The sequence below is a fragment of the Paraburkholderia sp. SIMBA_053 genome (assembly GCF_046534895.1).
GTDB lineage: Bacteria > Pseudomonadota > Gammaproteobacteria > Burkholderiales > Burkholderiaceae > Paraburkholderia > Paraburkholderia caledonica.
Genome location: NZ_JAWRXU010000013.1, coordinates 55,644 through 112,065 on the forward strand (window position 1 = coordinate 55,644; position 56,422 = coordinate 112,065).

54 protein-coding genes and 1 riboswitch (1 of these 55 running past the window's edge) are annotated in these 56,422 nt (G+C 63.3%); of the genes, 15 read left to right on the forward strand and 39 right to left on the reverse strand.

Annotated elements, in window-relative coordinates; genetic code table 11:
- Positions 1 to 15 precede the first annotated feature (15 nt).
- The 21 genes from hisA to SB753_RS28130 all read right to left on the reverse strand — a co-directional run bounded on the left by hisA (position 16) and on the right by SB753_RS28130 (position 17,706).
- Positions 16 to 768, reverse strand: coding sequence for a 1-(5-phosphoribosyl)-5-[(5-phosphoribosylamino)methylideneamino]imidazole-4-carboxamide isomerase (gene hisA, locus SB753_RS28030; RefSeq protein WP_020070648.1), 753 nt, complete (start codon positions 766 to 768; stop codon positions 16 to 18).
- 214 nt (positions 769 to 982) lie between these two features.
- On the reverse strand, positions 983 to 1,624 hold the full coding sequence (gene hisH / locus SB753_RS28035) for an imidazole glycerol phosphate synthase subunit HisH (RefSeq protein ID WP_027805048.1): 642 nt from the start codon (positions 1,622 to 1,624) through the stop codon (positions 983 to 985).
- The gene (locus SB753_RS28040) at positions 1,621 to 2,241 is read right to left on the reverse strand and encodes a MarC family protein (RefSeq protein WP_408131252.1); all 621 of its coding nucleotides are present in this window, start codon (positions 2,239 to 2,241) and stop codon (positions 1,621 to 1,623) included. The genes hisH and SB753_RS28040 overlap by 4 nt, the downstream gene beginning before the upstream one ends.
- A 51-nt stretch (positions 2,242 to 2,292) precedes the next feature.
- On the reverse strand, positions 2,293 to 2,880 hold the full coding sequence (gene hisB / locus SB753_RS28045; protein ID WP_015003873.1) for an imidazoleglycerol-phosphate dehydratase HisB: 588 nt from the start codon (positions 2,878 to 2,880) through the stop codon (positions 2,293 to 2,295).
- Between the two features lie 70 nt (positions 2,881 to 2,950).
- Positions 2,951 to 4,021, reverse strand: coding sequence for a histidinol-phosphate transaminase (gene hisC / locus SB753_RS28050; protein ID WP_087752262.1), 1,071 nt, complete (start codon positions 4,019 to 4,021; stop codon positions 2,951 to 2,953).
- A gap of 317 nt (positions 4,022 to 4,338) precedes the next feature.
- Entirely contained in the window at positions 4,339 to 5,661 is a 1,323-nt protein-coding gene (gene hisD / locus SB753_RS28055) for a histidinol dehydrogenase (protein ID WP_020070643.1), read from the reverse strand.
- Between the two features lie 61 nt (positions 5,662 to 5,722).
- On the reverse strand, positions 5,723 to 6,421 hold the full coding sequence (gene hisG, locus SB753_RS28060) for an ATP phosphoribosyltransferase (RefSeq protein WP_020070642.1): 699 nt from the start codon (positions 6,419 to 6,421) through the stop codon (positions 5,723 to 5,725).
- Positions 6,418 to 7,680, reverse strand: coding sequence for a UDP-N-acetylglucosamine 1-carboxyvinyltransferase (murA, locus tag SB753_RS28065; RefSeq protein ID WP_087752265.1), 1,263 nt, complete (start codon positions 7,678 to 7,680; stop codon positions 6,418 to 6,420). Before murA ends, hisG begins: the two co-directional genes overlap by 4 nt.
- A gap of 111 nt (positions 7,681 to 7,791) precedes the next feature.
- The gene (locus tag SB753_RS28070) at positions 7,792 to 8,031 is read right to left on the reverse strand and encodes a BolA family protein (protein ID WP_006052280.1); all 240 of its coding nucleotides are present in this window, start codon (positions 8,029 to 8,031) and stop codon (positions 7,792 to 7,794) included.
- A 14-nt stretch (positions 8,032 to 8,045) separates the two neighbouring features.
- Positions 8,046 to 8,810 carry an ABC transporter permease gene (locus SB753_RS28075; RefSeq protein ID WP_020070640.1) on the reverse strand — a complete coding sequence of 255 codons (765 nt, stop codon included), beginning with the start codon at positions 8,808 to 8,810 and terminating at the stop codon, positions 8,046 to 8,048.
- Positions 8,807 to 9,739, reverse strand: a complete 933-nt coding sequence (locus SB753_RS28080; RefSeq protein ID WP_020070639.1) for an ABC transporter ATP-binding protein — start codon at positions 9,737 to 9,739, stop codon at positions 8,807 to 8,809. Before SB753_RS28080 ends, SB753_RS28075 begins: the two co-directional genes overlap by 4 nt.
- 195 nt (positions 9,740 to 9,934) lie before the next feature.
- Positions 9,935 to 10,228 carry a lipid asymmetry maintenance protein MlaB gene (locus tag SB753_RS28085; RefSeq protein ID WP_408201832.1) on the reverse strand — a complete coding sequence of 98 codons (294 nt, stop codon included), beginning with the start codon at positions 10,226 to 10,228 and terminating at the stop codon, positions 9,935 to 9,937.
- Entirely contained in the window at positions 10,225 to 10,857 is a 633-nt protein-coding gene (locus SB753_RS28090) for a phospholipid-binding protein MlaC (protein ID WP_088176493.1), read from the reverse strand. The genes SB753_RS28085 and SB753_RS28090 overlap by 4 nt, the downstream gene beginning before the upstream one ends.
- Positions 10,858 to 10,971: 114 nt before the next feature.
- Positions 10,972 to 12,027: a VacJ family lipoprotein gene (locus SB753_RS28095; RefSeq protein WP_410802974.1), complete on the reverse strand. Its 1,056-nt coding sequence runs from the start codon at positions 12,025 to 12,027 to the stop codon at positions 10,972 to 10,974.
- An 11-nt stretch (positions 12,028 to 12,038) separates the two neighbouring features.
- A complete protein-coding gene (mlaD, locus tag SB753_RS28100) occupies positions 12,039 to 12,569 on the reverse strand; it encodes an outer membrane lipid asymmetry maintenance protein MlaD (RefSeq protein ID WP_027805045.1) in 531 nt (176 codons plus the stop codon).
- An 88-nt stretch (positions 12,570 to 12,657) separates the two neighbouring features.
- Complete coding sequence (mlaE, locus tag SB753_RS28105) at positions 12,658 to 13,425, reverse strand: lipid asymmetry maintenance ABC transporter permease subunit MlaE (RefSeq protein WP_027805044.1); 768 nt, start codon at positions 13,423 to 13,425, stop codon at positions 12,658 to 12,660.
- A gap of 8 nt (positions 13,426 to 13,433) precedes the next feature.
- The gene (locus SB753_RS28110; RefSeq protein ID WP_087752269.1) at positions 13,434 to 14,255 is read right to left on the reverse strand and encodes an ABC transporter ATP-binding protein; all 822 of its coding nucleotides are present in this window, start codon (positions 14,253 to 14,255) and stop codon (positions 13,434 to 13,436) included.
- Positions 14,256 to 14,348: 93 nt separating this feature from the next.
- On the reverse strand, positions 14,349 to 15,461 hold the full coding sequence (thiE, locus tag SB753_RS28115; RefSeq protein ID WP_410802976.1) for a thiamine phosphate synthase: 1,113 nt from the start codon (positions 15,459 to 15,461) through the stop codon (positions 14,349 to 14,351).
- The gene (locus SB753_RS28120) at positions 15,458 to 16,273 is read right to left on the reverse strand and encodes a thiazole synthase (RefSeq protein WP_027779477.1); all 816 of its coding nucleotides are present in this window, start codon (positions 16,271 to 16,273) and stop codon (positions 15,458 to 15,460) included. The genes thiE and SB753_RS28120 overlap by 4 nt, the downstream gene beginning before the upstream one ends.
- 35 nt (positions 16,274 to 16,308) lie before the next feature.
- Positions 16,309 to 16,506, reverse strand: coding sequence for a sulfur carrier protein ThiS (thiS, locus tag SB753_RS28125; RefSeq protein WP_006052269.1), 198 nt, complete (start codon positions 16,504 to 16,506; stop codon positions 16,309 to 16,311).
- Between the two features lie 69 nt (positions 16,507 to 16,575).
- The gene (locus SB753_RS28130; RefSeq protein WP_392395314.1) at positions 16,576 to 17,706 is read right to left on the reverse strand and encodes an FAD-dependent oxidoreductase; all 1,131 of its coding nucleotides are present in this window, start codon (positions 17,704 to 17,706) and stop codon (positions 16,576 to 16,578) included.
- A 218-nt stretch (positions 17,707 to 17,924) separates the two neighbouring features.
- Positions 17,925 to 18,048, reverse strand: a riboswitch (TPP riboswitch).
- Positions 18,049 to 18,429: 381 nt separating this feature from the next.
- On the opposite strand from SB753_RS28130, the gene SB753_RS28135 reads away from it, so the two are divergent.
- From SB753_RS28135 to SB753_RS28155, 5 genes are all read left to right on the forward strand, one after another.
- Positions 18,430 to 20,181 carry an ABC transporter ATP-binding protein/permease gene (locus SB753_RS28135; RefSeq protein WP_020070627.1) on the forward strand — a complete coding sequence of 584 codons (1,752 nt, stop codon included), beginning with the start codon at positions 18,430 to 18,432 and terminating at the stop codon, positions 20,179 to 20,181.
- Entirely contained in the window at positions 20,178 to 21,038 is an 861-nt protein-coding gene (locus SB753_RS28140) for an SDR family NAD(P)-dependent oxidoreductase (RefSeq protein WP_410802979.1), read from the forward strand. Before SB753_RS28135 ends, SB753_RS28140 begins: the two co-directional genes overlap by 4 nt.
- Positions 21,039 to 21,247: 209 nt before the next feature.
- A complete protein-coding gene (locus SB753_RS28145; protein WP_288829180.1) occupies positions 21,248 to 21,709 on the forward strand; it encodes a hypothetical protein in 462 nt (153 codons plus the stop codon).
- Positions 21,710 to 21,794: 85 nt separating this feature from the next.
- Positions 21,795 to 22,442, forward strand: coding sequence for a hypothetical protein (locus tag SB753_RS28150; protein WP_408201820.1), 648 nt, complete (start codon positions 21,795 to 21,797; stop codon positions 22,440 to 22,442).
- 88 nt (positions 22,443 to 22,530) lie between these two features.
- A complete protein-coding gene (locus tag SB753_RS28155; RefSeq protein ID WP_020070623.1) occupies positions 22,531 to 23,274 on the forward strand; it encodes a response regulator in 744 nt (247 codons plus the stop codon).
- Between the two features lie 102 nt (positions 23,275 to 23,376).
- Here the strand turns inward: SB753_RS28155 and SB753_RS28160 are convergent, their stop codons facing one another.
- The 3 genes from SB753_RS28160 to SB753_RS28170 form a co-directional block, all read right to left on the reverse strand.
- The gene (locus SB753_RS28160) at positions 23,377 to 24,018 is read right to left on the reverse strand and encodes a flagellar basal body L-ring protein FlgH (RefSeq protein ID WP_408415766.1); all 642 of its coding nucleotides are present in this window, start codon (positions 24,016 to 24,018) and stop codon (positions 23,377 to 23,379) included.
- 93 nt (positions 24,019 to 24,111) lie between these two features.
- Entirely contained in the window at positions 24,112 to 24,849 is a 738-nt protein-coding gene (locus SB753_RS28165) for a hypothetical protein (protein WP_408201818.1), read from the reverse strand.
- 3 nt (positions 24,850 to 24,852) lie between these two features.
- Entirely contained in the window at positions 24,853 to 25,050 is a 198-nt protein-coding gene (locus tag SB753_RS28170; protein ID WP_088176486.1) for a DUF6726 family protein, read from the reverse strand.
- Between the two features lie 665 nt (positions 25,051 to 25,715).
- Here SB753_RS28170 and SB753_RS28175 point away from each other — a divergent pair.
- Entirely contained in the window at positions 25,716 to 26,456 is a 741-nt protein-coding gene (locus tag SB753_RS28175; protein WP_020070618.1) for a response regulator, read from the forward strand.
- Positions 26,453 to 27,796, forward strand: coding sequence for an ATP-binding protein (locus tag SB753_RS28180; protein WP_410802981.1), 1,344 nt, complete (start codon positions 26,453 to 26,455; stop codon positions 27,794 to 27,796). Before SB753_RS28175 ends, SB753_RS28180 begins: the two co-directional genes overlap by 4 nt.
- Positions 27,797 to 28,022: 226 nt before the next feature.
- Here the strand turns inward: SB753_RS28180 and SB753_RS28185 are convergent, their stop codons facing one another.
- The gene (locus SB753_RS28185) at positions 28,023 to 28,967 is read right to left on the reverse strand and encodes a tyrosine-protein phosphatase (protein WP_410802983.1); all 945 of its coding nucleotides are present in this window, start codon (positions 28,965 to 28,967) and stop codon (positions 28,023 to 28,025) included.
- Between the two features lie 372 nt (positions 28,968 to 29,339).
- Here SB753_RS28185 and SB753_RS28190 point away from each other — a divergent pair, with 372 nt between their 5' ends.
- Positions 29,340 to 30,599 carry an MFS transporter gene (locus SB753_RS28190; protein ID WP_020070615.1) on the forward strand — a complete coding sequence of 420 codons (1,260 nt, stop codon included), beginning with the start codon at positions 29,340 to 29,342 and terminating at the stop codon, positions 30,597 to 30,599.
- 43 nt (positions 30,600 to 30,642) lie between these two features.
- Positions 30,643 to 31,953, forward strand: a complete 1,311-nt coding sequence (locus SB753_RS28195; protein ID WP_410802985.1) for a D-amino acid dehydrogenase — start codon at positions 30,643 to 30,645, stop codon at positions 31,951 to 31,953.
- Between the two features lie 153 nt (positions 31,954 to 32,106).
- Here SB753_RS28195 and SB753_RS28200 read toward each other — a convergent pair whose 3' ends face one another.
- From SB753_RS28200 to SB753_RS28210, 3 genes are all read right to left on the reverse strand, one after another.
- Positions 32,107 to 33,576 (reverse strand): glutamate synthase subunit beta, encoded by a 1,470-nt coding sequence (locus SB753_RS28200; protein WP_410802986.1) that lies wholly within the window; start codon positions 33,574 to 33,576, stop codon positions 32,107 to 32,109.
- Between the two features lie 131 nt (positions 33,577 to 33,707).
- Positions 33,708 to 38,411 (reverse strand): glutamate synthase-related protein, encoded by a 4,704-nt coding sequence (locus tag SB753_RS28205; protein ID WP_027805038.1) that lies wholly within the window; start codon positions 38,409 to 38,411, stop codon positions 33,708 to 33,710.
- Positions 38,412 to 38,705: 294 nt separating this feature from the next.
- Complete coding sequence (locus SB753_RS28210; protein WP_020070611.1) at positions 38,706 to 39,413, reverse strand: transposase; 708 nt, start codon at positions 39,411 to 39,413, stop codon at positions 38,706 to 38,708.
- Between the two features lie 187 nt (positions 39,414 to 39,600).
- Between SB753_RS28210 and SB753_RS28215 the strand changes: the two genes are divergently transcribed.
- From SB753_RS28215 to SB753_RS28225, 3 genes are all read left to right on the forward strand, one after another.
- Positions 39,601 to 40,326: an OmpW/AlkL family protein gene (locus SB753_RS28215; RefSeq protein ID WP_020070610.1), complete on the forward strand. Its 726-nt coding sequence runs from the start codon at positions 39,601 to 39,603 to the stop codon at positions 40,324 to 40,326.
- 44 nt (positions 40,327 to 40,370) lie between these two features.
- A complete protein-coding gene (locus tag SB753_RS28220; protein WP_410802989.1) occupies positions 40,371 to 40,556 on the forward strand; it encodes a hypothetical protein in 186 nt (61 codons plus the stop codon).
- A gap of 141 nt (positions 40,557 to 40,697) precedes the next feature.
- Positions 40,698 to 41,078, forward strand: coding sequence for a YqjD family protein (locus tag SB753_RS28225; RefSeq protein WP_020070608.1), 381 nt, complete (start codon positions 40,698 to 40,700; stop codon positions 41,076 to 41,078).
- 246 nt (positions 41,079 to 41,324) lie between these two features.
- Here the strand turns inward: SB753_RS28225 and SB753_RS28230 are convergent, their stop codons facing one another.
- The 7 genes from SB753_RS28230 to pilM all read right to left on the reverse strand — a co-directional run bounded on the left by SB753_RS28230 (position 41,325) and on the right by pilM (position 48,742).
- On the reverse strand, positions 41,325 to 42,530 hold the full coding sequence (locus SB753_RS28230) for a deoxyguanosinetriphosphate triphosphohydrolase (RefSeq protein ID WP_410802991.1): 1,206 nt from the start codon (positions 42,528 to 42,530) through the stop codon (positions 41,325 to 41,327).
- Between the two features lie 68 nt (positions 42,531 to 42,598).
- The gene (gene aroB, locus SB753_RS28235) at positions 42,599 to 43,684 is read right to left on the reverse strand and encodes a 3-dehydroquinate synthase (protein WP_392395325.1); all 1,086 of its coding nucleotides are present in this window, start codon (positions 43,682 to 43,684) and stop codon (positions 42,599 to 42,601) included.
- Positions 43,684 to 44,235 (reverse strand): shikimate kinase, encoded by a 552-nt coding sequence (locus SB753_RS28240; RefSeq protein ID WP_027805037.1) that lies wholly within the window; start codon positions 44,233 to 44,235, stop codon positions 43,684 to 43,686. Before SB753_RS28240 ends, aroB begins: the two co-directional genes overlap by 1 nt.
- Positions 44,236 to 44,341: 106 nt before the next feature.
- Positions 44,342 to 46,060, reverse strand: coding sequence for a type IV pilus secretin PilQ (locus SB753_RS28245; protein ID WP_410802993.1), 1,719 nt, complete (start codon positions 46,058 to 46,060; stop codon positions 44,342 to 44,344).
- A complete protein-coding gene (locus tag SB753_RS28250; protein WP_410802995.1) occupies positions 46,057 to 47,004 on the reverse strand; it encodes a hypothetical protein in 948 nt (315 codons plus the stop codon). The genes SB753_RS28245 and SB753_RS28250 overlap by 4 nt, the downstream gene beginning before the upstream one ends.
- Positions 47,001 to 47,582: a fimbrial assembly protein gene (locus tag SB753_RS28255; protein ID WP_410802997.1), complete on the reverse strand. Its 582-nt coding sequence runs from the start codon at positions 47,580 to 47,582 to the stop codon at positions 47,001 to 47,003. The genes SB753_RS28250 and SB753_RS28255 overlap by 4 nt, the downstream gene beginning before the upstream one ends.
- A gap of 167 nt (positions 47,583 to 47,749) precedes the next feature.
- The gene (gene pilM, locus SB753_RS28260) at positions 47,750 to 48,742 is read right to left on the reverse strand and encodes a type IV pilus biogenesis protein PilM (protein ID WP_410802999.1); all 993 of its coding nucleotides are present in this window, start codon (positions 48,740 to 48,742) and stop codon (positions 47,750 to 47,752) included.
- 254 nt (positions 48,743 to 48,996) lie between these two features.
- On the opposite strand from pilM, the gene SB753_RS28265 reads away from it, so the two are divergent.
- Positions 48,997 to 51,390, forward strand: a complete 2,394-nt coding sequence (locus tag SB753_RS28265; protein WP_020070600.1) for a penicillin-binding protein 1A — start codon at positions 48,997 to 48,999, stop codon at positions 51,388 to 51,390.
- Positions 51,391 to 51,482: 92 nt separating this feature from the next.
- Here SB753_RS28265 and cyaY read toward each other — a convergent pair whose 3' ends face one another.
- Complete coding sequence (cyaY, locus tag SB753_RS28270) at positions 51,483 to 51,800, reverse strand: iron donor protein CyaY (protein ID WP_204523689.1); 318 nt, start codon at positions 51,798 to 51,800, stop codon at positions 51,483 to 51,485.
- Positions 51,801 to 51,835: 35 nt separating this feature from the next.
- On the opposite strand from cyaY, the gene SB753_RS28275 reads away from it, so the two are divergent.
- Both SB753_RS28275 and lysA read left to right on the forward strand, forming a co-directional pair.
- Positions 51,836 to 52,192 carry a lipoprotein gene (locus SB753_RS28275; protein WP_027779505.1) on the forward strand — a complete coding sequence of 119 codons (357 nt, stop codon included), beginning with the start codon at positions 51,836 to 51,838 and terminating at the stop codon, positions 52,190 to 52,192.
- A gap of 9 nt (positions 52,193 to 52,201) precedes the next feature.
- Positions 52,202 to 53,464, forward strand: coding sequence for a diaminopimelate decarboxylase (gene lysA, locus SB753_RS28280; RefSeq protein ID WP_410803001.1), 1,263 nt, complete (start codon positions 52,202 to 52,204; stop codon positions 53,462 to 53,464).
- 84 nt (positions 53,465 to 53,548) lie between these two features.
- On the opposite strand, the gene msrQ is transcribed toward lysA, so the two are convergent.
- The 3 genes from msrQ to ccsB all read right to left on the reverse strand — a co-directional run.
- Positions 53,549 to 54,250, reverse strand: a complete 702-nt coding sequence (gene msrQ, locus SB753_RS28285; RefSeq protein WP_204523688.1) for a protein-methionine-sulfoxide reductase heme-binding subunit MsrQ — start codon at positions 54,248 to 54,250, stop codon at positions 53,549 to 53,551.
- A gap of 11 nt (positions 54,251 to 54,261) precedes the next feature.
- Positions 54,262 to 55,257 carry a protein-methionine-sulfoxide reductase catalytic subunit MsrP gene (gene msrP / locus SB753_RS28290; protein WP_410803021.1) on the reverse strand — a complete coding sequence of 332 codons (996 nt, stop codon included), beginning with the start codon at positions 55,255 to 55,257 and terminating at the stop codon, positions 54,262 to 54,264.
- Positions 55,258 to 55,441: 184 nt separating this feature from the next.
- On the reverse strand, positions 55,442 to 56,422 hold the 3' portion of the coding sequence (gene ccsB, locus SB753_RS28295) for a c-type cytochrome biogenesis protein CcsB (protein ID WP_027805035.1). It continues 231 nt past the right edge of the window; the window shows 981 of its 1,212 coding nt (coding positions 232–1,212); its start codon lies beyond the right edge, outside the window — the gene reads right to left on this strand; its stop codon occupies positions 55,442 to 55,444.

Consider the following 56,422-nt stretch of genomic DNA (forward strand, 5'->3'; position numbering starts at 1 on the left):
TACCGACGCCACGATTCAGGCGTCGTCTGATTCGCGCAGCCGGTCCGCGAGCGTTTGTGCAGCCGCAAAGTCGAGGTCGCCCGAGTAGATTGCCCGGCCGCAGATCACGCCTTCGATCCCTTCGTCTTCGACTTCGCACAGCGATTCAATGTCGGTCAGGTTCGACAGCCCGCCGCTCGCGATCACCGGAATCTTCACCGCGCGAGCAAGACGCACGGTCGCTTCGATGTTGATGCCTTGCAGCATCCCGTCGCGGCCGATGTCCGTGTAAATGATCGACTCGCAGCCGTAATCCTCGAACTTGCGCGCGAGATCGGCGACTTCGTGGCCCGTCAGCTTGCTCCAGCCGTCGGTCGCGACCTTGCCGTCTTTCGCGTCCAGACCGACGATGATATGGCCGCCGAACGCCGTGCACGCGTCCTGCAAGAAGCCCGGATTCTTCACCGCCGCGGTGCCGATGATCACGTACTCCAGACCGTCGTCGAGATAGCGCTCAATCGTATTCAGGTCGCGGATGCCGCCGCCGAGCTGCACGGGAATCTCGCCGCCCACTTCCTCGATGATCGCGCGAATCGCTTCTTCGTTCCTCGGCTTCCCGGCGAACGCGCCATTCAGGTCGACGAGGTGCAGACGGCGCGCGCCGCGCTCGACCCAATGTCGGGCCATAGCCGCCGGCTCCTCGGAGAATATCGTCGCCTGGTCCATATCGCCCTGTTTGAGGCGTACACACTGACCGTCTTTCAGGTCGATGGCGGGGATCAGCAGCATAGCAATCGGGTGTTGTGTGGGAAGGGGTTGAAGGTCGGCGGCAGCGGCTGGTAGGTCAGCTCGCCAGAACGCCGTCTCGCTAGTTTAGTACAACTCTTTCGGCGGCCTTGCGTACCGGCAGGGCCGCGCGAAATCACGGTGCAAAAGCTGTGGCGCGCGGCAGCAGTCCCGCTCGTGGCGGAACGGTGCACGGCAACGGAACGGGCAAAGGCGCTCACGGGTTCCAGTGTACGAAGTTGCGATACACGCGCAGCCCCGCGTCGGCGCTCTTTTCCGGGTGAAATTGGGTCGCGAAGATGTTATCCCGCGCCACCGCCGAGGTAAAGGGCACACCGTACACGGTTTCGCCGGACGTATGCGCGGCATTTTCCGGCACCACGTAGTAGCTGTGCACGAAGTAAAAGAACGCGTTGTCCGCCACGCCGTCCCACAGCGGATGCGGCAGCGCCTGACGCACGCGGTTCCAGCCCATTTGCGGCACCTTGAAGCGCGAGCCGTCGTCCTGCACCTGGCCTTCCAGATCGAAACGCAGCACCTTGCCCGGCAACAGTCCGAGGCCTGGCGTATCGCCCTCCGCACTCCAGTCGAACAGCATCTGTTCGCCGACGCAGACGCCCATCAACGGCTTCACGCGCGACGCTTCCACGACTGCTTCCTGCAAGCCGGACTCCGCGAGACTGCGCATGCAATCGGGCATTGCGCCCTGGCCCGGCAACACCACGCGGTCGGCCGCGCGAATCGCTTCGGGCTTGTCGACGATCGCCACGTCCGCTTCCGGCGCGGCTTTGCGCAAGGCCTGCGCCACCGAGCGCAAGTTGCCCATTCCGTAATCCACAATCGCTATCGAAGTTTTCATTTCAAATTAGGCAGCAAAGCCTTCAATCCATCGACGATGAATTCCACCGCCAGCGCCGATAACATCAAACCCATGAGCCGTGTGCCGATGTTGATACCCGTGCGACCAACCCAGCGGGCAATCGGTTCGGCAAGACGCAACGAAAAAAAGCAGATCGCCGCCAGAACCGCGCCGATCGCGATCAGGCTGATCCGGTCGTACCAGTGCGGCGAGCCGGCTGCATAAATGATCGTGGTGCTGATCGCGCCCGGGCCGGTCAACAGCGGAATCGCCAGCGGCACGACCGCGATGTTGTCCTTCTGCTCTGCCTCGTGGCGTTCTTCGGGCGTCGAGCGGCTATTGCCGATCTGCGCGTTCAGCATGTTGATCGCCATCAGCAGCATGATGATCCCGCCGCCTACTTCGAGCGAACCGACCGAAATGCCGAAGAAGCTGATGATCTGCTGCCCGAGCATCGTGGTTATCGCAATCACGCAGAACACCGAAATCGCCGCGATCCGAATGGTTCTGCGCCGCTCGACGTCGCTCTGATTCGCCGTCAGGCTCATGAAAAACGGAATGGCGCCGATCGGATTGATCAGCGCGAGCAGCGAGATAAACGACTTCAGAATATCCATTGAACACCGGGCGCGCGCATTGCACGACCCCGGTCCTGGTAAATGCGTCGCTTAAAGGCTGCCCTTGGTCGACGGAATCTGTCCCGCCGCGCGCTCGTCAAGCTCGACAGCCATGCGCAGCGCACGACCGAAAGCCTTGAACACCGTTTCCAGTTGATGGTGAGCGTTCAGGCCGCGCAGGTTGTCGATATGCAGCGTCACGCCCGCGTGGTTCACGAAGCCGCGGAAAAATTCGATCGACAGATCGACGTCGAAAGTACCGATGCGTGCGCGCGTGAACGGCACATGAAATTCGAGTCCCGGACGGCCGGAAAAGTCGATTACGACACGCGAAAGCGCCTCGTCGAGCGGCACATACGAGTGGCCATAGCGGCGAATGCCCTTGCGGTCGCCGATTGCTTTTGCCACGGCCTGGCCGAGCGTGATGCCGGTGTCTTCGACAGTATGGTGGTCGTCGATGTGCAGGTCGCCATGCGCTTCGATGTCGAGATCGAACAGGCCATGCCGCGCGATCTGGTCGAGCATGTGGTCCAGAAACGGCACGCCGGTGGCCAGCTTTTGCTGACCGGTGCCGTCCAGATTGATCTTGACACGGATCTGCGTTTCGCTGGTATTGCGAACGACTTCCGCAAGGCGCATGGTAATTCCTCGAATCTAGCTGTGAAGCGATAGTAGTGTGGGGTGGGAGCGGCTGCTTGTCGCCGCTCGCTCAGTGCAGCACGAGTTTCAGCGCGGCGATCAATTGGGCGTTTTCTTCGGGAGAACCGACGGTCAAACGCACACAATTAGCGAGCAGTGCATGCATTTTACTCACGTTTTTGATCAAAACCCGCGCGGCGAGCAGGGTTTCGAACAGAACCGAGGCATCGGGCACGCGCACCAGCAGGAAGTTGCCGGCGCTCGGGAACACTTCGGCGCCCGGCAATTCGGCTACGGCCTGCGCGAGTTTCGTGCGCTCGTCGCGCAATTGCGCGGCTTGCGAGTCGAGCACGTCGACGTGATCCAGCAGGAAGTCCGCCGCCGCCTGGGTCAACACGTTGGTGTTGTAGGGCGGGCGCACCTTGTCCAGTTCGGTTAGCCAGGCGGGCTTGCCGACCAGATAACCGAGACGGATGCCGGCGAGACCCAGCTTCGACACCGTGCGCATCACGACGACGTTGTCGAACGCGTCGGCGCGCGGCAGCCAGCTTCGCTGCGCGAACGGCTGGTACGCTTCGTCGATCACCACGAGACTTTTCGTCGCTGCGGCGATGATGCGCTCCATGTCGGCATCGTCGAATAACGTACCCGTGGGGTTGTTCGGGTAGGCGAGATAGACGACCGCCGGCTCGTGTTCGGCGATTGCCGCGAGCATGGCTTGCGTGTCGAGCGTGAAGTCGGCGTTCAGCGGCACACCGATGAACTCCAGATTCGCCAGCTTCGCCGACATCTGATACATGACGAAGCCCGGCACCGGTGCCAGCACCTTCGCGCCCGGCTTCGCGCACGCGATCGACACCATACTGATGATCTCGTCGGAGCCATTGCCGAGCAGCACGTCGCAGCCGGCCGGCACACCCATTACGCGCTTGATTTTCTCTATCAGCGCTTCGGGGCGCGGCGCCGGATAACGGTTGAGCGCGACGCCCGCCAGATGCTCGCCAAGATGCGCGGCCAGCACCGGCGGCAGCGGAAACGGGTTTTCCATTGCGTCGAGCTTGATGTAGCCGGTCGCGTCTGCAACGGGATAGCTCGTCATCGCGAGCACGTCGCGTCGGATGATGTCTTGAGGTGTCGTCATAGGTCAGTTGGCTGGCCGCGCGTGTCGCAGGCGTCTGGCGCATGAAACGCCTCGGACGCGCCTTGTTTCGCAGCGGCTTGCCGCGTCGGGTTGGTCTGCGTTGTCGTTATTGGATACGAGTTCGTCAACAGGAGTTGCGCGGGAGTTGCTCGGGGAGCGGCGAACCGTGCGGCATCGATGCATTGGCTGCGTAACGTTCCCGCCTTGTTCGCGATTCGGGGCACCTTGCGCTTGAGCTGCATGGGCCGCTCCGCTCGCCTTCGCTGTGATCAGCCGGTCAACACATTCGCGTAGCCGCCTTGCCGCTCCAGCCGCGCTCAGCCGCTATGTCGCATCCGGTACTCGGCGCTGCGCGCGTGTGCCTGCAGGCCTTCGCCGTAAGCCAGCTCGGCGGCGATCTCGCCAAGCGTCTGCGCGCCTTCCGCGCTCACTTCGATCACGCTCGAGCGCTTGAAGAAATCGTAGACGCCCAACGGCGACGAGAACCGAGCGGTGCGAGACGTGGGCAAAACGTGGTTCGGCCCCGCGCAGTAGTCGCCGAGACTCTCGCTCGTATAGCGACCGAGGAAAATCGCGCCCGCGTGGCGGATCAACTGCCCCCACTGATGCGGCTCCAGCGCCGAGATTTCGAGGTGTTCCGGCGCGATGTCGTTGGCGATCGCGCAGGCCTCCGCCATATCGCGCACCTTGATGAGCGCGCCGCGCCCTTCGAGCGACGCCTGGATAACGTCCCGGCGCGGCATGGTGGGCAAGAGTTCGTTGATCGCGTCGTTCACGCGGCCGATGAACGCGTCGTCCGGGCACAGCAGAATGGACTGCGCGAGCTCGTCGTGCTCGGCTTGCGAGAACAGGTCCATCGCGACCCAACGCGGGTCGGTCGTACCGTCGCACAGCACGAGGATTTCCGACGGTCCCGCAATCATGTCGATGCCGACTGTGCCGAACACGCGCCGCTTCGCCGACGCCACATACGCATTGCCGGGACCGCAAATCTTGTCGACAGCCGGCACGGTTTGCGTGCCGTATGCGAGCGCGCCGACGGCCTGCGCGCCGCCAATCGTGAATACTCGATCCACGCCCCCGAGCAGGGCCGCCGCCAGCACGAGCGGGTTCTTCACGCCGTCCGGCGTGGGCACCACCATGACGATTTCGCGCACGCCGGCCACGCGCGCCGGAATCGCATTCATCAGCACCGACGACGGGTACGCTGCCTTGCCGCCCGGCACGTAGATACCCGCGCGATCGAGCGGCGTGACCTTCTGGCCGAGCACAGTGCCGTCGGCTTCCGTGTATTGCCAGCTATGGCTGCCGCACTCGATTTTCTGCTTCTCGTGATAGCCGCGCACGCGCGCCGCCGCCGCTTCGAGCGCCGCGCGCCGCTTCGGCTCGAGACCTTCGAGCGCCGCTTCGAGTTCCGACATCGGCAGCTCTAACGCGGCAACGCTGTTCGCGCTCAGGCGGTCGAAGCGGTTCGTGTATTCGAGCACCGCCGCGTCGCCGCGCGCCTTGACGTCGCTGAGAATCTGCGCGACCGAGCGCTCGATTGCTTCGTCTTCGCTCGCCTCGAACGCGAGCACCGCATGCAGTGACTTCTGGAAGTCGCGAGCAGTGGAATCGAGTTTGCGAATCTTGATAGACATACGGGTATCCGTTTCGGTAAGGCGCGCTTTAGAGCAAAGTCAAACTGGCTCGATCCGCCTGTCAGGCCGCGGCAAGACCGGCTTTCGTCGCGCGTTCGAACGCGTCGAGAATCGGCCGCAATGCGGCGCGCTTGAGCTTCAGCGCCGCCTGGTTCACAACGAGGCGCGACGAAATCTGCATGATCTCCTCGACCTCCACGAGATTGTTGGCGCGCAACGTGTTGCCCGAACTGACCAGATCGACGATGGCGTCCGCGAGTCCGACGAGCGGCGCCAGTTCCATGGAACCGTACAACTTGATCAGGTCGACGTGAACACCCTTGGCGGCAAAATGCTCACGTGCGGTTTCGACGTACTTGGTCGCCACGCGCAAGCGGGCGCCCTGGCGCACCGCGTTCGCGTAATCGAAACCCGCCGCGACCGCGACCGACATACGGCAGCGCGCGATGTCCAGATCCACCGGCTGATACAGCCCGCTGCCGCCGTGTTCGAGCAATACGTCTTTGCCGGCCACGCCGAAATCGGCCGCGCCGTATTCCACGTAGGTCGGCACATCGGTCGCGCGCACGATGATCACGCGCAGATTAGCGTCGGTAGTCGGCAAAATCAGCTTGCGCGAGGTCTCCGGATCTTCGGCTACTTCGATACCGGCTGCAGCCAGTAGCGGCAGCGTTTCCTCAAAGATACGCCCCTTCGACAAAGCAAGCGTAAGCGGCGCGCTGACCGCCGGCGAGCTCGACGTTTGCGGCATCGAACTCATGCCTGGCTCCCGGCGATGCGGCGGACCTTTGCGCCAATCGCGTTGAGCTTGGCTTCCATGCGGTCGTAGCCGCGGTCGAGGTGATAAATGCGGTCGATCAGCGTCTCACCTTCCGCACGCAAAGCAGCGATCACGAGACTGGCCGACGCGCGCAGGTCCGTTGCCATCACCTTGGCGCCCGAGAGCTTGTCGACGCCGGTCACGAGCGCGGTCTTGCCGTCCGTTGTGATGTTGGCGCCGAGGCGGTTCAACTCCTGCACGTGCATGAAGCGATTTTCGAAGATCGTTTCGACAACCTGCGCCTTGCCGTCCGCCACCGTATTCAGCGCCATGAACTGCGCCTGCATGTCGGTCGGAAACGCCGGGTACTCGGACGTGCGGAACGACACGGCATTCGGACGCTTGTCCATGCGAACGCGCATCCAGTCGTCGCCTTCCTCGATCGTCACGCCGGCTTCGCGCAACTTGTCGGTCACCGCTTCCAGAATCTGCGGACGCACATGACGCAACGTGACGTCGCCGCCCGCCGCGGCCACCGCGCAGAGGAACGTGCCGGCTTCGATCCGGTCCGGAATGACGGTGTGCTTTGCACCGTGCAGCTTGTCCACGCCCTGAATGACGAGGCGGTCAGTGCCGATGCCTTCGATCTTCGCGCCCATCTGCACGAGCAGATGCGCAAGGTCGCCGACTTCGGGTTCGCGCGCCGCGTTTTCGATGATCGTCTCGCCTTCCGCAAGCACCGCTGCCATCAGCAGGTTTTCGGTTCCGGTCACCGTGATCATGTCGGTGATGATGCGCGCGCCCTTCAGGCGCTCCGCGCGCGCTTCGATGAAGCCGTGCTCGATGGTGATCTCGGCGCCCATGGCTTGCAGGCCCTTGATGTGCTGATCCACCGGGCGCGCGCCGATCGCGCAACCGCCGGGCAGCGACACGCGCGCGTGGCCAAACCGCGCGACCAGCGGGCCCAGCACCAGGATCGACGCGCGCATGGTCTTCACCATTTCATACGGCGCGACGAGGTTATCCACCTTTGATGCGTCGAGCGACACGCGCCCGTTACCGCTCTCAATGCGCACGCCCATCTGGCCGAGCAGCTTGAGCATCGTGCGCACGTCCTGCAAATCCGGCACGTTATCCAGTTCCACCGGCTCCGCGCTCAGCAGACTGGCGCACAGGATCGGCAGCGCCGCGTTCTTCGCGCCCGAGACAACGACCTCACCCGACAGCGGGTAGCCACCTTCAATGACGAGTTTGTCCATGCCTGTCTGTTCCTGATCGACCCGGACTTCAGCCGGGACTGCTTTGAATGTGTTCGACGCGCCGCTGCCGGCGTCGCGCCCTTCCTGAGTAATTCGCACTAAATTTCCAGATTACGCGTTCTGCCATTCGGCGGGCGTCAGCGTTTTCATGCTGAGCGCGTGGATTTCTTCGCGCATGCGGTCACCGAGTGCCGCGTACACGAGTTGATGACGCTGGATCAGCCGCTTGCCCTCGAAGCTCGGGGAAACGATGGTCGCAAAGAAATGCTGACCGTCGCCTTCGACTTCGAGATGCTGGCAGGCGAGCCCAGCGGCGATGTATTGCTTGACCTGTTCGGGAGTCGGCAACATGAGAAAAGCTCCAGTCAGTGGCGCAGCTTGTAGCCGGACGCGAGCATGCGCATCGCCACCACGGCCAGCACCACGAAGAAACCGGCGACAATCGCGAGGCTCGCGAGCGGATTGATATCCGACATCCCGAAGAAACCGTAGCGAAAGCCGTCGATCATGTAGAAAAAAGGATTGAGCCGCGACACTTCGCGCCATACCGGCGGCAGCGTATGTGTGGAGTAGAACACGCCCGAGAGAAACGTGAGCGGCATGATCAGAAAGTTCTGGAACGCGGCGAGCTGGTCGAACTTTTCGGCCCAGATACCGGCGATCAGACCGAGCGTGCCGAGAATCGCAGCGCCGCAAATGGCAAAGAGAATGATATAGAGCGGCGCGACGAAACTGATCGGCACGAACCAGATCGTCACGATGAACACGCCGAAACCGACCGCAAGCCCACGCGCGACCGCCGCGAGGACGTAGGCACCGAACATCTCGTAATGCGACAACGGCGGCAATAGCACGAACACCAGATTACCGGTGATTTTCGACTGGATCAGCGACGACGAGCTGTTCGCAAACGCGTTTTGCAGCACGCTCATCATCACGAGGCCCGGGATCAGGAAGCTCGTGTATTCGACGCCCGGATAGACCTGCACATGGTCGCGCAATGCGTGGCCGAAAATGGTCAGATAGAGCAGCGCGGTGATGATGGGCGCCAACACCGTCTGGAACGACACCTTCCAGAAGCGCAGAATTTCCTTGTAGAACAGCGTGCCGAAACCGCTATAGCCGCTCATGCGAGCCCCTCGATCACTTCCGGACCGTTCATCACCTGAACGAAAACGTCTTCGAGGTCGGCTTTGCGGACCTCGATTTCTTCGAATGTGCAACCCGCCGCACGGCATTGCGCGAGGATTTTCTCGACCTCGTCATAGCTCGTGAGACGCAGCAAGTGCTGGCGGCCGTTGCCGTTGCCCGCGCCGCCCTCGGCTTCGAGCGGCCGCAGTTCGGCCGGCAACACGCCTTGCGCGAAGCGCACGAACAACTGCATGCCGGCGAAGCGTTGCAGCAAGGTGCTCGTGCGATCGAGCGCTACCACTTCGCCGCGACGCAGCATCGCGATGCGGTCGCACAGCGATTCGGCCTCTTCCAGATAGTGCGTGGTCAGCACGATGGTGTGGCCTTCGCGATTCAGACGCGAGATGAATTTCCACAGCGTCTGGCGCAACTCGACGTCGACGCCGGCAGTCGGTTCGTCGAGCACGATGACCGGCGGGCGGTGCACCAGCGCCTGCGCGACCAGCACGCGGCGCTTCATGCCGCCCGACAGTGCGCGCATGTTGGCGTCGGCTTTGTCGGTGAGATCGAGATTGGCCATGATTTCGTCGATCCACGCGTCGTTGTTGCGCAGCCCGTAATAGCCCGACTGGATACGCAACGTTTCGCGCACGGTGAAGAACGGATCGAACACGAGTTCCTGCGGCACCACGCCGAGAGCGCGGCGAGCCGCGCGGAAGTCGCCGACCACGTCATGGCCGCGCACGGCGATGTTGCCTTCGTCCGCGCGCGCGAGGCCAGCGAGAATGCTGATGAGCGTTGTCTTGCCCGCGCCGTTCGGACCGAGGAGCCCGAAGAACTCGCCTTCTTCCACCGAGAGGCTGACGCCCTTGAGCGCCTGCAAGTCCTTGTAGCGCTTTTTGACGTTACGAATTTCTATGGCTGACATGACAGTGCGCCACGTGCGACGCGGCGCTTAAAGGAGCCCTGGGCGGGCGCACAAATGCGGGAAAGAAACGGAATTGGGGCCGGTTAGGCGGTCCGAACCGCGCCCCAAAAAACGCTTGATTATAGGGCAAAACGCAAAGGCCCTATCTCAGTAGCGGGGAGTGAGGAGCGGCGCGATGAACGCTTCAGGAGAGCGTCAATGTCGCGCCGACAGCAGCGTATCGACGCCGTAGGCTTGCGCAAGACTGGCAAGGCCAGCCGGCAAATTGAGGATCTGGAAGGCGGCGCCGCGAGCCTGAGCGGCTCGCTGCCATGCGAGGAGCACGGCGAGCGCCGACGAATCGAACTGCGTAAGCGGCGCGCAATCGACGGCACCCGCACCCGCGGCAATCCGCTCGAGACCCGCCGCGAGCGCGGCATTCGCGCTCGCGTGGGTCAGCGTCGCGCCGCTCGCAAAACGATTTGCGACGGGGCTCAGCACTTCGCTCACGACTGCTTGCCCGCGGCGAGTTGCTGGTTGCGCTGCGTGAGGAACTGGATCAGCCCGTCCACGCCCTTCTGCTGGATCTGCTCGTTGAACTGCTGCTGATACGCCTGGATCAGCCACGCGCCGAGCACGTTGATGTCATAGACACGCCAGCCTTGCGGCGTCTTGTAAAGACGATAGTCGAGCTGGATCGGCGAGCCGTTGTTCATCACGACGGAGCGAACCACCGTATCGGTGTCGTCAGGATTCATGCGGAACGGCTTGTACTGGATCTGCTGGTCGCGCACCTGAGCAAGCGCGCCGGAGTACGTGCGAATCAGCAGCATCTTGAACTGCTCGACGACCTGGTTCTGCTGCTCAGGCGTCGCCGTGCGCCAGTTGCGGCCCATTGCCAGCTGCGTGGTGCGACGGAAATCCGTGTACGGCAGGATCTTCTGGTTGACGAGCTGCGTGATGTGCGAGATGTCGCCCTGCTGGATCGACTTGTCGGCGCGCACGGCGTCGATCACCTGTTGCGTGACTGTCTTGACCAGAACGTCCGGCGCGCTACTGTCGACGGTCTGCGCAGATGCACCCAAACTCGTGAACGAGAACAGCGCAGCAAACAACGGAATCAGGAAAAATTTTTTCATATCGAGCCTTGCGTAAAAAATAGTGCAACCGTTTGAACCGACATTAACACGCGAGTTCAGCGGCAATCCATGCGCAAACTGCGAGAGTCGTATCGATCTGTTACGGCCACGCGGTCAGCGCAATTTGAATGACGGGATGTTGAACCGTGTGGGCGGCACAAGCTGTCCCGCCGGGATCTGCGTGGTTTCGGGGCCGCCGTTCAAATCGAGCGGCGGCGTTTCCGAGCTGCCCGAAGCGGACTCGGGCGCCGCGGCGTTGTTGGCCGTTCCGGTTCCCGAAGCGGCTTGAGGCGGCGTCGCGGCGCTCGCACCCGACGCGGCCGACGCCTTTGCGGCAGCACTGTTCGTTCCAGCCGCGCCCGCCGTTCCCGTCACCGCGCCTGCCGGCGCACCGGCGGCCGTGCCGTCGACGTCTTCGTATTTCGGCAGCGGCGCTTCGTCGCCATAGTTCGGCAACGCCTGCGACTGCTTGCCGTCCGACAACAGATACTGACGACGCTGCAAATACGCGTTACGCACGAACGAATACTTGTCGAGCGCGGCGCCTTCCAGCACATCGCTCGCGTTAAGCAGATTCGCGCGCGTATTGACAATGTTGAGGCCATACAGCGCCCAGCTCAAACCCGCCGGATCCACATAACTAAGCGGGTTCACATAGTAGTTGCCGATGGAACCCACCGCGTCGCGCACCGTGCTCGGCCCGAACAGCGGCAACACCAGGTACGGACCTGCCGGCACGCCATAGTGGCCGAGCGTCAGGCCGAGGTCGTTGTCGTGCTTCGGCAGCTTGGCAAGCGTCGCTACGTCGAACAGACCGCCGACACCGAAGATCGTGTTGATCACGATCCGCATGATGTCCTGCACGCCGTCGGTGATCTTCAGCTGCAGCAGGTTGTTCGCCGCGATGTAGACGTCGCCGATGTTCGAGAAGAAGTTGGTCACGCTGTCGCGAATCGGCTGCGGCGTGATGAATACGTAACCCTTGGCGACCGGCTTTAGCGCGTACTGGTCCAGCTTGTCGTTGACCGTGAAGATGGTGCGGTTCAAGCCTTCGAGCGGATCGCCCTTGGTGGGCGTCTGCACCGTGGTGCAGCCGGCGATCAGCGCGGCGGCGACGGCCAATTTGGCCACCCGGAAGGCGCCAGCGCTCCCAGCGTGTGAGGTCTGCATTATTGTTCTCCTTATTGACCGGCGGAGCCGGAAGCAGGCAAGGCCGCCGCAGGCGCCGCGGATGCCGCGCCCGGCTTCGACGCGCCCGAATCAGCCGCTTTGCTATAGAGGAACTGCCCGATCAGGTTTTCGAGCACGATTGCCGATTGCGTCATCGAAATCGTGTCGCCGGCTTTGAGCATTTCGGAGTCGCCGCCTGGCTCCAGGCCAATGTATTGCTCGCCGAGAAGACCCGAGGTCAGGATCTTTGCCGACGTGTCTTTCGGAAACTGGTATTGCTTGTCGATGTCGATAGTGACGACCGCCTGATAGGCATTGCTGTCAAAACCAATCGAGGCGACGCGGCCAACCGTCACGCCCGCGCTCTTCACGGGCGCGCGCGCCTTCAATCCGCCGATATTGTCGAATTTCAGCTTAACCGGGTAGGTCGCCTGGAACGACAGCGAGCTCATGTTGCCGGCCTTGAGCGCGAGGAACAGCAACGCCACAAAACCCAGCACCACGAACAGGCCGACCCAGAAGTCGAGAGCAGTCTTTTTCATCGTCATCCCAAAGTGAATCTGCCGCGCCGCCGTTACTCCGCCGCGCGCGGCCACTGACGCGCCGCAGCGGAAAACATGCAGCGCAGTCTTAGCTGAACATCAGCGCGGTCAGCAGAAAATCGAGGCCGAGCACCGCAAGCGACGCGTACACGACAGTCTTCGTCGTGGCGCGCGACACGCCTTCCGGCGTCGGCTTGGCTTCATAGCCCTGAAAGAGCGCCACGAACGTCACCGCGAGACCGAACACCACGCTCTTGACGACACCCGCGCCCACGTCGCGCCAGACATCCACGCCGCCTTGCATTTGCGACCAGAACGCACCGGCGTCCACACCGATCAGCAGCACGCCGACCACATAGCCGCCCGCAATGCCTACCGCGCTGAAAATCGCGGCGAGAATCGGCATGGCAATGATGCCTGCCCACAGGCGCGGCGCGACCACGACCTTGACCGGGTCGACCGCCATCATTTCCATCGCGGTCAATTGTTCGCCGGCCTTCATCAGGCCGATTTCAGCAGTGAGCGAGGTGCCCGCGCGACCGGCGAACAGCAGCGCCGTGACGACCGGCCCGAGTTCGCGCACGAGCGATAGCGCGACCAGCAGCCCAAGCGCCTGCTCCGAGCCATAGCGATTCAACGTGTAGTAACCCTGCAGGCCAAGCACGAAGCCGACGAACAGCCCCGACACCGCGATGATCACCAGCGAATAATTACCTACGAAGTGGATCTGCTTCGTGACAAGACGCGGGCGGCGCAGCAGCGGGAAAAACTCGAGCACGAGGCGCAGGAAAAAGCGCGTCGCATAGCCGGCCGTGCCGAGGCCGTCGAGCACCGAGCGGCCGACCGAGCTGATCAGTGAACCGATCATGACTGACCTCCGCCGACGCCGAAATCCGCCGCCAGCGGCGTCTTGCTCGGATAGTGAAATTTGAACGGGCCGTCTGGCGCGCCGTCGATAAACTGCCGCACCGTCGGGTCCGTGGACGCACGCAGTTGTGCAGGTGTGCCCTCGGCATGGACGCCGCCGTTGGCCAGGAAATAAACGTAATCGGCGATCGCGAACGATTCCGGCACGTCGTGCGTCACCAGAATAGAAGTCGCGCCGAGCGCCTGATTGAGCGCCCGGATGAGGTTCGCCGTGATGCCGAGCGAGATCGGATCGAGGCCGGCGAACGGCTCGTCGTACATCATCAGTTCGGGGTCGAGGGCGATGGCGCGCGCGAGCGCCACGCGCCGTGCCATGCCGCCCGAAATCTCCGAGGGCAGCAGATCGCGCGCGCCGCGCAGGCCGACTGCGTTGAGCTTCATCAGCACGAGGTCGCGAATCAATTCCTCGGGAAGCTCCGTGTGCTCACGCAGCGCAAACGCGACGTTCTCGAACACCGACATGTCTGTAAACAGCGCGCCGAACTGGAACAACATACCCATCTTGCGGCGCAACGCGTACAGGCCCTCGCGCGTCTGCGCGCCGACGTTCTGGCCGTCGAACAGGATCTCGCCACGCTGCGCGCGCACCAGACCGCCGATCAGCCGCAGCACCGTGGTCTTGCCGCAACCCGAGCCGCCCATGACCGCGACGACCTGACCACGCTTGAAGCGCAGGTTCAGGTTCGACAGGACGAGCCGGTCGCCGTAACCGAAGTCGACATTGCGCAGCTCGAGTAAGGTCTCGGAGGGGGAAGACACTGACTGACAGTCCTTTTACACGGAAGGCCGAATTATAGGGCCATCATGCAAAAGTTGCCGTGAGGTGCCCTGTCCCTTAACGATTCATCGGGATTATCGCGTAAACCCTTGCTGCAGTGCGGAAACTGCGGCAGCGGGATCGGCGGCTTCTGTGACTGCGCGGACCACTGCGGCGCACCCCACGCCGGTCGCGAGCACCTCGGGCAGGACCTGCAGGTCAATCCCACCGATCGCGACCAGCGGCACGACGCCGTCAAGCAGCCGGACATAGCGGGCGAGGCGCTTGAGGCCCTGCGGCGCGGTGGGCATCACCTTGGTCGTGGTCGGAAACACCGCGCCCAGCGCGACGTAACTAGGACGAAAATGCAGCGCCTTCAGAATTTCGTAGAAACCGTGCGTTGAAAGTCCGAGACGTACACCCGCAGCGGCGATCGCCGACAGATCCGCGGTATGCACATCTTCCTGGCCGAGATGGACGCCGTAAGCGCCTGCATCGAGCGCGGCCTGCCAGTGGTCGTTGATGAAAACCTGCGCGTCGTGCTGGCGCCCCGCAGCAACGCAACGCGCGATTTCGCGCTGAAGTTCGTCGGCGGGATGGGCGGACTTCCGGCGTAGCTGCACCGTTTTCACGCCGAAGCCGACCACCCTTTCAACCCACTCCGCGCTCGGCAGAACCGGATAGAGACCGAGCCGCTCCGGGCAGCGCGGAAAGGCTTGGGCCGGCGCTTGCGGCAGACCGGCGAGGCGAGGGAAAGTGGCCAGATCGCAGGGGAAAGCGTCGCCCGCCGCGTTGGTCCGGGCTTCGTCGCCGTCGCGCCACGCGAGCGCCAGCACCAACGCGTCGTGCGGATCGAAACCGCAATCCAGAAATGCGGCCAGCGCGGGAATCCAGTCTTCCGCGAGATGCCCTTCAAGGCGATATTTCTCGCCGCCCAGGTGCAGCGTGGCCTTGTTCTCGGCGGCTTCGACGACCGCCGCGCCCTTTACCAGCCAGTGCGCCATCTGCCCCCCGTGCCGCGCGGCATCGGTGAGTACGATCAGATCGCCGCCGTTCGGCTCGTCGGGCGCGGTCAGGCAGATACGCCACGGCGCGTGGGTAGGCGGCCAGTCGCCAAGACGCGCGCGGATACGCTCGGTCGCCTCGGTGAGTTCATCGGCGGGCGGCCAGAACAGGTCGCGGTCTTTCAGAGCCAATGTTTGCGTCATGCAGCGCTCCCGTCCTGATGCCAGAACGGCATGCCGACCACCGGCGTGCTCGCGTGGGCGCTCTCCCGCTCGGCCATCGGTCCCGCGAGAAACGCCTGGCGCCCCGCTTCGACGCCCAGCGCGAAAGCGCGCGCCATCGCGTCCGGATGCGTGGCCTGCGACACGGCCGTGTTCAGCAGCACCCCGTCGAAGCCCCATTCCATCACCTGCGCCGCATGCGACGGCACGCCAAGCCCGGCGTCGACAATGAGCGGCACGTCCGGCAACCGCTCGCGCAGCACGCGCAAGCCGTACGGATTGATGACACCCTTGCCAGTGCCGATCGGCGCGCCCCACGGCATCAGCGCTTCGCAACCGGCATCCAGCAGACGGCGGCCGATCACGAGGTCTTCGGTGCAATACGGCAGCACCTTGAAGCCGTCTTTGACGAGCTTCGCGGCCGCTTCGATCAGGCCGACGGGATCGGGTTGCAACGTGTAGTCGTCGCCGATCAGTTCGAGCTTGATCCACTCGGTTTCGAAAATTTCACGCGCCATGTGCGCGGTCGCCACGGCCTCGCCGACGGTCAGGCACCCTGCCGTATTGGGCAATAGCGGCACGCCATGGCGCTTGAGCAGGTCGAAGAAGCCGGCTTCCGCGCCGCCTTCGTTCATCTGCCGGCGCAGCGCGACCGTCACCATGCCGGGCCGGGCGGCGTCGATGGAATCCGACAGCGATTGCAGCGACGGGTAACGCGACGTGCCAAGCAGCACGCGGCTCGCGAAGGGTTGGCCGTACAGCGTGAGCGCGTCGGCGGCCTGTGGGGTAGTCATTTGCATGTCCTGGTCTCCTGCAATGCGTGACGGCGTTAGCCGCCGGCCACGGGTTGCACGACATCGAGCTTGTCGCCCGGTTGCAGCGCGCGCGCCGCGTGCTGCGTGCGTGCGACGAAATCGCCGTTGAGCGCGACGGCGAATGGCGGCCGCGCGCCGTAAGCAGCGAGCGCATCGGCGACAGTCGCGCCTTCTGGCAGCGACAGCGGCTTCTGGTTGATGTGAATGTCCATGATGTTCGAATACGGTTCAGTCGATGGCTAAAGCACAAGTGCTGACGGTACTGCGGCACGGTTCGGCGCTCATGCCGGCTCCCGCGCACAATCGTGCTGGAAAAGCTCGCTCCAGCGCGCGCCGCGCTGCCAGTCCGCGAACGCGTCGGCGTTGCCGATGCGCCCGTCCAGCAGCGCCGTCGCGAAGCGCACGGCTTCGTCGGCGACTTCGGGCACGATCATGTAGCCGTGCCGGTAAAGGCCGTTCACCCGCAGCGTCTGCGCGCCGTCCCACAGCAATGCCGGCCGATGATCGGGCAAAGTCGGGCGGCACTGCGAATTCAGCTCCAGAATGCGCGCCTCGCCAAAGCCCGGATGCACGGAAAACGCAGCGCTCAAAAGCTCCAGTGCGGAACGCACGCTGACGGGCGACATGTCCTCGCCTTCCACCTCGGTTGCGCCGATCACGTAGAGATCGTCCTGCTTCGGTGCAATGTAGAGCGGATAACGCGGATGCAGCAGCCGCACCGGGCGCGTCAGGTTAATGCCTGGCGCATGCACGCGTGCGACCTCACCGCGAATGCCGCGCAGCGTCGGCAGCACGGGTTTGGCGCCGAGGCCGCGGCAGTCGATCGTGACGCGCGCGGGCGGCAGCGCAGCGTCGCTAACAGGTGTATTCCAGTGAGTCTGAACGCCGCGTTGCGCAAGCCCTGCCGCAAGCGCGCGAAGCACCTGGCGGTTATCGAGCTGGCCTTCGCGCGGCAGGAGCCACCCCTGACTAAAGCGTCCCGCCAGCGCCGGCTCGGCCGCACCGAGCTGCGCGCCGGCCAGCGTGACGAAGCCGCCGTCCAGCAATTCGGCCGGCGCGTTCGAACGCACGCGTCGTTCGAACAACGGCGCCTCGGTGCGATCCGCGTGATGCCAGACGACGAGCGTGCCATTGCGCTGAAAGAACACCGGTTCGGGCAGTTCGGCCAGCACTTGCGGCCAGGTATCGAGCGAGGTCGCGCCCAATCGCGTGATCAGAAGTTCGGCACTCGCGGCTTCGGCGAGCGGCGCCAGCATCGCTGCGGCGACCCACGCGGCGGCTTGCGAACCGGCTGCGTCGCCGCGCTCATAGAGCGCGACGCGATGCCCTTGCCCGGCGAGCCGCCACGCGACGAGACGCCCGCACAGGCCGCCGCCGAGCACCGCGAAATCGGGTTGTGCAGAGCGGCTCATCGTGCGCACTCCGATCCAATGCAACGCGCAATGGCAACGCAGTGCACGCCGCCGGCGACGTGACAAGGAGCAAGAAACATAACTGAAGAATAGGCGGTCATCGAGTCCTTTCCGTACGGCCAAAAAGAAGCGCGTACCCAGGACGAAACCGGCGGGCAAGGCCGGCCAGGCAATAGCGTGCTTCAATGAAGAACGCCGCCCGGCGGGGAATGGAAGACTGGTTGCTTCCGGAAACTTCCCGCGCCGGTATTACCCGGATCGGGTGCAAAGGGTCTCTCTCAGCCTCGCTGCCGCAGCGTGAAAATCACGCCGCTCAAGTGCGAAGCACCCCTGTTTCGTCGAAGGTCATTAGACCATAAAAGGCGCGGCGCTCGCAAACGAGCGGCGCGCGGCATCGCACGCGCCTTGATCCGGCACCGCCTTGGGCGTCGCCCATATCGGCGGCGCGGCGCTCTGGCACAATGCCAGCAGAGATGGCGCAGCGAATTCAGCATGACGCGAGGCCTGGCGGCGCAAAGTCGCGGCGACGCAGGCGAAACACCCGCAGCGCGATCGCCGGAAAACTCGCGCCAATCATTAATTTTCGCTTAAGGGCTTCGCGCCAGAATCGGCAATCGCACCGGTGGTGCTTGCCGGGTGTCGCCACCCGCACACGCACAAATATTCGCAATGGGCCGGCCTGCGTGGGTCGGCCCGAATGGAACAGCACTCCTCAGGACGCTCATGACAACGAATACATCCGCCAGCCCCGCGCTGCCCCCAGACGAGAAAGTCTCCGCCTGGAGCCTGATCAAGCCCTACTGGGTGTCGGAAGAACGCAAGACGGCGTGGGCGTTGCTTCTCGCGATCATCGTGATGAATCTGCTGGTCGTGTGGATCAACGTCCGGCTCAACCGCTGGAGCGCCGACTTCTACAACGCGCTGCAAACCAAGAATGTGCGCGACTTCCCACATTTGCTGATGGTGTTTTCGGGCCTCGCGTTCGGCTACATCATTCTCGCGGTCTACGGGCGTTACATGCGGCAGATGCTCGGGTTCCGCTGGCGTCAGTGGCTCACCACGCGCTATCTGAACGAGTGGCTGCACGACAGCGCGTTCTACCGGATCGAGCGCGACCGTCTTGCCGACAACCCCGACCAGCGGATCAGCGACGACCTTCAGTCGTTCGCCACCACCACGCTGTCGCTCACGCTCGATCTGCTGTCCACGGTCGTCACGCTGGTGTCGTTCATCACGATCCTGTGGTCGCTCGCCGGCGCGCTGACCATCACGCTCGGCGGCGTTCCGCTGCACATCCCCGGCTATATGGTCTGGGCGGCCGCGCTTTACGCGGTGGTCGGATCGCTCGTGATCCAGAAAGTCGGCCACCCGCTCGTGCCGATCAACTATCAGGCACAGAAAGTCGAAGCGGATTTCCGTTTCGGCCTGATCCGTCTGCGCGAAAACGCGGAGCAGATCGCGTTCTACAACGGCATGGACACGGAGAAGAAAAACGCGCATTCGCTGTTCGGCCGGATTCGCGACAACTGGTGGCAGGTCATGAAGTACACGAAGCGATTGACTTTCGTGCTGAGCTTCTATGGCCAAATCGCAATTATTTTCCCGCTCGTCGTGGCTGCGCCGCGTTACTTCGCGGGCGCCTTCACGTTCGGCGTGCTGATGCAGATTTCGAGCGCGTTCGGCACCGTCAGCGATTCGTTCTCGTGGTTCATCAACAGTTACTCGACACTCGTCGAGTGGCGCGCAACCGTGAACCGGTTGCGCGAATTCAAGCGGGTCGTGCATGCACCGCGTCTAAAGGAATCGGTGTCGCCGGCCACCGCGCACGGCGGCATCAACCTGCATTTCGTCGACGCCGACTCGCTCACCACCGACCGCCTGAAGCTCGCGCTGCCCAACGGCACTCCGCTGTCGCGCATCCGCGATATCGCGATCGAACCCGGCTCACGGTGGCTCGTGCGCGGCCCATCCGGCTCGGGCAAGAGCACGTTGATGCGCGCGCTCGCCGGCCTCTGGCCGTTCGGCGACGGCTCAATAGACGCGCCGGTCAACGCGCGGATGATGTTCATTCCGCAAGTCAGCTACATGCCGATCGGCACGCTGAAGGCTGCGCTCACCTATCCGTCGGCAGCCGACACATATACCGACGACGAATGCCGCGAGGCGCTCGTCACCTGCCATCTGTCGCAGTACGCGGACCGTTTGCAGGAATCGGGGCACTGGACGCGCATGTTGTCGCCGGGCGAGCAACAGCGCCTTGCCGCGGCACGCGTGCTGCTGCACAAGCCAGACTACCTGTTCCTCGATGAAGCGACGAGCGCGCTCGACGCCGAAAACGAAGCGCGGCTGTATCGCCTCTTCACCGAGCGCCTGCCGAAGGCGGCGATTGTCAGCGTCGCGCACCGCGAATCGCTTGCTGCGTTCCATGACGAGACGCTCGAAGTCGAGCGTGCCAGCGAAGCGGTCGCCGCATGAATTCCGGCAGCGGTGCGACGAGCGGCAGCAACGCGGCTTTCGAGCGCGTCGTACTGATCACGGGCGCGGGGTCGGGCATCGGGGCCGCGCTCGCCCGGCGGCTCTCGGCTCTGCGGATGGCCGAGCAGGAGACAAGCGCCGCGTCGACGACCCCGCCCGCGATCGACGCTCCACGCATTGCGCTGATGTTGCACGCACGCGGTGCCGATCACGAATCGCGTCAGCGTCTCACGCAAGTTGCCGCCGAGTGCAGCGCGAATGGCGCGGCCTGCGCCACCGTCTTCGGCGACCTCGCCGAGCGAGGCGCAGCCGAACATGTGGTGCATCAAACGCTTGCAACCTTTGGCGCGCTCGATCAACTGGTCGCCAACGCAGGCCACGCGCAGCGCCAAACGTTGCAGACACTCGATCCCGACACGCTGGGCGCGGCCTTCGCGGCGATGCCCGCCGCGTTCGCAGCGCTTGTGAAACGCGCCACGCCGGCACTCGAAACGTCGAGGCGCGGACGCGTGGTCGCGCTCAGTTCATTTGTCGCACACCGTTATCGCGCCGACGCGCCATTTGCCGCCACAGCGGCCGCCAAGGCGGCGCTGGAATCGCTCGCGAAAACCGCGGCCGCCGAACTCGCGCCGCATGGCGTGACCGTGAACTGCGTCGCGCCAGGCTATACGCGCAAGGATCGCGGGCCGAGCCCCGATAACGCCGCAGTGTGGACGCACGCGGCCGAGGCGACGCCGCTTGGCCACATCGCCGAGCCGGCCGACGTCGCGGCGCTGATTGCCTTTCTGCTTTCCGACGAAGCGCGTCACATCACCGGCCAGGTGATTCACGTCGACGGCGGTTTGACGCTGGGTTGAACTACCGGGCCGAGTCACCGACGCCACCGACGCAATCATCGCGCGGGCCGCACAAACGGCAAGATCCGGAAACACGAAAGAACAGTTCGAAAGCATTTGCGAAGCGGGCGAGCTTTTCCGCCCTTTGAAAAGAGCCGACAACAGCGACGATAGTCGTGCGAGCCGTCCCCGCGGCCCGCAGTCATTCACTGCTAACGGACTCTTCGCTCATGTCACTCGATCGCCGCTCTCCTCATTTCACTCATCGCCTCGCACTTGCTCTCGGCGCGGCCATGCTGCTCGCGAGCGCCGCGCAAGCAGCACAAACCACGCCGCCGAACGAGCCGGCTGACGTGTGCCCTGCGCTCAAGCACATCGTCGAGGCGTCCGATTTCAAGCAGTTGCATACGCAACCGGCCGCACAACTGCCGGGCGTCGCAAGTGCGGAAGATTGCCGCTCCAACGCGCACGCTTACGACTGCCACTGGCGCGCGCATTGGCAGGCCGACGGAGTGGTCAACGATCCGCTCGAAGAAATCGGCGCGGACATCGCCGCCTGCTTTCCGAACGTCGTGCACGACGTCAATACGCCGACACGCCAGCACTTCGTCGTCACGACCGCCGAGCGACGCGTCAACGTGACGGCGAGCGTGCAAGGGCAGAACGAATTGCGTCTGCGCGTCACACGCTAGGCGTCGGGACCATGCGCGTCTTCCTGCGTCTCGCGCAGACGGTCGCTCTCTGTTGTTTGTGCTCATCGCCACCTGGCTCTGCTTCATGACCTTCCTGCCTGGCACACGCGCTAACGCTAACGCATTCACGCGAGCCCCTCGTGCGGCCTGGGTCAGGTTGCGGCGGCCGAGCGCAAAGCTCGTCGCCTGTACCACGTTGACAGTGGGACTGAACGGCTGCGCATGGACGCTGATCCAGGCAGCCGACGCCACCGGCTCCGTGATCCAGGCCGGCTATGCGATTGCCGCCAACTATTCGTCGCCGACCTTCGTGAACGGCCGTCCCGCCGATGTGCGACATGTCTGCATCGAAGTGAATCAGACGGTGTCGGTGGGCGACTTCGTGCCGGCGCTGCAACTCGCGCTGGATCGGCGCGGCATTCGTTCGGATGTCTACAATCCCGGCACTTCGCCCGCCGGCTGCGAGGCGCGCCTTGTCTACAACGCCGCGATCGACTATGGCCGCCGTTCGTTCAGCGACGAGTCGATCCAGTACCTGTCGATCATCGACTTGACGCTCGTGCAGAGCGGCCGCGTCCTCGTCACCGCGCGCTATCAGACGGGCGGCCTGAACACCGACCGTTTCTCTTCGGCATCGACCAAGCTCAATGGCCTCATCGACAAGATGGTCGTCGATCAGACCGACTTCAGCCGCCAGACGCTGCAAACAGTTCAGACTTCGCAGGTCAATTGAACCGCGCTCATTGTTTGTCTTACTCAGGAAAGGTTTGGAAAGCATCAACCGCTTTGCTGCGCTCGCGCCGATCACTAAGATGATCTGAATGAACCAATCCATTCTGGTCGTCGACGACGACCCCGTCGTACGTGAGCTCGTCAGCCAGTATCTGGAAGGGCGCGGCTTCAAGGTCGCCACGCTCGAGCATGGCATGGCGCTGCAGCGCAAGCTTCAGGACGAGCGCCCGGCGCTGATCGTGCTCGACATCATGATGCCCGAGCTCGACGGCATCAGCGCGCTGCGCGCGTTGCGCGTCGCGGGCGACGATATTCCCGTGATCCTTCTCACTGCTCGCGCGGATCCGATCGACCGCGTGATCGGTCTCGAACTCGGCGCGGACGATTATCTCGGCAAGCCCTTCGAACCGAGTGAACTGGTGGCGCGCATTCGCACCGTGCTACGGCGTCGCGGTTCGGTTGCGCCGAGCGCACCGGAACAGCGCGCGCCGTATCGCTTCGGCCGCTTCGAAGTCAATTTCCCGGCGCGCGAACTGCGCCTCGACGGCGAGCGCATCACGCTGCGTTCGAGCGAATTCGCAATGCTGAAAGTGTTCGTCACGCACGCGATGACAGTGCTCACGCGCGCGCAGTTGCTCGAAAAACTGCACGGCAATAGCGAGGCGCATCGCAACCGCAGCCTCGATGTGTCGATCTGGCGCTTGCGCCGTCTGATCGAGGTCGACCCGTCAGAGCCGCGCTATGTGCAAACGGTGTGGGGGCGCGGCTACGTGTTCGTCCCGGACGGCGAGATCGGCGCGGCTGAGCGCGGCCCAACTGCGCTTTCACAGTAAGCGCGGCAAGCGCCGCAGCGACACAAGATTGGACTCAAGCACGGCTCAGACATAACCGAAAGGCGGCGCGGACAAAACGCGCCGCGTTGCGCCGCGCCCGCTTCAGAAAGTCAGCACGCTAAGAAACATTCGCTGCAGCCAACCCATGGTTGTCGCATCGGAGAGCATCCCCACGCCCGCCTGTTCGATCCGTGCATTTGCGACCTTGCTCGAAGCCACGTAGTTACCTGCTTCGATATCCTTAGGATTGATGACGCCCGACAGACGCAGGCGGTCACGGTTGCCGCTCATCGAAATGATTTTTTCACCGGACACGACCAGGTTGCCCGTGGGCATCGTGCCGATCACCGTGACGGCGAGCGTCCCGGTCATGCCGCTCGCGTCGGTCAGGCTACCCTGCCCTTTGAACTCGGTGCTTGCGGAGCCGACGTTAAAGAGCCTTGCGAGACGGGCGGCGGCTCCGGTCGAATGATCGGCGGCATCCGCAGTGATGCTGCTTGCACGGCTGGCCGCCGCCGTCGAACTATTGTTGCCGCTATATGACTCCGACAGGCGGATCGTGAGCACGTCGCCGATGTGCTGCGCGCGCGGCGTCTCGTACAGCACCATCAGCGTGCCGGCCTGGTAGATCGCGCCCTGCGTGTTGACGTTCAGCGGCGCGGACACGAGCGGCGGCGCCATCGGCGTTTCGACGATCGACTTCTGTCCGCCGGCGCAAGCCGATAGAGCCACCACCGCGCACATCGCCGCGGAAAAACGAAGCTTAGGCATTGTTTTACTCCATGGCCTGATCGGCCTCATCTTCGAGTGGATTGGCTGTCAAGGGCGCATGGCGCCTCAACCGGCTTCCGCATCGCTTGCCTGCCACTGCCGCACGACCGACTTGACCCACGCGTCGGAACCCTTCAGCAGGTATGTCAGCGTGCCGTTGCGAGTGCCGGGCAAAAAACACAACGTGATCGAACTCACCGCGTTTTCCCATACGTAGACCGGCAGCGCGCCTGGCGCCGACACGTTCTGCGTCGCGTGACGCGGCGGGCCGTAGCGCTCCGCTAGCGCCTCGCGCAAGTCCTCTGCGGTGACTTCGTCGATCACAAACGAAATTTCGTATAGACGAAGCGCGCTTTGTTCTTCGCTTCTGTTTTCGCTTCGTCCCCCGATACGCGCGAAGCGCAGCACGTGCTCGGACGCCGGCGCGCCATCGACCACCGCTTGCGACAGCGCCCAACCGTTGTCGTCGCGATGTGCCCAGCGGCACGCGACTGTCAAACTCTCGTGCGACTTCAGCCGCATGCCGAGCACGCCCGCCTGTACGTCCGTCTCGCAGACCGGCACGCTGCCGATCGGCGTCGCGCGCACCTTCGAGCCCGCGCGGAATTCGTCGAGCGTGATGCCAAGCGCAATGCCGCGGAAGGCGAACGGCGTGTCCTGCGCGCGCCGCCGCGCGTCAGCCAAAGCGTCCTTCGACGCGGGAGCCGCCGCGCTCGCTTCGCGCGCCGCCGGTTGCGCCGGCACGGTCAGCGAAAACGTGCTGCAAACGAGCGCCAACGCGCAGGCAATCCGTTGGGGAGTCATGATTCAGTCGATCGCGGATGAACACATGTCGAACGGGCTGGCCGCCGCATGGCCGACGACCGGGATGATTTTCAGCGTGGCTGACGTGAGCCGGCAGGGCAGCGCGGCAACGGCGCAGCCGCCGAGCGGCAACAGCACCGCGCCGAGCGCGAGCCACACAGCGGCGCGGGTGAAACGCGCAAGGATTCTCGGGGTCGACACGCGGGCCTCGGCAGATCAGGCCGTCGTATTGACGTGGTGACCGACGAGGCCCGCGGGCGCCGGAGGCTGCGGCTGCGTTGCGGAAGCCGTGGCTTGCGCCGTGCCGCCGGTACTTGCGGAATTGCCCGCAGACGCGGGCTTTTCCGTCGTTTTGGTGGGCGCTACTGCAGAGAAGTGGGTGGAACTGAGGTTGCCTGGAACGGTCATGATGAGCCTCGCATGGTTTGGCGGAATGTCGGTCTTGCGCCGTCTATGCCGGACAGGGCCGTTAAGCACTTGCGGCGTGTGGCGCTACGTATTGCAGGACGAATCTTCGCGCCGCCGGGGCCGTGGCGATGCACGAAGAAAGACGCGCTTTCCGGCGGTTCTTACGACCGGTTTCGAACGATTGCCACTACTTCCCGGCGTGCGCAAACTGTTTCCGGAAAGCGGCCTGCGGCATGAGAACGCCGATCGACGCAACGCGCGACGTCGGCGACCGCGTGCTCATCGCGGCTGCCAGCCGCGTTGGCAACCGCGTTGCCAAATATGGCAGTGGTGAAATATGCTGTGAGCCTTGGGTGACGGGACTTACGCGCCAACGCGCCGATTTTGCGCAGCGCCGGGTAAGCATTGGTAAGAAAACAGTCGGCCGCGCGTTGCGCGCGTCAGTCTAGAATTTCGCCATGAATCCACAGGTCCTTATCGTCGACGACGATCCGGTCGTACGCGATCTGCTTTGCAAGTTCTTGCAGTCGAACGGCTTCGACGCGTCGGTGCTGCATGACGGCACCCATCTCCAGCGCAGGCTCGAGCGCGAACGGCCATCGGTCGTCGTGCTCGACATCATGATGCCGAACACCGACGGCCTACGCGCGCTCACCGCGTTGCGCGCCGCCGGTGACGACATTCCGGTGATCTTCGTCACGGCGCGCGGCACGGTGGCGGACCGCATAGTCGGGCTCTCGCTCGGGGCAGACGACTATCTGACCAAGCCGTTCGATCCGCGTGAACTGCTCGCGCGCATCCACACCGTTCTGCGCCGCCGCGGCCCTTCAACCACCAGTGCACCCGAAGCGCGCAAGCCGTACAAGTTCGGTCCGTTCGAACTGGACTTCGCCACGCGCTCGCTGTCGCGTGCGGACTCGAAGCTCCCGTTGCGCGACAGTGAGTTCGCGCTGCTGAAGATCTTCGTGAACAATCCCTATAAGGTGTTGTCGCGCGTGCTGATTCACGACCTCGTGCATCGCGACAATCTCGCATTCCGCGACCGCAGTCTCGACGTGCCGATCTGGCGGCTGCGCCGCGTGATCGAGGACGATCCGTCCAATCCGTGCTATGTGCAAACAGTGCGCGGCAAGGGTTACGTCTTCGTGCCCGACGCAGACGGCACACCGTTCTCCGACGAGGCCGCCTCGAACGCATGAGAAACCCGCTGAACACGCTGTTCGGCAGAATGGCGTTGCTTTCGACGGCGGTGCTCTTCGCGATTCAGGCCGGCTGGTTCGTTCTCGTGGTGATGCAGCCGCCGCGTCATGAAGTCGACGGCTTTGCGCGCGGCCTCGTGCTGGTACTGCAGGCGATCAACGGTGAGCCGATCAAGGGCGCCGCCCTTGCGCCCGCCATGCGCGTGCATCTCGTTCCGACCTGGAACATGCCGCCGAGCATCCATCTGCATGAACCGACGGAACGTCTCGTCGCCGACCTGGCGCGGCGCCTGCGTGACGATCTCCCGCCCGGCACGAAGATCGCCGTCGACGACCTGCGTCCGCCGCAACTGTGGGTGCTGTTTCCCGGCAAGTCGAACTGGGTGGTGCTGCCGGTCGACCTTCCGCCGCCGCCGCGCTTTCTGATCGAATCCGTTTCAATGCTGGCCGCCGCGCTCATCCTGTCGCTCTTCGCGGTCTGGCAGATGCAGCGGCCGCTGTCGCGCGTCGCCGATGCCGCGCGTGAGTTCGGTTCGGGCGTGCGGCCACAACCCGTCACAGTGCAAGGTCCGCGCGAACTGCGCGATCTGATCGGCTCGTTCAACGACATGATGCGGCGCCTGAACGAAGCCGGCGACGATCAGGCCGTCATGCTCGCCGGTGTCGCGCACGACCTGAAAGCGCCGCTCACGCGCCTGAAGTTACGCGCGAGCGTGCTGGTAGAGGAAAGCGAACGTGCGGGCTTGATACGCGATGTCGACTCGCTGACGAACATCGTCCAGCAGTTTCTCGAATTTGCCGGCCAATCCGCCGACGCGGGGCCTGCAGTAGATGTCGACGAGTTCCTGCGCGAACAGTTTTCCGCGAGCGACGGCTTCGCCGAACACACGGACAGCGGCGACGGCATGGACAGCGGCGACGGCATGGACAGCACTTCCAGCGCCGGGGAGACGCCGCTCTTCGCGCTCCATCTGCGCGCCGGCCCGTCGTTTACGCTGCCGCGCACACTGCTTGACCGGCTCGTGACGAACCTCGTCGATAACGCTTTGGAACATGGCGCGCCGCCCGTCGACATCGCCACCGAACGCGGCGACGGTTATTGGCTCATCCGAGTGCGCGACCATGGTGCGGGCATTCCTGACGAGCGCATTGCCGCGGCGATGAAACCGTTCGTGCGGCTCGACGCCGCGCGGGGCGGCGAGGGCCATTGCGGCCTCGGCCTTGCAATCGTCGCGCGGCTTGCGCACGATCGCGGCGGACGTTGCCATGTACGCAATCACGCGCAAGGCGGTCTGGAGGTGTGTATCGAACTGCCGGCGGCGTCTGCCGCGACCGCATAAGACGATAGCTGTGGCCGCGAATGAGCGCCGCGACCGATCCGCTTACGTCACCTTACCGGATCGTCTATCGCGTGGCCGGCGGCCGTATAGTCGGCCCCGGCAACCTCGATGCCGCCCTTCTCAGTCCGCCCGCTTGTTCGGGGCGGATTTTTTTTGCCCACGGTTTGATGCGTGCGTTTTATGCGCGGATTTGTCCGGCCCCAGCGAATGACTTTCCCTGCGCGCCTCAAACGACAAGCCGGCTGCGCAAACTCTCGATAGCCGACGCCGACACGCCAAGGCCTTCGGTCAGATAGCGCGTCATCGTGCCGTAGCTTGCCTGCACCTGATCGAAGCCCGCCTGCAGATAGCTTTCCTGAACGCCGAGCAAGGGCTCCTGGATCGCGGCGAGCGCGTCGCCGTCCTGCGCACGCAAAGTCTCTCTCTGCGACCTGATCGCCTGTGCGCGATAGACGTTGCTCAGCAGGTAGTCCTGCATGATGACGTCGAGCGGCACGTTAGCAATGCTCTGCAACAACGCGGCAACCCAACCCGCGCGATCCTTACCGGCGTTCGAATGGAACAGCTGCGCGCCCGCGCCATCGGCCAGCTGACGTAGCAGCGCGCCGTAGTTCGCCCGTTGCGCGGCGCCGGTTACATAGGCGCGAGCCTCGGACTCCATGAAAGCCGCCGCGCCGCCCGCAGAATTGAAGGCGGGCGTGATGAAGTCGCGAGCGCCAAGTACATTCAACGTCTGCGATACAGTGGCACGCGGCAGGATATCTGCCGTCCGCTCGATCTCGCCCGGCGTGCGCAAATCGAAGATGCTGGCAATGCCGAGACTTTCGATTTCGGTCTGGTCAGCCACGCTGAGCGCGAGCACGTTCGCGCGAAAGAACACGCCTCGGCGCATCGTTTTGCCGTCGGCAGTTGGATAGCCTGCGGCGGCGCCCGCGACATCGCGGAAATTATCGACCGAGGCCAGTCGCGGCGTCTCGCCCTGCTCAGTATCCAGGTTGCCGCCGCCGCACGCGGAGAGCAGCGAAGCGCCGATACCGGACGCCAGCAGCACGCTTGCCGAACCCTTCAGGAACGTCCGGCGCGACCCGCTCGCGGCAAGTTGGCGCGCGGGCACGGCCACGTGCGCAAAGTGGCGGCGAGGCTCCGGGCAGATTTTCGCGGTGGCGGGCATTAGGCGATCAGATGTGGCAGGCGCGAGTGTGAGCAGACAATGTGCAGCCGATGCGCTGCGTGCGCAGTGTAACGGTGTTCATTATCTTTTTGGTTACGGCGTATTAGTTCGTAAGCAACGGCTTTCGCGAGCTTTCGCCGTCTTGCATGCATCGGCTGGTATGCCGTCCAGCGCGCCCTCGCCGGATCCGTTTCTTTCGCATCTCGTCTGTTGTCCGCTGCTTACCCGTTGTTGCCATGACTGCTGCCATGATTGCTGCGATGTTCGCTGCCAATTTTGACCACAACTGGCCGCATGTTGCCTCGTCCCCGTAGAATAGAAACACCTCCCACGAGCCGCCGGCACACAAAAAACCAGGAGAACACAACAAACATGCCTTCTCTCCAATGGTTCACCGAACTGACGCAGCGGGAACGCCGCACCCTGTACGCCGGTTTCGGCGGCTATGCGGTCGATGCGTTCGATTTCATGATTTACTCGTTCCTCATTCCGACGCTGATCGCGACGTGGGGCATGACCAAAAGCGAAGCGGGCATGATCGCCACGAGTTCGCTCATTTCGTCGGCGTTGGGCGGCTGGCTCGCCGGCATTCTGGCCGATCGGTACGGCCGCATCCGCGTGCTTCAATGGACGATCGCCACCTTCGCGTTATTCACGTTTCTGTCGGGCTTCACGCATTCGTTCTGGCAACTGCTCGCCACACGCACCCTGCAAGGAATCGGCTTCGGCGGTGAATGGTCGGTCGTGACGATCATGATGGCCGAGACGATCCGCTCGCCGCAGCATCGCGCGAAAGCCGTGGGCACCGTGCAAAGCAGCTGGTCGTTCGGCTGGGCGGCGGCGGCCATCGTCTACTGGGCATTTTTTGCGTTGCTGCCCGAACAGTATGCGTGGCGTGCGTGCTTCTGGATCGGTCTGCTGCCCGCCGCCTGGATCATCTACATTCGCCGCAACGTCAGCGACCCCGACATCTATCTGCAGACGCGCCGTGCACGTGAGAGCGGTTTCGAAACTGCGCATTTCCTGCAAATTTTCTCGGGGCCGCACTTGCGCATCACACTGCTTGGCAGCGCGTTGTGCACCGGCATGCTCGGCGGTTACTACGCGATCACCACGTGGCTGCCCACCTATCTGAAGACCGTGCGTCATCTGTCCGTGTTCAACACGAGCGGCTATCTGATCGTGCTGATCGTCGGCTCGTTCACCGGTTATATCGTGGGCGCGATCTTGTGCGACAAGATTGGACGCCGCGCGTCCTTCATTCTGTTCGCGGTCGGCTCGTTCGTGCTCGGCATGGTCTACACGATGCTGCCGGTCACCGACGGCATGATGCTTGCGCTCGGATTTCCACTCGGCATCGTCGTGCAAGGGATTTTCGCGGGTGTGGGCGCCTATTTGTCGGAGCTTTATCCCAATGCGATCCGCGGCTCCGGGCAAGGCTTCTGCTACAACCTTGGGCGCGGCTTCGGCTCGTTCTTTCCGATTCTCGTCGGCACCCTTTCGCAGGGCATGTCTCTGGTGAAGGCAATGGGCATCGTCGCCGGTGCGGGTTATCTGCTCGTGATCGTCGCCGCGTTGTGCCTGCCCGAAACCAAGGGCAAGGTGCTCGGCACGGCCAGTCCCGCCGCCTGACTTTGTCGCTGATTTTTGGCGCTGATTCCTGCCCACTAAGCACATGAAAACGATTGTTCTGGGAGGCGGCGTGATCGGCGTCGCGACCGCTTTCTACCTGCGCCAGCAAGGCTGCGAGGTCACGGTGATCGAGCGGGAGCCGGACGTCGCGCTCGCCACGAGTTTCGGCAACGCGGGCGTGATCGCACCCGGCTACGTGACGCCGTGGGCCGCGCCGGGCATGCCGACGAAGATCCTCAAGTACCTGTTCAAGCCAGCGTCGCCGCTGATCTTCCGTCCTACCCTCGACCCGGCTCAGTGGCGCTGGATCGCGCGCTGGTTGCGCGAATGCGACCTCGAACGCTTTCGCGTCAACAAGCAGCGGATGCAGCGAATTGCCTATTACAGCCGGGACTGCCTGCACGAATTTCGCAGCCGTCATCCGTTTGATTACGGGCGCAGCCAAGGGTATCTGCAACTGTTTCGCAGCGAGTACGACGTCGAACTCGCGCAACCGGCGCTGGCTGTGCTGCGCGACGCGGGCATCGCATATCGGGAAGTGAACCCCGCGCAATGCGTCGATATCGAGCCGGGTTTGCGCTGGGCGCGCGCGACTCCGGTGTCGGGCATTCATCTTCCCGACGACGAAGCCGGCGACTGCGCCCGCTTCACGCGCGAATTACGAGCTATCTGCGAGCGCCACGGCGTGCAGTTTCGCTTCGACACGCGCGTGACATCGATCGACGTGCACGGCGGTGCGCTGCGTGGTGTGCGTGTGGAAAGTGAAGCCGGTGGACGACCGGACGGTGCAAACGGCGCAAACGGTGCAACTGGCGCCGCTGAAATCGTACAGGCCGATAACGTCGTGGTGGCGCTGGGCGTCGACAGTGCGGCGCTGCTTGCACCGCTCGGCGTTAAGGTGCCGCTCTATCCGGTGAAGGGATATTCCGCAACGCTGCCCGTGATCGATGATGAGAAAGCCCCACGGGCCGCGCTTATGGACGAGTCGCTCAAGACAGCCATCACGCGCTTCGGCAACAACCTGCGGGTGGCGGGCACAGCCGAGTTGGGCAACCGGCAGACCACGCTGCGCGAGCAGGCGCTACAAACGCTGATGAAAGTGCTGGATGACTGGTTTCCGCATGCCGCCGCGCCGACGTCCGCACACTTCTGGGTGGGTCGCCGCCCAATGACGCCCGACGGCGCGCCATTGCTCGGACCTTCGGGCATCGACAATTTGTGGCTCAACCTCGGGCACGGCTCGACGGGCTGGGCGATGTCGATGGGCTCGGCGCGGGTAGTCGCCGATCTGATCACGCAGCGCAAGCCGGAGATCGATCTCGACGGGCTCACGTTGGCGCGTTATGGGAAGTGACGCGGCGAGCTGAATCGCAAGCAGCACATATGAAAAAACCGGGTCACCCTGTCGGGCGCCCGGCTCTGTTTTACCGCTTCGATGTGCCTTCTGACGTGCCGCTTCGTGCACCGCTTAACGGACGACGCCGTTGCGGCAAACCAGCGGCGACGTTTAGCGCGGCAGGTCCGAATGCCCCATCAGGAAAGCATCGACCGAACGTGCGCACTGACGGCCTTCGCGAATCGCCCACACGACGAGCGACTGGCCACGGCGCATATCGCCGGCAGTGAACACCTTGTCCACCGACGTGTAGTACGCCTTGTCACCTTCGGTGGTGGCCCGCACGTTGCCGCGCGCGTCCTTGTCGACGCCGAAGGCTTCCAGCACAGGCGACACCGGCTGCGTGAAGCCCATGGCGAGGAGCACGAGGTCGGCCTTCATTTCGAACTCGGAGCCCGGCACTTCGACCATCTTGCCGTCCTTCCATTCGACACGCGCCGCAATCAACTTCTCGACCTTGCCGTTCTTGCCTTCGAGGCGCTTGGTCGCGACAGCCCAATCGCGCGAACAGCCTTCCTCATGCGACGACGACGTGCGCAGCTTGATCGGCCAGTACGGCCACACGAGCGGCTTGTTCTCTTCTTCCGGGGGTTGGGGCAGCAGTTCGAACTGCGTGACGCTCTTCGCGCCGTGACGGTTCGACGTGCCCACGCAGTCCGAACCGGTATCGCCGCCGCCGATCACGACGACGTGCTTGCCCTTGGCAAGCAGCTGGTTCGGGACTTTGTCGCCGGCATTGACCTTGTTCTGCTGCGGCAGGAATTCCATTGCGTAATGGATGCCTTCCAGTTCACGGCCCGGCACCGGCAGATCGCGCGGCGTTTCCGAACCGCCGGCTACCACGACCGCGTCGAAGTCTTCCTTCAACTGGTCCGGCGTGATGGTTTCCTTTGCGGTGTTGCCGATGTAGGCCGGCAGCGAATCGGCCTTACCGATGAACACGTTGGCGCGGAACGTCACGCCTTCGGCTTCCATCTGGCGCATACGGCGATCGATCAGCCACTTCTCCAGCTTGAAATCGGGAATGCCGTAGCGCAGGAGACCGCCAATGCGGTCGTTCTTTTCGAACACCGTCACATCGTGACCGGCGCGCGCGAGTTGCTGAGCGACCGCCAGACCGGCAGGACCGGAACCGACCACGGCAACCTTCTTGCCCGTCTTGTGCTTCGGCGGCAACGGCGCGACGCAGCCTTCGGCCCATGCCTTGTCGATGATCGCGTGTTCGATCGACTTGATGCCGACCGGGTCGTCGTTAATGCCGAGCGTGCACGCCGCTTCGCACGGCGCCGGGCAGATGCGGCCCGTGAACTCCGGGAAGTTGTTCGTGGAGTGCAACACCTCGATCGCCGTCTTCCAGTCCTGTTGAAAAACCAGGTCGTTGAAGTCCGGGATGATGTTGTTCACCGGGCAGCCGTTGTTGCAGAACGGAATGCCGCAGTCCATGCAACGTGCGCCTTGAACCTTCGCTTCGTCGTCGGTGAGTGCGGCGACGAATTCCTTGTAGTGCTTCACGCGTGTGAGCGGAGCTTCATACGCCTCGTGGCGGCGCTCGAACTCGAGAAAACCGGTTGCCTTGCCCATGTGGTTCTCTTCTCTATCTGTATCTAGGGGGTGATCTGAACCCGCCGCAGCGCGCCGTTGAACGGTCGCGCGCGGCAGGTACGGCTAAAGGTGACGTCTCTGTGCGAAAGCAGTCGACGAGCGGTCTGCGCTCAGGCGGCGAGAACTTCTTTATTCGCCTTCTTCGCTGCCATTTCGCCCAGCGCGCGCTTGTACTCGGTCGGGAACACCTTCACGAATTGACGGCGCGACGCGTCCCAGTTTTCGAGCAGCGCTTTTGCACGCGGCGAGCCCGTGAACTGGAAGTGACGTTCGATGAGACCCTTGAGCAGCGCTTCGTCGGTGGTACCGGCGTGCCACAGGCTCTTGTCGACCGTGCGCTCCTGTTCGGCCTGCTGCAGAACCGGCTCGAGCGCAACCATCGACTTGTTGCACTTGCCCGCGAACGTGTTGTCCGGGTCGTACACGTAGGCGATGCCGCCCGACATGCCGGCCGCGAAGTTACGGCCGGTTTCGCCGAGCACGATGACCGTGCCGCCCGTCATGTATTCGCAGCCGTGGTCGCCCGTGCCTTCGACAACCGCCGTCGCACCCGAGTTACGCACGCAGAATCGCTCGCCAGCCACGCCACGGAAGAACGATTCGCCTTCGATCGCGCCGTACATCACCGTGTTGCCGCAGATGATGTTCTCTTCCGACTTGCCGCGGAAATCGTTCGTGGGACGGATGATGATGCGCCCGCCCGACAAGCCTTTGCCGACGTAGTCGTTGCCGTCGCCGACCAGGTCCAGCGTGATGCCCTTCGCGAGGAACGCGCCGAAGCTCTGACCCGCAGTACCCTTCAACTGGATGTGAATGGTGTCGTCGGGCAAGCCGTCGTGGCCGTACTTCTTCGCGATCGTGCCGGACAGCATCGCGCCGACCGTACGATTGACGTTGCGCACCGGCTGGATGAACGACACGTGCTCGCCGTTCTCGATGGCCGCCTTCGCCTTTTCGATCAGCGTGTGGTCGAGCGCGCGGTCCAGACCGTGGTCTTGGTCTTCCACATGCTTGCGCGCGACTTCAGCCGGCACTTGCGGCAGATAGAACACGCGCGAGAAGTCGAGACCCTTCGCCTTCCAGTGCTCGATGCCCTTCTTCGTGTCGAGCAGTTCGGCGTGACCGATCAGGTCGTCGAACTTGCGAATACCCAGTTGCGCCATGATCTCGCGCGCTTCTTCTGCAACAAAGAAGAAGAAGTTGACGACATGTTCCGGCTGGCCCTTGAACTTGGCCCGCAGCACCGGATCTTGCGTCGCGACGCCGACCGGGCAGGTGTTCAGATGGCACTTGCGCATCATGATGCAGCCTTCGACGACGAGCGGCGCCGTCGCAAAGCCGAACTCGTCGGCGCCGAGCAGCGCGCCGATCACGACGTCGCGGCCGGTCTTCATCTGACCGTCGGCCTGCACGCGGATACGCCCGCGCAACTGGTTCAGAACCAGTGTCTGCTGCGTTTCGGCGAGACCGAGTTCCCACGGCGTACCGGCATGCTTGACCGACGACAGCGGCGACGCGCCGGTGCCGCCGTCGTGGCCTGCGATCACGACGTGGTCGGCCTTCGCCTTGGCGACGCCCGCTGCGACCGTGCCGACACCGGATTCCGACACCAGCTTCACCGACACGCTAGCCGCCGGATTCGCGTTCTTCAGGTCGTGAATGAGCTGCGCCAGATCTTCGATCGAGTAGATGTCGTGGTGCGGCGGCGGCGAAATGAGACCGACACCCGGCACCGAGTAACGCAGCTTGCCGATGTACTCGGACACCTTGTGGCCCGGCAACTGGCCGCCTTCGCCCGGCTTCGCGCCCTGCGCCATCTTGATCTGGATCTGATCGGCCGAGGCGAGGTATTCCGCCGTCACGCCGAAGCGGCCCGACGCGACCTGCTTGATCTTGGAGCGCAGCGAATCGCCTTCCTTCAACGGAATGTCGACGATCACCTCGTCGCCGATCACGGACTTCATCGTGTCGCCGTTCTTGATTGGAATGCCGCGCAGTTCGTTGCGATAGCGGTTTTCGTCCTCGCCGCCTTCGCCGGTGTTCGACTTGCCGCCAATGCGGTTCATCGCAACCGCCAGCGTGGCGTGCGCTTCCGTGCTGATCGAGCCGAGCGACATTGCACCGGTGGCAAAACGCTTGACGATTTCCTTCGCCGGTTCCACCTCGTCGAGCGGAATTGCCTTGGTCGGGTCGAGCTTGAATTCGAACAGACCGCGGAAGGTCATGTGACGCCTGGTCTGATCGTTGATCAGATGCGCGTATTCCTTGTACGTCTGATAGGAATTGCTGCGCGCCGAGTGTTGCAGCTTGGCGATCGCATCCGGCGTCCACATGTGTTCTTCGCCGCGCACGCGATAGGCGTACTCGCCGCCTGCGTCGAGCATGTTCGCGAGGATCGGGTTGTCGCCGAACGCGTCGCGGTGCAGACGGATCGCTTCTTCGGCGACGTCGAAGAGACCAATGCCGCCGACCTTCGACGAGGTGCCCTTGAAGTACTTCTGCACGAGATCTTCAGCAAGGCCGACTGCTTCGAAAATCTGGGCGCCGGTGTACGACATGTAGGTCGAGATGCCCATCTTCGACATGACTTTCTGCAAGCCCTTGCCGACAGCCTTCGTGAAGTTGTAGACCGCCTTTTCCGGCGACAGGTCGCCCTTCAGGCCGGCTGCGAGCTGGCCGAGCGTTTCCATCGCGAGGTACGGGTGCACGGCTTCCGCGCCGTAGCCGGCCAGCAGCGCGAAGTGGTGCGTTTCACGCGCGGAGCCGGTTTCGACGACGAGACCCGTGCTGGTACGCAAGCCTTGCTGCACGAGGTGCGTGTGGATGGCCGCCGTGGCGAGCAGCGCCGGAATCGCGACGTTGTCGCGGTCGGTCTTGCGGTCGGACACGATCAGCATGTTGTAGCCGGACTTGACGGCGTCGACAGCTTCGGCGCACAGCGACGCGAGCCGCGCCTCGATGCCTTCCTTGCCCCACGCAACCGGATAGCAGATGTTCAGCTCGTACGAGCTGAACTTGCCGCCCGTGTACTGATCGATCGCGCGGATCTTCGCGATGTCCTTGAAGTCGAGCACAGGCTGCGACACTTCGAGACGCATCGGCGGGTTGATGTTGTTCGTGTCGAGCAGGTTCGGCTTCGGACCGACGAACGACACGAGCGACATCACCATGTTTTCACGGATCGGGTCGATCGGCGGGTTCGTGACCTGCGCGAACAGCTGCTTGAAGTAGTGATAGAGCGTCTTGTTCTTGTTGGACATGACCGCGAGCGGCGAGTCGTTGCCCATGGAGCCGACCGCTTCTTCGCCGGCTTGCGCCATCGGCGCCATCAGGAACTTGAGGTCTTCCTGCGTGTAGCCGAACGCCTGCTGGCGATCCAGCAAAGCAGCGGCTTCGCGGCGCTCGGTCGCGACGTCTTCGGCCTTCGGCTCGATCTCGTCGAGCTTGATGCGCACGGCGTCGATCCAGCTCTTGTACGGCTTGGCGTTCGCGAGGTTGTCCTTCAGTTCCTTGTCGTCGATGATGCGGCCGTGCTCCATGTCAATCAGGAACATCTTGCCCGGCTGCAGGCGCCACTTCTTGACGATCTTCGACTCGGGGATAGGCAGCGTGCCCGCTTCCGACGCCATGATGACGAGGTCGTCGTCGGTGACGATGTAGCGCGCCGGACGCAGCCCGTTACGGTCGAGCGTCGCGCCGATCTGGCGGCCGTCGGTGAACGCGATTGCAGCGGGGCCGTCCCACGGCTCCATCATCGCGGCGTGGTATTCGTAGAACGCGCGGCGGTTGTCGTCCATCAGCGTGTGCTGTTCCCAGGCTTCCGGGATCATCATCATCATTGCGTGGACGAGCGGGTAGCCGGCCATCACCAGCAGTTCGAGACAGTTGTCGAACGAGGCAGTGTCCGATTGGCCCGGATAGATCAGCGGCCACAGCTTCGGCAAGTCGTCGCCGAGCACGTGCGAGGCGATCGCGCCGGTACGCGCGTTCAGCCAGTTGACGTTGCCCTTCACCGTGTTGATCTCGCCGTTGTGGGCGATCATCCGGTACGGGTGGGCCAGTTCCCAGGCGGGGAACGTGTTGGTCGAGAAGCGCTGGTGCACGAGCGCGAGTGCCGAAACGGTGCGCTCGTCCTGCAGGTCGCGGTAGTACACGCCGACCTGACCTGCCAGCAGCAGTCCCTTATAGACGACGGTGCGCGCCGACATGGACGGCACAAAATATTCCTTGCCGTGCTTGAGCTTGAGCGCCTGAATGCGGTGGCTCGCGGTCTTGCGGATCACGTAAAGCTTCCGCTCCAGCGCGTCGGTCACCATGATGTCCTTGCCGCGGCCGATGAAGATCTGGCGGATCAGCGGCTCGCTCGCCTTGACGGTCGGCGAAATCGGCATGGTGTGGTCGACCGGCACGTCGCGCCAGCCGAGCACCACCTGGCCTTCGGCCTTCACCGTACGCTCCAGCTCCTGTTCGCAGGCGAGCCGCGACGCGTGTTCCTTCGGCAGAAACACCATGCCGACGCCGTATTCGCCGAACGGCGGCAACGTCACGCCCTGCTTGGCCATTTCCTCGCGATAGAAACCGTCCGGAATCTGAATCAGGATGCCGGCACCGTCGCCCATCAACGGATCTGCGCCGACGGCGCCCCGGTGATCGAGGTTCTCGAGAATCTTCAGGCCTTGCTCGATGATCTCGTGGCTCTTCTTGCCCTTGATGTGAGCGACGAAGCCGACGCCGCAGGCGTCGTGTTCGTTTTGCGGGTCGTACAACCCTTGGGCGGCGGGAACCGGGTGAACCGGTTGCTGGCGATCGTTCATGGGGACACCGTCTGTGAGGGGCCGACAGGCCGTTAAACCGTTTTTCTATTGCCGCACGTGCACACCCGCAACGGCTGAGACGCCTTCGACGCTGCAACGTACGCAGTTCAAAAACGCCGGAATTCGGAATATACGCGACGAATCAACGGAATAGCAAATAAAACGTTATGGTCGATCCCTAATTATCAGTTTGGTGCATTGCGGGTATTTTTTATTGGTGCCATATCAAATATGGGGAAAATAAAACGGCATGTCGTGATGCCGTTTGAAAGACGAACAATTGATTCGATTCGTTTATTGCGCCTGCGGGGTCTCCCGGACCTTGCGAGGCCGCCCACGGGGCAGCGGCGATACGCGCCGGTTCGCCGCCCGGGCCGCCCATTCACGGTACGTGTCGCTGCCGAGCACCCAGCCTTTTAGCGTGGCCTGCTGAAGCTGGCTTGCCTCTCGTTCGTCGAGCGGCTGCTCGCACAACTCGCGGTACGCGCGCTGCCGCTCGAACGGCGTATTGCCGAGTGACCAGTAGAGCGGATGGTCGGTGATCAGGCTGTCGAGCGTGAGACCGATGTGATGACGATAGCTCGACCAGCGGTAGTCTTCTGGCGCGCTCGCGAGCTGCATGCGCACCGGGCACATTTCGACGACGCGGCTCGCCAGCAGAAAATACCGCTCGCCCTCGATCACCGTCGCGCGATAGCGACCTTCCCATAACGTGCCACGTCGCGCGTAACGGCGGTTGAAGTGAGCCACGTAGCGGCGCCCGACCGCCTGCATCGCTTTCGGCAGGCTCGACTCCTCCGTTGGAGTGACAAGCAGTTGGACCGCGCCCGGCATCAACGCATAAGCGTGGATCGATAAGTGATGATCGCGCGAAGCCGCTTTCATACAGTCGATGAAGAGTTCGTAGTCCTGGTCGTCGACGAACGCAGGCTGCTGATCGAGTCCGCGGAGGATGACGTGCTGCGGCTGGTCAGGAACATAAAGACGTGCAAGCCGTGCCATGCTGAAGTATCCGATAGTCGCGTTGGTACATACCCGAAGGTCCAAAGAGCCGCATGCGCCGGAGGTTCGACGCGGCGCGGCCAGGCCAGGAAGCGCGCCCGGCTTAGGGAGAAAACTCTAACCGGCGCGTATGGTTAGTTTCAAACGTTGTGGTCATAATGAGCGGGCCTTTTTTGGAGGAGCACATATGAAATTAAAACAGGCCGTAACGGGGATCGCAGTGCTAGCCAGCATGACAACAGCAGCACACGCGCAATCGGCCGGTAGCTTTTTCGTCTCAACAGGCTGGTTCCATCTTGCGCCTCAATCGAGCAGCCAGCCCCTGCGAGTAACGAGCATTGGCGGCAGCCCGACCAACATCACAGAAGCCAATACCGGAGCCTCACTGGGTTCGGCCGACACCATCGGCTTCACCGCGGGTTACTTCATTACCGATCACATCGCCACCGAATTCGTGATTGGCTATCCGCCTTCGTTCGACCTGAACGGCACCGGTAGCCTCGAACAATTCGGCAAGCTGGGTCAGGCGAAACAGTGGAGCCCAACGCTGCTGTTCAAGTACTACTTCAACGCTCCCACTGCCACATTCCGTCCGTATCTCGGTATCGGCGTGAGCCGTATCTGGTTCACCGACGAGAAGATCACCAACGGAGCATTCCAGGCGAACGTCCTGCATGGTCCGACCAGCGTGACTACGGATAGTTCGTGGGAGCCGGTGTTTAATGCGGGTTTCACTTACGCGTTCAATCAGCACTGGTTCGCGGGCGTGTCGGTGTCGTATCTGCCGCTCAGCACCACGGCCAAACTGAACACGCAGGCGCAGACGCCGGTCGGTACGCTCAATGTGCAGTCGCAGACCAAGATCAAGCTGAACCCGATCGTTACCTACGTCAACATCGGTTACCGCTTCTAACACGGCTTGTCACACGGCTTGTAACACCGTTCTTCACGCGTGGAATGCTGTGGGTTAGGGTAGTCGAATTCGCGGGGCTTGAACAACGCCGTCATTTATCCAATGGCGGCGTTTTTTATTTTGTGCCGCCGTGGCAGCAGCGCGCCGCCTTTACCGATGCAGCGCGCCGCAGCCTCGGCGCGTTTGTAAAACTGACCCGCAAGCGTTGTGCTTCGTGCAATATCTGCTGACGATTTTCGCCCAGCGGCACCGTGCGCCGGGCATTGGGGTTTGGCACCGAAGTTGCGTCCTGCTGGTGTTTCCTGCGTTGCGATGTGGTTTAAGCGTAACCGTGAACGTGGGCCTTTTTTACCCTCATCGACGGAGCGACTATGACAGCACTTCCGAATACGCGAGATGCCCTCGGCGAATCCTGGACCAGCACGAGCCGCCGCGCGCGGCGTATTGCCCGCCACAGCCGCGACGCGGCTGAAGACATTGCAGGCGAACTTCGCACGCTAATGTCGGAGCTCGAATCCACGCTGGCCGAAGGAACCCAGGCCGATGCAGTAGCGCTGCGCGGCAAACTGCGCAAGCAGCTCGACAACGCCCGCGCCCGCATGAACGACACGCGGGAGGCCGTACGCGAACGCGCGAATGTAGCGCTCTCGGACGCGGACGACTATGTGCATGAAAATCCGTGGCAGACGCTCGCGATTGTCGGCGGCGTCGCGCTGATCGCAGGCGCGTTGTTCGCCTCGCGCATGCGCTGAACGTTGCGCTGAGCCTGGCGCCGAATGTTGCGCTAAAGCGCGCTTGAGCTTGCGCGGAGAAGAGCGCTCAGCAGTGTGGCTCAAGCACGCGGGCGGGCTGCATGGCGTTAGCGGCCCGTTGCATCGACGCTTTGCAGCCCAGTGGTACGAGACCGCCATCCCAGGCGGTCTCTGCCGTACCTCGTGTGCCGGACTCAGCCGACTTGCTTCCTGCTGTGGCCCTCGCTTGCCACGGCTCGTGCTCGTTCAGTTATCGTCGATCACGAAGAGACGCTGATACTCCTTCAGCGCGTATCTGTCCGTCATGCCTGCGATGTAATGCGCGATAAGCCGAGGTTGCTGCGCGGCGTCGGTGGACTGGTAGCCCGGCGGCAGCAGCCGAGGGTCTTCTGTGAACGCGTCGAACAGACCGACGACCACGCGGCGCGCCTTGTTCGCCATCCGCATCACGCGGTAATGGCGGTAGAGGTTCTTGAACAGAAAACGCTTGAGCGCTGCAGCTTGTGCTGCCACCGCTTCGCTATGCGCGACGAGCGCCGGCGCGGCGCGCACTGCGTCGAGCGAATCCGGTGCATGACGGACCAGATTGAGCTTCGTGGTATCAATGAGATCGACGATCAGCGTGTTGATGATGCGCCGCACCGTCTCATGGATCAGCCGGCGGCCTTCGATCTGCGGAAAATCGCGCCGCGCGGCTTTATAGTGTGTTTGCCACAACTCGACTTCGGCGAGTTGCTCGACGGTCAGCAAACCAGAGCGCAAGCCGTCGTCCACGTCGTGATTGTTATACGCGATCTCGTCGGCCACGTTCGCGATCTGCGCCTCGATGGACGGCTGGCGTCCTTCGAGAAAACGCTCGCCCAAAGCACCCAGCCGCCGCGCGTTTTCGCGTGAGCAATGCTTGAGAATGCCCTCGCGCGTTTCGAAACACAGATTCAGTCCGTTATACGCGCCGTAATGCTCTTCGAGATCGTCAACCACCGCGAGGCTTTGCAGATTGTGCTCGAAGCCGCCGTGCTCGCGCATGCATTCGTTCAGCGCATCCTGGCCCGCATGCCCGAAGGGCGTGTGGCCGAGATCGTGCGCAAGTGAAATCGCTTCGACCAGGTCTTCGTTGACGCGCAGGTTGCGCGCCACGGAACGCGCAATCTGCGCGACTTCGAGGCTGTGCGTGAGACGCGTGCGAAACAGGTCCCCCTCGTGATTCACAAAAACTTGCGTCTTGTATTCGAGCCGGCGGAACGCCGTTGAATGAACGATGCGGTCGCGGTCGCGCTGGAATTCGGTGCGCGCGCTTGGCGGTTCTTCCGGATAGCGGCGCCCGCGCGAGAGCGCCGAATGCGCGGCATACGGCGCGAGGTGCGCTTCGAGCGCTTCCTGCGTCGGGACGCCGAGCGCTGCGGCGTTCGCCGCGGGTTCCTGCTTTACATCGTCGCTGCGCCTGTCTGTCACCGGGTTCTCCGAAACATGGGCGGCGCCGGTCGACGCCGTGCGCGGCGCCTCGCTGCCAAAGCCGGCCTTCAGACGGCGGCGGCCAGCGTGGCGTGCACCTCGGCGTCGGGCGCCTGGGTGATCAGCGTCTCACCGAAACGCTTCAGCAGAATGAATTTGATCGCGCCGGCTTCCGCTTTCTTATCGACCTGCATCAGTTCGACATAGCGCGATTCGCCGAGCGCCGGCGCGCGGGTCGGCAGATGCGCGGCGACGATGACGTCGACGAGCCGCTTGCGCGACGCTTCGTCCAGATAGCCGAGGCGCACCGACAGATCCGCAGCCATCACCATTCCGCAGCCGACCGCCTCGCCGTGCAGCCACTCGCCGTAGCCGAGTCCGGCTTCGATCGCGTGGCCAAACGTATGGCCGAAATTGAGAATGGCGCGCAGTCCGCCTTCGCGCTCGTCCTGCGCGACCACGGACGCCTTGATCTCGCACGAGCGCTTGACCGCTTCGGCGAGCGCTTCCGGCTCGCAGCGATTCAAAGCCTCGACATTGGCTTCGATCCAGCGGAAAAAACCGGCGTCTGCAATGGCGCCGGTCTTGATGACCTCGGCCACGCCCGCCGCCAGTTCGCGCGCGGGCAGCGTGCGCAACGCGCCGATGTCGGCGATCACGGCCTGCGGCTGATAGAACGCGCCGATCATGTTTTTGCCGAGCGGGTGATTGATGCCGGTCTTGCCGCCCACCGACGAATCCACTTGCGAGAGCAACGTGGTCGGCACCTGGATGAACGGCACGCCGCGCATGTAGCAGGCAGCCGCGAAACCCGTCATGTCGCCGATCACGCCGCCGCCCAACGCAATCAGCGTGGTCTTGCGGTCGGCGCGCGAGCCCAGCAGCGCGTCGAAGATAAGGTTCAGCGTTTCGAGGTTCTTGTGGGCCTCGCCATCCGGCAAGACGACAGTGGACACCAGCTTGCCCAGCGGCGCGAGCGAGGCGCGCAACGTGTCGCCGTAAAGCGGGTCGACGGTGGTATTGGTGACGATCGTGACCGAGTTGCCGGCGATGTGCGGCGCGAACAGCGCGGTCTGGCCGATCAGGTCGGCACCGATATGAATGGGGTAGGCGCGGTCGCCCAGTTCGACATTGACGGTAATCATACGGCCCATTATGACGCAGGATGTTTGGCGACGCCGGCCATCTCGAGCTGCATCAGAACCATATTGACGAGTCCGTTGACGGAAGGCCGGCCGGTTTCGATCACGAAATGCGCGCACTCGCGGTAGAGCGGATCGCGTACTTCGTAGAGCGCTTCGAGGCGCGCTTTGGGGTCTTCCGTCTGCAGAAGCGGGCGATTTTTGTCGCGCCGGGTCCGCAGCCACAGGTCGTGCGGATTGGCGCGCAAATAGATCACCACGCCCCGGCTTTGCAGCGCCTGCCGGTTTTCCGGCCGCAGCACCGCGCCGCCGCCGGTCGCGAGTACGATTTTGTCGCGCCCGGTGAGCTCCGAAATCACGCTCGCCTCACGCTCGCGAAAGCCGGCTTCGCCCTCCAGCTCGAAGATCACAGGAATACGCGCGCCCGTGCGCGCTTCGATTTCATGGTCTGAATCGAAAAACGGGCGATCGAGACGGCGCGCAATGGCCCGGCCCACGGTGGTTTTTCCTGCCCCCATGAGCCCTACAAAAAATACATTGGCGTGTGCGTCCCGCGCTTGCAACGGTGTCCTCTGGCTAATCCGGTATGGTTCGTGCCGCAGCTTACTGGCAAAGCGGCTGCCTTGTCGAGCCTGCGCGCCGCCGCTTTCGAGCGGCGGCAGCGTGCCCCTAATTCGTCTGAACGACGCGCGGCGTGATGAAAACTGCCAGTTCGCTGCGCTGGTCGCGATGAGCCCGATGGCGGAAAAGCGCACCTAGAATCGGTATTTTGCCCAGGAGCGGCACCCGAGTCACATCGTCCCGGCCGTCGGTCGCGTAAATTCCTCCAATCGACACCGTACCACCGTCTTCCACCTCGACCCGCGTCTGCACGTGCTTCGTGTTGATTGCAGGCCCGGCGTCGGTCTGTTCGCCGACGCTGTCCTTCGCAACATCCAGGTCCAGCACCACGCGGCCGTCCGGCATGATCTGCGGCTCGACCTCGAGCTTCAGCGTGGCGCGGCGAAATTGCACACCCGATACGCCCTGCCCGACTTTCGCCTGATAAGGCAACTCAGTGCCTTGTTCGACCACCGCCTTCATCCGGTCGGCGGTAACGACGCGCGGACTTGAGACGATTTCGCCGCGCCCCTCGGCCTCCAACGCGCTCAGCTCGACGTTCAGAAGCCGCGTCGCGCCCGCCGCGAACAGCGTCAACCCGGCCGTCGCCGCGTCGAAACCCGCAATCGGCCGGGCAGACAGATCGTAGACGAGACCGTCCTTGCCGCCGCTCAAACCACGCGTGGTGCCGTCGGCGTTCGTACCCGCCATAGATAGCCGCACGCCGAGATTGCGAGAAAAACCATACTCACCTTCGACGATGCGCGCCTCGATCAGCACCTGGCGCGTGGGCCGGTCTACAGAAGCAAGCAGCGCGGCAATCTGCGCAAGCCGCCCCTCCAGATCCGTGACGAACAGTAGATTGGTGCGCGGATCGGCGGTCACCGCGCCGCGTTTGGACAACACCCGCTGATTCCCCGAGCCGGTCAGCAGGCGCCGCACGTCCTCGGCGCGCGCGTAGTGCAGCTCGAACGTGCGGCTTGCGAGCGGCTCGAGATCCGCCGTCCGCGCATGCGCCTCGAAGCGCTGCCGCTCGCGCGCGGTCAGATCTGCGATTGGCGCAACCCAGACCACGTTGCCGTGGCGCTCCATGGCGAGACCGTTGACGTCGAGCAGCGTGTCGAACGCGACGCGCCACGGAACCTTGTCGAGGCGCAGTGAAACGGCCCCGCGCACTCTCTCGCTCGCGACGATGTTCAAGCCGGTGAACTGTGCAAACGCGTTCAGCACGGCGCCGAGTTCGGCGCGCTGAAAGTTGAGCGAAATCGGCTTGTCGTCGGCGGCAAGCGACGCGTCGGCGGCGGTTTTCGGAGCGCCGCTCAGACGCGCGAGCGGAGGCAATGGCACCGGCGGGCCTTCGAGCGCCGACGCGCTCGCGCCGGCCTGGCCGGCGGCAGCGGCAGGTTGCCGGCCGAGAGGTACCGAGCCATCGGCGTCGTCCATTGCATCGTCTGTGCGGCTTTGCCCGGCCTCCGTCGGCGTGCGCGAGACGGCGGTGGCATCTGCGGAATCCTCGCGGAACGGGTTCGGCGTTTCGGAGGCTGAACCGCGAGGCAGCGGCGGCGCATTGTATGGGGAGTCGGACGATGCCACCGCATCGTCGAGCGGCATGTAGGCAGGCAACGGAGGCAGCGATGGAATCGCAGCACCTGCCGCGCCGGTGGTTAGCGCCGCGCCGAGAAACAAGGTCACCGACAGTCCCACGCGAACGCGGGCACGAACACTCAAGGCTGCGGCAACACCGATAGATGCATGCCGGTCGCCGCGCAATAGCTCCGTTATGCTCATGACGAAGCCTCCGCGAGATCGAGCGTCCGCGTTGCAGCGCCTTTGGCGAGGGTGATGCCGAACGTGTCGAAGCGCGTGACGCGCTCGTCGCCGATCTGCTGGCCGGACGCGACAGTGGTCGCGCCCTCGGGCGTATCGAACAATGCGAGCCCGCGCGCGCGATCGTGCAGCAATCCGACAAGACGTAGTTGCGGCTGCCCGGGCAAATCGACAGTCGCCTGCATTTGCGCGGGCGAGAATGGATCGAAGAACACCACGTCTTCTTCGTCATCCGAATCAAGGCTCGCGTCGGCAAGCTCCTGCGTCGTGAGGCTGGCAGGCGCCGGGCGTAGACCGCTGTACACGCGCAGCGCCGCGCTCACCGAAAGCGCAGACCCGTCGCGCTTGATGACGACGTCGACGGGAACCATCAGCACCGGCAGTTCGATAAGTCCACGCATGAATGACATCAGGTGAATGAAGTCGGTGCGCGCGGCAAGCTGAAGCGGACGCTCGCTCTGAGCGCCCGTTCCGCTCGCGGCGCCGGGCTCGACCGCCAGTAACGCCACGCCGTTCTGCGCGGCGAGTTCTGAGACGACGCGCACGTCATCGGCCGAAGTCCATTGCTTCGACGCGCGCGAAGCAGTGGCTATGGCCGCGGGGGTGGCGTCTGACGCGGCGGCTTCGCGGCGCAGCGACGGCAATTGCGCAAGCGCTCGCCTTGCGTCGGCTAGATGGTCCGCGCTTGCAAGGAGCGCCGCGCGGCTCGCTGCCAGACGCCCCAGATCGGCCACGATCCAGCCGTGCGCCCCAAGGCTGAACACGACGAGCGCAATCAACAACGCAATCGCCCAGCGGCGACGCGGGCTCCAGGTGTGAAGCGGCGCGCGCAGACGTTTGAGCGCATGCGACAGCGACATTCGTGGCCGCGGCACGCCGCTAAATCCGGCAAATGTCGTACTCATTTCGAACCTCCAATGTGCCCGGTTTTTGCTATTTGCGATGCCGCGACGCCAGCGCGTTTGTCTGTCATGTTCGCAGCGCCCTCCCAACGCAGGCGAGCGCCGAACTCAAATGCAGCGGCTGCTCCTGCGCTTGCATTCGTAGCTGGACTCGCATGCGGCGACGAGCGATGTGACTCGCTCATTTCCGCACCTGTCACGCCGGGAATCCCACCGAGACGCTTCAGCCACTGCGCAGAATCGATATGCGCTCGCGAGGTCGCCACCAGTTCCGTCTCGTGCTCGCGCTGGCGAAGCTGCTGCAATAAAACGCCGTCGCCGGGTTCGAAACTCAGCGCGTCGAGCAAGTCGCGCAGATACGTGAGCGGCTCGGACAAACGCTTCGCGCGAGTGGCCTTGTCGCGTTGCTCGTCGCGCGCATGCAGCAGGCGCGCATGCTCGGCGAGCGGCGCAGCGAGTTGCGCAAGCGACTGCTCGATCGACGCACGCTGTGACTCGAGCCGCGCCTTTTCTATCGCCTGATATCCGGCTAGCGCGAAGACCGCTGCGCAACCGGCCAACGCTGCAATCGCCAATGTCACCAGACATCGCCCGCGCGCGAGCTGGGCTTTGCGTTGTCGATGAGGCAGTAAATTGAAGCCGCCGAGCCATGGCTTGACAGGACGAACGGCGCGCCGCCCGCGCATGTCGCGCCCGACATGAAGTCGCGCCGCCGCGTTTAAGCGGCCTTCATCGAAACCCGCGGCGCTCATTCGAATACCCCGCGCAATGCGAGCCCGAACGCGACGGCGCCCGCCGCTTCATGCAGGAGCGGATCGTTCAATTGACGTGCTACAGCGCCCAGCGCCGCGCACTCGAACGGCAGGACCGTGCAGCCCAGAATGTCTGCGATATCCGCGATCGGGAAGCCAACGCCCTCCAGCAGTTCCACCTCGCCGCTCACGAGCGCGCAGTCGAGCATCGGACCATGCGCGAGGTCGCGCAACGCGTCTGCGAGATCCGAATGCTCCGGCGCGGGGTAGTGCATCTCGGCTGCGATGGTGTCGTCGACGAGACGCCAGCCATGCACGCCGTCCGTGCCGATCCATAACGCGACATACGGTTCGTGCGGATCGAGTTCATGACTCGCCGCGTAGCGCATGGCCCGCAGCGCGGCATGCGGTTCGCCGTCGATCGCTGTGAGCGATATGCCCGCGGCAGCTGCGCATTCGATCCGCGCTTCGAGATGCTGACGCCCGGTCGCGGCAATCGTCACGGAACGAGCGAGCGACGGCCTGTCGTCGACGAACCAGTCGACAGCCAGCGCGTGCCGCTCGAGTCCTGCAATGCGTTCCACTTCGTTCATGACTGCAGGTTCGAGTTCGGTGAGTTCGTGCCCGCCGTCTTCCGCGCAACCGCTTTGCATCGCGAGCCGCGCGAGCGGCACAGTGGCAGTCAACGTTGCTGATGCGGGCACGGCCATCGCGCATCGCAACGCCTGCGTCGCGCACGAGTGAGGCATATCGGCGAACGCGTCGCGCAACGCGCGAGCGACTGACTGCCGGTCAGCGATCTCGTTGCCGGCCATCGCATTAGCGGGAAGCGGCACCGTGCACGCATACTCGATCTGCATCGAAGCGCATGCGCGTGCACGCTGGCTCACTACGACGAGCCGCACGTTTTGCGAACTCACGTCGATACCTGCAGCGAAACGCTGCACCCCTGCCTGCACGGCTTCAAGCCATGAATTTCTTAACGTCATCACGCCCTCCCTGAGACTCACGCGGCGAACCATTCGAGCGCGAGTAGCGAGGGAGAATTGTGCGTAAGCACGTCGCTGGGCGACACTCAGCCAAACGGCTAACGTTGAAGGCCGGCCGCCCCGATGTTCGTCAAAGCAGCTACAGTGAAGCCTCATTTCACGCGGTGCAGAGACTTGTAAAGAACTGTCGGTAAGCACGCCGAAAGCTGAAAAGCTGGGCGGCTATAATCGCGGGACTGTTTTTTGGTGCCTATATGCAATCCACGTCTCCCACGTCTCCGCCGCCCGCGCCGCAGAAGCGCAAACGCCCGTTGTGGCTCAAGCTCCTGCTGGGCTTTTTCGGGTTGATCGTCGCGGGCATTGTGTGCGTGCTGCTGGTGGTCGGCTATGCGCTCGTCGTGGCCACGCCCAATCTGCCCTCGCTCGACGCGCTCACCGACTACCGGCCGAAAGTGCCGCTGCGCATCTATACCGCCGACCATGTGCTGATCGGCGAATTCGGCGAAGAACGGCGCGACATCGTCCGCATTCAGGAGGTCCCCGACAGCCTGAAGAAAGCCGTGCTCGCCATCGAAGACGCGCGCTTTTACGACCATGGCGGCGTCGACCTGACCGGTATCGCTCGCGCCGGTATCGTCGCGCTGACCAATGGCCATGCAACGCAAGGTGCAAGCACGATCACGATGCAGGTCGCGCGCAACTTCTTCCTTTCAAGCGAGAAGACGTACACGCGCAAGATTTACGAGATGCTGCTCGCCTACAAGATCGAGTCGAAGCTTTCGAAAGATCAGATTCTCGAGGTCTACATGAATCAGATCTATCTCGGCCAGCGCGCGTACGGTTTCGCGAGCGCGGCGCGCGTGTACTTCGGCAAGGACATGAAAGATCTGACGCTCGCGGAGTCCGCCATGCTGGCGGGCTTGCCGAAAGCGCCGTCCGCATATAACCCGGTGGTGAATCCGAAGCGCGCGAAGGTGCGTCAGGAATACATTCTTCAGCGCATGTACGAACTGCATTACATCAACCAGCAGCAGTACGACGAAGCGAGCCGTCAGGCTCTTGTCGTAAAGGGCGCTGGCAAGGAATTCAGCGTGCACGCCGAGTACGTGGCGGAAATGGTGCGGCAGATGATGTACGCGCAATACCGCGAGGAAGCTTACACGCGCGGTCTCAACGTGGTCACCACGATCGACTCCGCGGATCAGGACGTCGCCTACCGCGCATTGCGCAAAGGCTTGATGGACTATGAGCGGCGCCACGGCTATCGCGGCCCCGAAGCGTTCATCAATCTGCCGTCCGACGCGGACGACCGCGAGCAGGCCATCGACGACGCCTTGCTCGAACATCCGGACAATGGCGAAATCATTGCGGCGGTTGTGACAGCGGCGAGCCCGAAGCAGGTGCAGGCGACGTTCATCGACGGCAATGTGGCGACCGTTCAGGGTGACGGCCTGCGCTTTGCACAGTTCGCATTGAGCGCACGCGCTCAGCCGAACCAGCGCGTGCGGCCCGGCGCAATCGTTCGCCTCGTCAAGAACGACGACGGTCAGTGGGCAATCACGCAATTGCCGCAAGTCGAAGGTGCGTTTGTTTCCGTGGTGCCGCAAGACGGAGCGATCCGCGCGCTCGTCGGTGGCTTCGACTTCAACAAGAACAAATTCAACCATGTCACGCAGGCATGGCGTCAGCCGGGCTCGAGCTTCAAGCCGTTCATTTATTCCGCGTCGCTTGAAAAAGGGCTTGGACCGGCAACCGTGATCAACGACGCGCCGCTATTTTTCAGCGCAGCGGAGACCGGCGGCCAGGCGTGGGAACCGAAGAATTACGGCGGCGGCTTCGACGGTCCGATGACCATGCGCACCGCGTTGCAGAAGTCCAAGAACCTGGTGTCGATCCGCATCCTCAACCACATTGGTACGAAGTATGCGCAGCAGTACATCACGCGCTTCGGGTTCGATGCGGACCGTCACCCGGCTTATCTACCCATGGCGTTGGGCGCGGGTCTCGTCACGCCGCTGCAAATGGCGGGCGCATTCTCGGTATTCGCGAACGGCGGCTATCGGATCAACCCGTATCTGATCGCCGAAGTCACCGATCCGCGCGGCGTCGTAGTCGCGCATGCGCAACCGCTCGTCGCCGAGCAAAGCGCGCCGCACGCCATCGAACCACGCAACGCCTATGTGATGAACAGTCTTCTGCAGAGCGTCGCGCAGCGCGGTACCGGCGCCAAGTCGAACGCACTCAAGCGCACGGACCTCGGCGGCAAGACGGGTACGACGAACGATTCGCGCGACGCGTGGTTCGCCGGTTATCAGCACACGCTCACCGCGATCGCGTGGATCGGCTACGACAACCCTCGCAGTCTGGGTGACAAGGAAACCGGCGGCGGCCTCGCGTTGCCGGTCTGGATCGAGTACATGGGACGCGCGCTCAAAGGCGTGCCGGAGTACAAGATGCCGATGCCCGACGGAGTGACCGAAGTCGGCTCAGAACTGTATTTCGACGAGTTCACGCCGGGCCACGGTTTCGTTGGGACGGTCGGCATCAGTCAGGCGGCACTCGACGAAGCAAGCGCTGCGTCCGCAGCACCGGGACAAGTCGGCGAGCAGGAGAAGCAGGACATCATGAATCTGTTCCGCGGGCACTAACGCAGCGCACTGCATGCCGCAAAAAAGCCGCCGCGCAGATCCTGCGCGGCGGCTTTTTGTTTTGTTAAGCGTCTAACCGCTCGATGTTGGGTTCAGGCCTCGAAACGCACCGGCTCGCCGGCCTGCTCCGTCGCGTACTCGGACAGCGCCGCGAAAAACTCGTTGCCGCTGCGCGTGTCGCGCCACTCGCCATCGACAAAACGGTAGTGGAAACCGCCCGCTTTCGCGGCTATCCAGATCTCGCTCATCGGCGGTTGCAGATTCACAATGATCTTCGAGCGATTCGCGAATTCGAGGGTCAGCACGTTGCCGCTGCGCTCGAGCTCGATGTCGGCCTCGGTGTCGTCCAGCGCGCGTTCAATGGCGGCTAGCGCGGCCTCTGCACGGGTCAGGTAATCACTATCGGACATGCTAAACTCCATCGATTATTTATTCAGGGACAGTCATGCGAGTCGTATCTCGGATGCGCGCGGCGGCGCCCGGCCGCGCGATTGTAGCGGGTTTAGCCATTCTCGCAGGTTGCGCACTCGGTGGCTCGCTCGCCGGCTGCGGACAACGCGGTTCGCTCTATTTGCCTACCGTGCCACCTTTGCCGGAAAAGCCCATCGACCGTACACAGCCGCCGTCTCCTGACGAAGTACAACCCGGCGCCGAAACCGCGTCCGACGCAGACTCCATTCCTGACACTTCCGGCACGCCGCTCTCGCTCGCGCCCGCGAACGAACTGTCGGCGTCTCCTTCATCTGCTGGTTCCGCTGCTTCGGCTTCGCAGCCCGCTTCCGCCGCCACTCCCGTTCAATAAGACCTCCGCATGACTCGACCTGCATTTGACTACGTCAACGGCGTGCTTCACGTCGAAGGCGTGTCCGCCGTTTCGCTCGCCGAACAGTTCGGCACGCCGCTTTATGTGTACTCCCGGGCCGCGCTCACCGACGCGTGGAACGCGTACGCAGGCGCGTGCGCCGGGCGTCGCGCGAGCGTGCACGTGGCCGTGAAGGCCAATAGCAATCTCGCGGTGCTGAACGTGTTCGCGCGTCTCGGCGCGGGCTTCGACATCGTGTCGGGCGGCGAACTGGCTCGCGTGCTGGCGGCCGGCGGCAAAGCGGAAAACACCGTGTTTTCCGGCGTCGGCAAACACGCGAGTGAGATGCGCGAGGCACTCGCGGCGGGTGTGAAGTGCTTCAATGTCGAATCCATTCCGGAACTCGATCGCCTGAACACGGTGGCCGCGGAAATGGGCAAGATCGCGCCCGTCTCGCTGCGCGTGAATCCCGACGTCGATGCGAAGACGCATCCCTACATCTCCACTGGGCTGAAGTCGAACAAGTTCGGCGTCGCGTTCGAAGATGCACGCGCCACGTATCAGGCGGCCGCAGCCATGGCGAACCTTGAGGTTGTCGGCATCGACTGCCATATCGGCTCGCAGATAACCGAGATCGCGCCTTATCTGGACGCGGTAGACAAGCTGCTGAAACTGGTCGAACTGATCGAGAAAGACGGCATTGCAATTCGTCATATCGACGTAGGCGGCGGCCTCGGCATCACCTACGACGACGAAACGCCGCCGGACATCGGCGAATTCGTACGCACGGTGCTCGATCGCATCGAGGCGCGCGGTCACGGCCACCGCGAGGTGTATTTCGAGCCGGGCCGCTCGCTAGTTGGCAATGCGGGCGTGCTGCTCACGCGAGTCGAATTCCTGAAGCCCGGCGCTGAAAAGAATTTCGCTATTGTGGACGCGGCAATGACCGAACTCGCCCGGCCGGCGATGTACGAGGCGTACCACGCTATCGACGCCGTTGTTGAGCGCGACGTCCCCGCTCATGTGTACGACATCGTGGGACCGGTATGCGAAAGCGGCGACTGGCTGGGGCGCGAACGGCTGCTTTCCGTCGAGCCCGGCGATTTGCTCGTGATTCGCTCGGCAGGCGCCTATGGCTTCGTGATGAGCTCCAACTACAATACCCGCCCGCGTGCAGCGGAGGTGATGGTTGATGGTACACAAGCGCATGTAGTTAGGGCGCGAGAAGAAATCCAGCAGCTGTTCGCGGGCGAAACGGTTTTGCCGGCGTAACCAGCGTCGCAAGTTCGCTTCAAGTAAAAAAGGCGATGCCATTGCGGCATCGCCTTTTTTACTAGCGCTTACGCTCGCGCGCAGTCAGCGCGGCTTTAACTTGCGCCGCTCGCGTACCCACACAATCAGACGCCAACCCAGCAGCGCCAGCATGATCGCGCCGTAGATCTTCGGCAGGATCAGGTCGTGCTTGCCCGCTTTCATCCACCAGAAATGCAGAATCGCCAGCGCGCCAATCACGTAGATCGCGCGGTGCAACGTCTGCCAGCGGCGGCCGAGCTTGCGCACCATTGCGCGCGGCGACGTGGCGGCCAACGCGATCAGCAGCACGAACGCTGCAAAACCCACAGTAATGAACGGCCGCTTGCCGATGTCCTTGACGATCTCCGCCACGTCGAACCATTTGTCGAACCAGAGATAGGTCGCGAAATGCAGCGTCGCGTAGAAGAACGCGTATAGCCCGAGCATGCGGCGAAACCGCACGAACGCCGCGATGCCCGTGAGCCGGCGCAGCGGCGTCACAGCCAGCGTGATGCAGAGGAACACGAGCGTCCAGAGGCCCGTTGAGCGCGTGATGAACTCGATCGGGTTTGCGCCGAGCCGGTCGGTCACGCCGAACAACACGATCCGCGCCAGCGGATACCACGCCGCGATGAACACCGCGATTTTCGCGGGCACGACCCAGCGCGAGCCAGCGGCGGGACGCTTGGCCGGCGCCGTAGCAGGCGCATTGGCTCGCGGCGCGCTATGCCCGGTACGAGTGACAGATTGGGTATCGGAAGCCATCGTCATGTCGCTCAGAAGTTCTTCTTCAGGTCCATGCCCTGATAAAGAGACGCCACCTGATCGCCGTAGCCGTTGAACAGCAGCGTTTTGCGCTTGGGCGTGAAAAAGCCGTCTTCAGCGATGCGCCGCTCAGTCGCCTGACTCCAGCGCGGATGGTCGACATTCGGGTTCACGTTCGAATAAAAACCGTACTCGCTCGACGCATAAGTGTTCCAGCTCGTCGCGGGCTGTTTCTCGACAAAGCGGATTTTCACCAGCGACTTGGCGCTCTTGAAGCCGTATTTCCACGGCACCACCACGCGAACCGGCGCGCCGTTCTGGTTGGGCAGCACCTGACCGTACACACCCATGGTGAGCAGCGTGAGCGGATTCATCGCCTCGTCCATACGCAAGCCTTCGGAGTATGGCCAGTCGAGTATAGGCGTGGAGAGTCCCGGCATCTGCGACGGGTCGGCCAACGTAATGAACTGAACATATTTCGCGTTGCCTGTCGGCTGCACGCGCTTGATCAGTTCGGCGAGCGGCACGCCGATCCACGGGATCACCATCGACCAGCCTTCGACGCAACGCAGCCGATACACGCGCTCCTCGAGCGGCGCGAGCTTGAGCAGTTCGTCGATGTCGTAGACCTTCGGGTTCTTGATCTCGCCTTCGACACTGACCTTCCACGGCCGCGGACGCAATGTTCCAGCGTTATGCGCCGGATCGGACTTGTCGGTGCCGAACTCGTAGTAGTTGTTGTACGTGGTGATGTCCTTGAACGGCGTGATCTTGTCCAGCGCGACGAACTTCGCGTTCGTTTTGGCCGCGAGTTTCTGCGCTTTCGGATCGGTCGACGTGTAAGCCGCCAGTGCTTCGCCGTTCACGCCGATCAGACTGCCGAGCGCCAGCGCGCCTGCGGCCTGCAGCACGCGCCGCCGGTTCTCGAAAATGTGCTGCGGCGTGATTTCGCTGCGAGCGATATCGTCGCCGGTAAGTTGAATCCTGTCGCTTCGCTTGATCCACATCATGCTGCTCCTTGCCGGCCGCCGCCTCAGACATCTGACGGGGCCAGGGTGATGATCGCTCGTCGGGCCATCTATGCGTACTCACATGGACGAACACATTTGGCGCGCAAATATTCCGCTGGCCATAAAAAAACCGCCGGTGCGAAACACGCGGCGGTTCTTTGTCGCTTGGGAACAGCGGAAATTACAGTTTGCCGTAACTATGCAAGCCCGACAGGAACATGTTCACGCCAAGGAACGCAAAGGTCGTGACGAGCAGGCCGGTCAGCGCCCACCACGCGGCGACCGCGCCGCGCAAGCCTTTCATCAGACGCATATGCAGCCAGGCTGCATAATTCAGCCAGACGATCAGCGCCCACGTTTCCTTGGGGTCCCAGCTCCAGTAGCCGCCCCACGCTTCTGCCGCCCACAACGCGCCGAGAATCGTCGCAATCGTGAAGAACGCGAAGCCTACGGCAATCGACTTGTACATGACGTCGTCGAGCACTTCGAGCGCCGGCAGGCGATCGGCCAACATGCCGCGCTCCTTCGCCAGATAAGCGACTGCGACCATTGCCGACAAGGCAAAGCTGCCGTACCCGATGAAGTTCGCCGGCACGTGGATCTTCATCCACCAGCTCTGCAGCGCCGGAACGAGCGGCTGGATCTGCTGCGCGTCGCGGGCGACCGAATACCACATCAGGAAACCGACGGCGGCGCTGATCACGAGCAGCACGAACGCACCGAGCGCGCGCGTGTTGTAGTGCTGTTCATAGTAGAGATAGAACAGCGCAGTGATCAGGCTGAACAGCACGAAGACTTCGTACAGGTTCGAAATGGGAATATGGCCGACGTCCGCGCCGATCAGATACGACTCGTACCAGCGCACCATCAGACCGACGAAGCCCATCAGCACGGCGGCCCATGTCATTTTCGAGCCGATCGCGGCGCCGGTGGGCGAGCGCGAGAGCAGGCCGATCCAGTAGAAAACGGTGGCGAACACGAAAAGCGCGCTCATCCACAGAATCGCGGACTGGCTCGACAGGAAATACTTCAGGAAGAAGGCGTTGTCGGCCCGGCTCAGATCGCCGTGATAGATCTGGATGGCCAGCAGCGACAGTGCCGCAATGCCCACCATCAGCGGACGCACGGGCTTCCAGCGCCAGCCGAGCACGACGAAGACCGG

Coding starts and splice junctions, on each gene's coding strand:
- hisA (WP_020070648.1), bottom strand. CDS start 768: ATGCTGCTGATCCCCGCCATCGACCTGAAAGACGGTCAGTGTGTACGC.
- hisH (WP_027805048.1), bottom strand. CDS start 1,624: ATGAAAACTTCGATAGCGATTGTGGATTACGGAATGGGCAACTTGCGC.
- SB753_RS28040 (WP_408131252.1), bottom strand. CDS start 2,241: ATGGATATTCTGAAGTCGTTTATCTCGCTGCTCGCGCTGATCAATCCG.
- hisB (WP_015003873.1), bottom strand. CDS start 2,880: ATGCGCCTTGCGGAAGTCGTTCGCAATACCAGCGAAACGCAGATCCGT.
- hisC (WP_087752262.1), bottom strand. CDS start 4,021: ATGACGACACCTCAAGACATCATCCGACGCGACGTGCTCGCGATGACG.
- hisD (WP_020070643.1), bottom strand. CDS start 5,661: ATGTCTATCAAGATTCGCAAACTCGATTCCACTGCTCGCGACTTCCAG.
- hisG (WP_020070642.1), bottom strand. CDS start 6,421: ATGAGTTCGATGCCGCAAACGTCGAGCTCGCCGGCGGTCAGCGCGCCG.
- murA (WP_087752265.1), bottom strand. CDS start 7,680: ATGGACAAACTCGTCATTGAAGGTGGCTACCCGCTGTCGGGTGAGGTC.
- SB753_RS28070 (WP_006052280.1), bottom strand. CDS start 8,031: ATGTTGCCGACTCCCGAACAGGTCAAGCAATACATCGCCGCTGGGCTC.
- SB753_RS28075 (WP_020070640.1), bottom strand. CDS start 8,810: ATGAGCGGCTATAGCGGTTTCGGCACGCTGTTCTACAAGGAAATTCTG.
- SB753_RS28080 (WP_020070639.1), bottom strand. CDS start 9,739: ATGTCAGCCATAGAAATTCGTAACGTCAAAAAGCGCTACAAGGACTTG.
- SB753_RS28090 (WP_088176493.1), bottom strand. CDS start 10,857: ATGAAAAAATTTTTCCTGATTCCGTTGTTTGCTGCGCTGTTCTCGTTC.
- SB753_RS28095 (WP_410802974.1), bottom strand. CDS start 12,027: ATGCAGACCTCACACGCTGGGAGCGCTGGCGCCTTCCGGGTGGCCAAA.
- mlaD (WP_027805045.1), bottom strand. CDS start 12,569: ATGAAAAAGACTGCTCTCGACTTCTGGGTCGGCCTGTTCGTGGTGCTG.
- thiE (WP_410802976.1), bottom strand. CDS start 15,461: ATGACGCAAACATTGGCTCTGAAAGACCGCGACCTGTTCTGGCCGCCC.
- SB753_RS28120 (WP_027779477.1), bottom strand. CDS start 16,273: ATGACTACCCCACAGGCCGCCGACGCGCTCACGCTGTACGGCCAACCC.
- thiS (WP_006052269.1), bottom strand. CDS start 16,506: ATGGACATTCACATCAACCAGAAGCCGCTGTCGCTGCCAGAAGGCGCG.
- SB753_RS28130 (WP_392395314.1), bottom strand. CDS start 17,706: ATGAGCCGCTCTGCACAACCCGATTTCGCGGTGCTCGGCGGCGGCCTG.
- SB753_RS28135 (WP_020070627.1), top strand. CDS start 18,430: ATGACAACGAATACATCCGCCAGCCCCGCGCTGCCCCCAGACGAGAAA.
- SB753_RS28140 (WP_410802979.1), top strand. CDS start 20,178: ATGAATTCCGGCAGCGGTGCGACGAGCGGCAGCAACGCGGCTTTCGAG.
- SB753_RS28145 (WP_288829180.1), top strand. CDS start 21,248: ATGTCACTCGATCGCCGCTCTCCTCATTTCACTCATCGCCTCGCACTT.
- SB753_RS28150 (WP_408201820.1), top strand. CDS start 21,795: ATGACCTTCCTGCCTGGCACACGCGCTAACGCTAACGCATTCACGCGA.
- SB753_RS28155 (WP_020070623.1), top strand. CDS start 22,531: ATGAACCAATCCATTCTGGTCGTCGACGACGACCCCGTCGTACGTGAG.
- SB753_RS28160 (WP_408415766.1), bottom strand. CDS start 24,018: ATGTGCGCGGTGGTGGCTCTATCGGCTTGCGCCGGCGGACAGAAGTCG.
- SB753_RS28165 (WP_408201818.1), bottom strand. CDS start 24,849: ATGACTCCCCAACGGATTGCCTGCGCGTTGGCGCTCGTTTGCAGCACG.
- SB753_RS28175 (WP_020070618.1), top strand. CDS start 25,716: ATGAATCCACAGGTCCTTATCGTCGACGACGATCCGGTCGTACGCGAT.
- SB753_RS28180 (WP_410802981.1), top strand. CDS start 26,453: ATGAGAAACCCGCTGAACACGCTGTTCGGCAGAATGGCGTTGCTTTCG.
- SB753_RS28185 (WP_410802983.1), bottom strand. CDS start 28,967: ATGCCCGCCACCGCGAAAATCTGCCCGGAGCCTCGCCGCCACTTTGCG.
- SB753_RS28190 (WP_020070615.1), top strand. CDS start 29,340: ATGCCTTCTCTCCAATGGTTCACCGAACTGACGCAGCGGGAACGCCGC.
- SB753_RS28195 (WP_410802985.1), top strand. CDS start 30,643: ATGAAAACGATTGTTCTGGGAGGCGGCGTGATCGGCGTCGCGACCGCT.
- SB753_RS28200 (WP_410802986.1), bottom strand. CDS start 33,576: ATGGGCAAGGCAACCGGTTTTCTCGAGTTCGAGCGCCGCCACGAGGCG.
- SB753_RS28205 (WP_027805038.1), bottom strand. CDS start 38,411: ATGAACGATCGCCAGCAACCGGTTCACCCGGTTCCCGCCGCCCAAGGG.
- SB753_RS28210 (WP_020070611.1), bottom strand. CDS start 39,413: ATGGCACGGCTTGCACGTCTTTATGTTCCTGACCAGCCGCAGCACGTC.
- SB753_RS28215 (WP_020070610.1), top strand. CDS start 39,601: ATGAAATTAAAACAGGCCGTAACGGGGATCGCAGTGCTAGCCAGCATG.
- SB753_RS28220 (WP_410802989.1), top strand. CDS start 40,371: ATGCTGTGGGTTAGGGTAGTCGAATTCGCGGGGCTTGAACAACGCCGT.
- SB753_RS28225 (WP_020070608.1), top strand. CDS start 40,698: ATGACAGCACTTCCGAATACGCGAGATGCCCTCGGCGAATCCTGGACC.
- aroB (WP_392395325.1), bottom strand. CDS start 43,684: ATGGGCCGTATGATTACCGTCAATGTCGAACTGGGCGACCGCGCCTAC.
- SB753_RS28245 (WP_410802993.1), bottom strand. CDS start 46,060: ATGAGCATAACGGAGCTATTGCGCGGCGACCGGCATGCATCTATCGGT.
- SB753_RS28250 (WP_410802995.1), bottom strand. CDS start 47,004: ATGAGTACGACATTTGCCGGATTTAGCGGCGTGCCGCGGCCACGAATG.
- pilM (WP_410802999.1), bottom strand. CDS start 48,742: ATGACGTTAAGAAATTCATGGCTTGAAGCCGTGCAGGCAGGGGTGCAG.
- SB753_RS28265 (WP_020070600.1), top strand. CDS start 48,997: ATGCAATCCACGTCTCCCACGTCTCCGCCGCCCGCGCCGCAGAAGCGC.
- cyaY (WP_204523689.1), bottom strand. CDS start 51,800: ATGTCCGATAGTGATTACCTGACCCGTGCAGAGGCCGCGCTAGCCGCC.
- SB753_RS28275 (WP_027779505.1), top strand. CDS start 51,836: ATGCGAGTCGTATCTCGGATGCGCGCGGCGGCGCCCGGCCGCGCGATT.
- lysA (WP_410803001.1), top strand. CDS start 52,202: ATGACTCGACCTGCATTTGACTACGTCAACGGCGTGCTTCACGTCGAA.
- msrQ (WP_204523688.1), bottom strand. CDS start 54,250: ATGGCTTCCGATACCCAATCTGTCACTCGTACCGGGCATAGCGCGCCG.
- msrP (WP_410803021.1), bottom strand. CDS start 55,257: ATGTGGATCAAGCGAAGCGACAGGATTCAACTTACCGGCGACGATATC.